Annotated in this window: 49 protein-coding genes (1 of these 49 running past the window's edge); 14 read left to right on the top strand and 35 right to left on the bottom strand. The window is 36.4% G+C overall.

Annotated features, from left to right (window positions below; all coding sequences use genetic code 11):
- A protein-coding gene (locus ABF682_RS02350) for a VTT domain-containing protein (RefSeq protein WP_415618895.1) crosses the window boundary here: on the top strand, nt 1-94 show its end. Its footprint begins 548 nt before the window's first position; the window shows 94 of its 642 coding nt (coding positions 549-642); its start codon lies beyond the left edge, outside the window; it ends in the stop codon at nt 92-94.
- Between the two features lie 287 nt (nt 95-381).
- Nucleotides 382-1,053, top strand: a complete 672-nt coding sequence (locus tag ABF682_RS02345) for a histidine phosphatase family protein (protein ID WP_415618894.1) — start codon at nt 382-384, stop codon at nt 1,051-1,053.
- A 200-nt stretch (nt 1,054-1,253) separates the two neighbouring features.
- On the opposite strand, the gene ABF682_RS02340 is transcribed toward ABF682_RS02345, so the two are convergent.
- The 5 genes from ABF682_RS02340 to ABF682_RS02320 all read right to left on the bottom strand — a co-directional run bounded on the left by ABF682_RS02340 (nt 1,254) and on the right by ABF682_RS02320 (nt 7,019).
- Entirely contained in the window at nt 1,254-2,207 is a 954-nt protein-coding gene (locus ABF682_RS02340; protein ID WP_289980747.1) for an ABC transporter ATP-binding protein, read from the bottom strand.
- Nucleotides 2,208-2,222: 15 nt separating this feature from the next.
- Nucleotides 2,223-3,272, bottom strand: coding sequence for an ABC transporter ATP-binding protein (locus tag ABF682_RS02335; RefSeq protein ID WP_289980746.1), 1,050 nt, complete (start codon nt 3,270-3,272; stop codon nt 2,223-2,225).
- Between the two features lie 8 nt (nt 3,273-3,280).
- A complete protein-coding gene (locus tag ABF682_RS02330) occupies nt 3,281-4,306 on the bottom strand; it encodes an ABC transporter permease (RefSeq protein WP_289980744.1) in 1,026 nt (341 codons plus the stop codon).
- 4 nt (nt 4,307-4,310) lie between these two features.
- Nucleotides 4,311-5,240 (bottom strand): oligopeptide ABC transporter permease, encoded by a 930-nt coding sequence (gene opp3b, locus ABF682_RS02325; RefSeq protein WP_289980742.1) that lies wholly within the window; start codon nt 5,238-5,240, stop codon nt 4,311-4,313.
- A 153-nt stretch (nt 5,241-5,393) separates the two neighbouring features.
- On the bottom strand, nt 5,394-7,019 hold the full coding sequence (locus ABF682_RS02320) for a peptide ABC transporter substrate-binding protein (RefSeq protein WP_289980740.1): 1,626 nt from the start codon (nt 7,017-7,019) through the stop codon (nt 5,394-5,396).
- A gap of 386 nt (nt 7,020-7,405) precedes the next feature.
- Here ABF682_RS02320 and hflX point away from each other — a divergent pair, with 386 nt between their 5' ends.
- The gene (hflX, locus tag ABF682_RS02315; protein WP_415618893.1) at nt 7,406-8,659 is read left to right on the top strand and encodes a GTPase HflX; all 1,254 of its coding nucleotides are present in this window, start codon (nt 7,406-7,408) and stop codon (nt 8,657-8,659) included.
- A gap of 340 nt (nt 8,660-8,999) precedes the next feature.
- On the opposite strand, the gene ABF682_RS02310 is transcribed toward hflX, so the two are convergent.
- The 8 genes from ABF682_RS02310 to ABF682_RS02275 all read right to left on the bottom strand — a co-directional run bounded on the left by ABF682_RS02310 (nt 9,000) and on the right by ABF682_RS02275 (nt 14,546).
- Nucleotides 9,000-9,653 carry an amino acid ABC transporter permease gene (locus ABF682_RS02310; protein WP_415618892.1) on the bottom strand — a complete coding sequence of 218 codons (654 nt, stop codon included), beginning with the start codon at nt 9,651-9,653 and terminating at the stop codon, nt 9,000-9,002.
- 14 nt (nt 9,654-9,667) lie between these two features.
- Complete coding sequence (locus ABF682_RS02305) at nt 9,668-10,306, bottom strand: amino acid ABC transporter permease (protein ID WP_289980903.1); 639 nt, start codon at nt 10,304-10,306, stop codon at nt 9,668-9,670.
- Nucleotides 10,303-11,130 carry a transporter substrate-binding domain-containing protein gene (locus tag ABF682_RS02300; protein ID WP_415618891.1) on the bottom strand — a complete coding sequence of 276 codons (828 nt, stop codon included), beginning with the start codon at nt 11,128-11,130 and terminating at the stop codon, nt 10,303-10,305. Before ABF682_RS02300 ends, ABF682_RS02305 begins: the two co-directional genes overlap by 4 nt.
- A gap of 13 nt (nt 11,131-11,143) precedes the next feature.
- Entirely contained in the window at nt 11,144-11,878 is a 735-nt protein-coding gene (locus tag ABF682_RS02295) for an amino acid ABC transporter ATP-binding protein (RefSeq protein ID WP_415618890.1), read from the bottom strand.
- Between the two features lie 252 nt (nt 11,879-12,130).
- A complete protein-coding gene (locus ABF682_RS02290; RefSeq protein WP_289980895.1) occupies nt 12,131-12,937 on the bottom strand; it encodes a DUF6681 family protein in 807 nt (268 codons plus the stop codon).
- A gap of 11 nt (nt 12,938-12,948) precedes the next feature.
- On the bottom strand, nt 12,949-13,395 hold the full coding sequence (locus tag ABF682_RS02285; RefSeq protein WP_415618889.1) for a hypothetical protein: 447 nt from the start codon (nt 13,393-13,395) through the stop codon (nt 12,949-12,951).
- 76 nt (nt 13,396-13,471) lie between these two features.
- Entirely contained in the window at nt 13,472-13,900 is a 429-nt protein-coding gene (locus tag ABF682_RS02280) for a Fur family transcriptional regulator (RefSeq protein ID WP_415618888.1), read from the bottom strand.
- A gap of 82 nt (nt 13,901-13,982) precedes the next feature.
- A complete protein-coding gene (locus ABF682_RS02275; RefSeq protein WP_289980890.1) occupies nt 13,983-14,546 on the bottom strand; it encodes a guanylate kinase in 564 nt (187 codons plus the stop codon).
- Between the two features lie 293 nt (nt 14,547-14,839).
- Between ABF682_RS02275 and ABF682_RS02270 the strand changes: the two genes are divergently transcribed.
- From ABF682_RS02270 to ABF682_RS02250, 5 genes are all read left to right on the top strand, one after another.
- Nucleotides 14,840-16,234, top strand: coding sequence for an amino acid permease (locus tag ABF682_RS02270; RefSeq protein WP_415618887.1), 1,395 nt, complete (start codon nt 14,840-14,842; stop codon nt 16,232-16,234).
- Nucleotides 16,235-16,380: 146 nt separating this feature from the next.
- On the top strand, nt 16,381-18,801 hold the full coding sequence (locus ABF682_RS02265) for a Xaa-Pro dipeptidyl-peptidase (RefSeq protein WP_415618886.1): 2,421 nt from the start codon (nt 16,381-16,383) through the stop codon (nt 18,799-18,801).
- 154 nt (nt 18,802-18,955) lie between these two features.
- The gene (locus ABF682_RS02260; protein ID WP_289980885.1) at nt 18,956-19,870 is read left to right on the top strand and encodes a proline iminopeptidase-family hydrolase; all 915 of its coding nucleotides are present in this window, start codon (nt 18,956-18,958) and stop codon (nt 19,868-19,870) included.
- A gap of 214 nt (nt 19,871-20,084) precedes the next feature.
- Nucleotides 20,085-21,401 carry an MATE family efflux transporter gene (locus ABF682_RS02255; protein ID WP_415618885.1) on the top strand — a complete coding sequence of 439 codons (1,317 nt, stop codon included), beginning with the start codon at nt 20,085-20,087 and terminating at the stop codon, nt 21,399-21,401.
- 116 nt (nt 21,402-21,517) lie between these two features.
- The gene (locus ABF682_RS02250; RefSeq protein WP_289980906.1) at nt 21,518-21,883 is read left to right on the top strand and encodes a VOC family protein; all 366 of its coding nucleotides are present in this window, start codon (nt 21,518-21,520) and stop codon (nt 21,881-21,883) included.
- Between the two features lie 169 nt (nt 21,884-22,052).
- Here the strand turns inward: ABF682_RS02250 and ABF682_RS02245 are convergent, their stop codons facing one another.
- The 5 genes from ABF682_RS02245 to ABF682_RS02225 all read right to left on the bottom strand — a co-directional run bounded on the left by ABF682_RS02245 (nt 22,053) and on the right by ABF682_RS02225 (nt 25,186).
- Nucleotides 22,053-22,544, bottom strand: a complete 492-nt coding sequence (locus ABF682_RS02245) for a QueT transporter family protein (protein ID WP_415618884.1) — start codon at nt 22,542-22,544, stop codon at nt 22,053-22,055.
- A gap of 197 nt (nt 22,545-22,741) precedes the next feature.
- Entirely contained in the window at nt 22,742-23,056 is a 315-nt protein-coding gene (locus tag ABF682_RS02240; protein WP_289980880.1) for a thioredoxin family protein, read from the bottom strand.
- An 18-nt stretch (nt 23,057-23,074) separates the two neighbouring features.
- Nucleotides 23,075-23,890 (bottom strand): Cof-type HAD-IIB family hydrolase, encoded by an 816-nt coding sequence (locus ABF682_RS02235; protein WP_289980879.1) that lies wholly within the window; start codon nt 23,888-23,890, stop codon nt 23,075-23,077.
- 42 nt (nt 23,891-23,932) lie between these two features.
- Nucleotides 23,933-24,655, bottom strand: coding sequence for a TerC family protein (locus ABF682_RS02230; protein WP_415618883.1), 723 nt, complete (start codon nt 24,653-24,655; stop codon nt 23,933-23,935).
- An 84-nt stretch (nt 24,656-24,739) separates the two neighbouring features.
- A complete protein-coding gene (locus ABF682_RS02225; RefSeq protein ID WP_289980875.1) occupies nt 24,740-25,186 on the bottom strand; it encodes a helix-turn-helix domain-containing protein in 447 nt (148 codons plus the stop codon).
- Nucleotides 25,187-25,293: 107 nt separating this feature from the next.
- Here ABF682_RS02225 and ABF682_RS02220 point away from each other — a divergent pair, with 107 nt between their 5' ends.
- Nucleotides 25,294-26,118 (top strand): alpha/beta hydrolase, encoded by an 825-nt coding sequence (locus ABF682_RS02220; RefSeq protein WP_415618882.1) that lies wholly within the window; start codon nt 25,294-25,296, stop codon nt 26,116-26,118.
- Here the strand turns inward: ABF682_RS02220 and addA are convergent.
- The 16 genes from addA to ABF682_RS02140 form a co-directional block, all read right to left on the bottom strand.
- Nucleotides 26,113-29,850, bottom strand: a complete 3,738-nt coding sequence (gene addA, locus ABF682_RS02215; protein WP_415618881.1) for a helicase-exonuclease AddAB subunit AddA — start codon at nt 29,848-29,850, stop codon at nt 26,113-26,115. The two genes, ABF682_RS02220 and addA, sit on opposite strands and share 6 nt — an antisense overlap.
- Nucleotides 29,837-33,403, bottom strand: a complete 3,567-nt coding sequence (locus ABF682_RS02210) for a PD-(D/E)XK nuclease family protein (protein ID WP_415618880.1) — start codon at nt 33,401-33,403, stop codon at nt 29,837-29,839. Before ABF682_RS02210 ends, addA begins: the two co-directional genes overlap by 14 nt.
- 283 nt (nt 33,404-33,686) lie before the next feature.
- A complete protein-coding gene (locus ABF682_RS02205) occupies nt 33,687-35,012 on the bottom strand; it encodes a C1 family peptidase (protein ID WP_415618879.1) in 1,326 nt (441 codons plus the stop codon).
- A 32-nt stretch (nt 35,013-35,044) separates the two neighbouring features.
- Nucleotides 35,045-35,698: a carbonic anhydrase family protein gene (locus tag ABF682_RS02200; RefSeq protein ID WP_415618878.1), complete on the bottom strand. Its 654-nt coding sequence runs from the start codon at nt 35,696-35,698 to the stop codon at nt 35,045-35,047.
- A 221-nt stretch (nt 35,699-35,919) separates the two neighbouring features.
- The gene (locus ABF682_RS02195) at nt 35,920-36,885 is read right to left on the bottom strand and encodes a ribose-phosphate diphosphokinase (protein ID WP_289980864.1); all 966 of its coding nucleotides are present in this window, start codon (nt 36,883-36,885) and stop codon (nt 35,920-35,922) included.
- Nucleotides 36,886-36,959: 74 nt separating this feature from the next.
- Nucleotides 36,960-38,207, bottom strand: a complete 1,248-nt coding sequence (locus ABF682_RS02190; RefSeq protein WP_415618877.1) for a glutamate-5-semialdehyde dehydrogenase — start codon at nt 38,205-38,207, stop codon at nt 36,960-36,962.
- Nucleotides 38,208-38,224: 17 nt separating this feature from the next.
- A complete protein-coding gene (gene proB, locus ABF682_RS02185; RefSeq protein ID WP_289980857.1) occupies nt 38,225-39,022 on the bottom strand; it encodes a glutamate 5-kinase in 798 nt (265 codons plus the stop codon).
- A gap of 39 nt (nt 39,023-39,061) precedes the next feature.
- A complete protein-coding gene (locus tag ABF682_RS02180) occupies nt 39,062-40,408 on the bottom strand; it encodes a hemolysin family protein (RefSeq protein WP_289980855.1) in 1,347 nt (448 codons plus the stop codon).
- A gap of 172 nt (nt 40,409-40,580) precedes the next feature.
- Nucleotides 40,581-41,423, bottom strand: coding sequence for a homoserine O-acetyltransferase/O-succinyltransferase family protein (locus ABF682_RS02175; RefSeq protein ID WP_415618876.1), 843 nt, complete (start codon nt 41,421-41,423; stop codon nt 40,581-40,583).
- Nucleotides 41,424-41,685: 262 nt separating this feature from the next.
- Nucleotides 41,686-42,165 carry a hypothetical protein gene (locus ABF682_RS02170; protein ID WP_415618875.1) on the bottom strand — a complete coding sequence of 160 codons (480 nt, stop codon included), beginning with the start codon at nt 42,163-42,165 and terminating at the stop codon, nt 41,686-41,688.
- Nucleotides 42,166-42,323: 158 nt separating this feature from the next.
- A complete protein-coding gene (locus ABF682_RS02165) occupies nt 42,324-42,959 on the bottom strand; it encodes an NAD-dependent epimerase/dehydratase family protein (protein WP_415618874.1) in 636 nt (211 codons plus the stop codon).
- Nucleotides 42,960-43,058: 99 nt separating this feature from the next.
- On the bottom strand, nt 43,059-44,795 hold the full coding sequence (locus ABF682_RS02160; protein ID WP_415618873.1) for a pyruvate oxidase: 1,737 nt from the start codon (nt 44,793-44,795) through the stop codon (nt 43,059-43,061).
- 396 nt (nt 44,796-45,191) lie between these two features.
- A complete protein-coding gene (locus tag ABF682_RS02155; RefSeq protein ID WP_415618872.1) occupies nt 45,192-45,830 on the bottom strand; it encodes a L,D-transpeptidase in 639 nt (212 codons plus the stop codon).
- A gap of 16 nt (nt 45,831-45,846) precedes the next feature.
- Nucleotides 45,847-47,394 carry an ABC-F family ATP-binding cassette domain-containing protein gene (locus ABF682_RS02150; RefSeq protein ID WP_289980844.1) on the bottom strand — a complete coding sequence of 516 codons (1,548 nt, stop codon included), beginning with the start codon at nt 47,392-47,394 and terminating at the stop codon, nt 45,847-45,849.
- Nucleotides 47,395-47,535: 141 nt separating this feature from the next.
- Nucleotides 47,536-47,676: a hypothetical protein gene (locus tag ABF682_RS02145; RefSeq protein WP_289980843.1), complete on the bottom strand. Its 141-nt coding sequence runs from the start codon at nt 47,674-47,676 to the stop codon at nt 47,536-47,538.
- 75 nt (nt 47,677-47,751) lie between these two features.
- The gene (locus tag ABF682_RS02140) at nt 47,752-48,654 is read right to left on the bottom strand and encodes a helix-turn-helix domain-containing protein (protein WP_289980841.1); all 903 of its coding nucleotides are present in this window, start codon (nt 48,652-48,654) and stop codon (nt 47,752-47,754) included.
- A gap of 577 nt (nt 48,655-49,231) precedes the next feature.
- Here ABF682_RS02140 and ABF682_RS02135 point away from each other — a divergent pair.
- Genes ABF682_RS02135 through ABF682_RS02120 form a run of 4 tightly spaced genes read left to right on the top strand, consistent with a single transcriptional unit; the run spans nt 49,232 to nt 53,925 of the window.
- Nucleotides 49,232-50,110 (top strand): ABC transporter ATP-binding protein, encoded by an 879-nt coding sequence (locus tag ABF682_RS02135; protein WP_415618871.1) that lies wholly within the window; start codon nt 49,232-49,234, stop codon nt 50,108-50,110.
- Nucleotides 50,107-50,976 (top strand): ABC transporter permease, encoded by an 870-nt coding sequence (locus tag ABF682_RS02130; RefSeq protein ID WP_289980837.1) that lies wholly within the window; start codon nt 50,107-50,109, stop codon nt 50,974-50,976. Before ABF682_RS02135 ends, ABF682_RS02130 begins: the two co-directional genes overlap by 4 nt.
- A gap of 40 nt (nt 50,977-51,016) precedes the next feature.
- Nucleotides 51,017-52,039, top strand: coding sequence for an ABC transporter substrate-binding protein (locus ABF682_RS02125; protein WP_415618870.1), 1,023 nt, complete (start codon nt 51,017-51,019; stop codon nt 52,037-52,039).
- A gap of 50 nt (nt 52,040-52,089) precedes the next feature.
- Entirely contained in the window at nt 52,090-53,925 is a 1,836-nt protein-coding gene (locus ABF682_RS02120) for an aryl-sulfate sulfotransferase (protein ID WP_289980832.1), read from the top strand.
- A 330-nt stretch (nt 53,926-54,255) separates the two neighbouring features.
- Here ABF682_RS02120 and mscL read toward each other — a convergent pair whose 3' ends face one another.
- Complete coding sequence (mscL, locus tag ABF682_RS02115) at nt 54,256-54,645, bottom strand: large-conductance mechanosensitive channel protein MscL (protein WP_415618957.1); 390 nt, start codon at nt 54,643-54,645, stop codon at nt 54,256-54,258.
- 169 nt (nt 54,646-54,814) lie between these two features.
- Between mscL and ABF682_RS02110 the strand changes: the two genes are divergently transcribed.
- Nucleotides 54,815-57,454, top strand: a complete 2,640-nt coding sequence (locus ABF682_RS02110; protein WP_415618869.1) for a cation-translocating P-type ATPase — start codon at nt 54,815-54,817, stop codon at nt 57,452-57,454.
- The last annotated feature ends 217 nt before the right edge of the window (nt 57,455-57,671 follow it).

The raw sequence follows: 57,671 nt of genomic DNA, 5'->3' as shown, positions 1-57,671 counted from the left end.
CTCTGTTATCTTAGTATCTTTCGGGCTGATATCAATCATACCAGGAGTCGCAATCTCACTTTATCGTTTCATCAGAAATAGGCGAGTTGTTTAAAGAAATCTTAAAATAAATTTGTTATAAAAAGAACTTGATTTCGGTTTAATTAATGCCGTAAACAAGTTCTTTTTGTTTACCTGCTTGCAGGAATTCTTCCAACCGCCTTTAAAATTTTGGTACTAATGATAGCTGAGATGCAGTATGTGTTCTCTACCATGAATAATTCAAAGCAAGTTTAGAAAATAATATAACAATCGTAAGAACTTTCATAGTCTCACAATTATCTGTATACTGTTAATATGTGCCAAACTAGTAAATTGGCTATAAATTTAGGAGGAGAAAAAATGGTTTTCACAATTTATTTTGTTCGCCATGGACAAACAATCTTCAATCATTATAATCGAATGCAAGGATGGTGTGATTCACCACTAACTGAAAAAGGAATATCTGATGCACATAAAGCTGGAAAAAGGCTTGCGGTAAAGCATTTCACTAATGTGTATCATAGTGATACTTCACGTGCCAAGAATACCTGCCATATCATTATGGGTGAGAATAACAATTCAAAATCAATCCCAGAACCAACAACGCTTCCACAATTCCGAGAACAAGGTTATGGATATTTTGAAGGCTGTGATTCAAATCAAGCATGGTTGATGGTTGGAGCAAGACATAACTGTCGCTCATTTCCAGAAATAATCTCAAAATACTCAATTGAGGATTCACGTGATTTCATGAAAGAAATTGACCCATTTCACGAAGCAGAAAACAATGATGAATTCTGGACACGCGTCAATTCTGGTTTTGACTATATTCGTAGTCAGCAAAAAGATGGGGATGAAGTATTGGTAGTCAGCCACGGTACAACTATCCGCAGCATTGTTCATCGCTTTGCACCTGACATTGACATCATCTCTCTCAGCCCACAAAATGGTTCTGTAACAAAAATGATTGTTGCAGATGACGCTATTTCAGTTGAATATTTTAATCATTATACCGATGAACAAGACTATTAATATTTTGCTATAAGTAATTCGAAACTAGACGGAGTATTTTGACTTATGAAACACGTTTGTCCGTAATAAAAATAGAGACCAAGCCAAAACTTAACTTTTGACCTTGTCTCTATTTTTCTGTTAATCATAAATTATCACAATAGTCGCGTCAGTATTTTTACCTTACCACCTATTGCTTTACTTCCATTTACACGTGTCTGCTATTCCTCGTAACTAGCAGCACGTTTTTTATATTTGGCAACTTCATCTTCTGAACAACGAACAAAGTGCCCTGGAGTAATTTCATGCATCTTACGCGGCTTATTTTCATCATCAATTTCTTGTGCTGAATCATAAACAATTTGCTTGCGGTTCCTTTCAAATTCTGGATCAGGAATTGGTACAGCTGAGATTAAGCTTGCTGTGTAGTCGTGCAATGGTTTTGTATAAACATCATCAGACGTTCCAACTTCCAAAAGCTTGCCATAATGCATAACTCCAATTCGATCAGAGATGTACTTGACCATTGAAAGGTCATGAGCAATAAAGAGATATGTTAAACCTTGTTTTTCCTGTAAATCCTTCAATAAATTAACAACCTGAGCTTGAATTGAAACATCTAAAGCAGAGATTGGCTCATCAGCAATAATGAACTTAGGCTGCACAGCTAAAGCACGTGCAATTCCAATTCGCTGACGTTGTCCACCTGAAAATTCATGCGGATAACGACTCGAATGATCCTTGTTTAATCCTACTATTTCTAGAAGATCCTCGACCATCTTGCTGCGTTCTGCATCATCCTTAGCCAAATGATGAATATCAATTCCCTCTGCGACAATATCCTTAATCTTCATTCTTGGATTCAATGAGGCATATGGATCTTGAAAAATCATCTGCATTTCTCTTCTGAATGCATGCTCTTCTTGTCGTGTTTTTAATTTATTAATGTCTTGTCCATCAAAAATAATCTCACCATCGGTTGGATCATATAAGTGAATAATACTTCTACCGGCCGTTGTTTTACCAGAACCAGATTCACCCACAAGTCCAAAAGTTTCTCCTTCATAGATATCGAAACTTACATCGTCGACAGCTTTGACCAAATCAGATTTCCCCACATTAAAATATTGTTTGAGGTGCTTAACTTCTAATAGCTTTTTCTTCTTCTCTGACATGGGTCTTCTTCCTTCCTAGGCCTTTACTGACTTATTGACACTCATCTCAGCAAATAGCTTCTGACGACGTATAATCTCGGTTGGTGGAGTTACTTTTGGAGCATCTGGATGTAACAACCAGGTAGCAGCGTAGTGTGTATCTGAAACCTTGAAGAAAGGTGGTTCTTGTTCAACATCAATCTTCATTGCATAAGTACTCCGCGCAGCAAAAGCATCACCCTTTGGCGGATCTAACAAGTCAGGTGGAGTACCCGGAATTGCCTCTAATAATGTACTTGAAAGAGTTGGCATTGAATTCAATAATCCCCATGTATACGGATGCTGTGGATTATAGAAAATTTCATCAACCGTGCCATATTCAACAATCTTGCCTGCATACATTACGGCAACTCTATTAGCCATCCCGGCAACTACACCCAAATCATGTGTGATAAAGATAATCGAAGTCTCGATTTTTGATTGAAGTTCCTTCATCAGGTCAAGAATTTGTGCTTGGATTGTCACATCAAGAGCAGTAGTTGGTTCATCAGCAATCAGTATCTCTGGATAGCAAACCAATGCAATCGCAATAACGATTCGTTGGCGCATACCACCTGAGAATTGATGCGGATATTCATTAATCCGCTTTTCAGGATCAACAATCCCCACAAGCTTTAAAATATCCAATGCCTGTGCCCAAGCTTTCTTCTTCTCCATTTTCTTGTGTTTCATTAGCGGTTCAGCAATCTGCTGTCCGATTTTCATTGTTGGATCTAATGAAGTCATTGGATCTTGGAAAATCATTGCGATATCCTTACCACGGATATTTTGCATCTCTTTTTCAGATTTCTTCAAAATATCCTGACCATGATACATAACTGAACCACCAACAACCTCTGCATTATTTGCAAGTAATCCCATTAGACTCTTTGTTGTAACTGACTTACCTGATCCTGATTCGCCAACTATTGCAAGCGTCTCACCCTTGTCTAGATGAAAGCTCACATCACGGATGGCTTTGACATCGCCAGCATAAGTGTGGAAATTGATTTCCAAGTTCTTCACATCTAAAATTCTCTCAGCCATTTTGCCACCTACCTTCTAGTCTTTGGATCAAATGCATCACGTAGACCATCACCTAATAAGTTAAAGGCAATCATCAATACACACAATACAATTGCTGGATACCACATCTGATATGGTAAGAATTGGAAGTTCTTCTGTCCATCATTAAGCAATACACCAAGTGAAGTCTCTGGCGCACTGATACCAATCCCAATGAAACTCAGGAAGGCTTCAAAGAAGATTGCCGTTGGGATAGTATACATTGTCTGAATAATAATAATACTTGAAAGGTTGGGTACCAAATGTTTCCAAGCTATCTTAGGTGCCGATTCTCCCAGTGACCGCGCAGCCAGCACATATTCTTGCGACTTAAGCTGCAGTGTTTCCGCACGAATCATTCTGGCCATTGTTGTCCAACTTGAAATCGCAATTGCAGCGATAATTGATGTCATCCCTGGTTTTAAAACCAATAACATCAAAACAACAATGACTAGACTTGGAACGGACGAGATGATTTCAATAATACGTTGCATTACATTATCAACTCGTCCCCCTTTCCAACCGGAAATAATCCCATATGCAACACCAATGGTTAAGTCAAAGAATGTGGCCACAAGTGCTACTATCAATGAAACTTTTGTACCATAGATAATTCTTTCAGCAAGTGAGCGTCCTAAGTAATCTGTTCCTAAAACAAAATATTTATCTGAAGAAATATTATTTTGCTTATACTCATCTACCCATTCACCCGCAACTTTTAACTTCCCATTAAAACCATTAATAGGAACACCAGGTATTTTTGCCGGTAAGTTGGCATAGTTTGGTGCTGACTTGACCAATGAGTCATGGTCAATAAAAAACGATGAACCAAAAGCCACAATCAGCATCAAAACAATAATCCATAATGAGATGAATGCACCTTTATTCATTTTCAAACGGCGCCAAGCATCCTGGACGAAGGTTAATGATGGAGCAGCAATTTTTTCGTTGTCTAACTCTTCGGCTTTTGGTAAAGCCTCAAAGCTGTCCGGATTTAATTTAATTTTTTCTTCCATCTGCTTAATCTCCATTTCCACTTAATCGAATCCTTGGGTCAATGATTCCATAAACAATATCTGTCAATAAGATCACAACAACCAGTCCAGCAGAGAACAACATCGTCACACCCATAATCGTTGGGTAATCATTTGTTGTAATCGACTTAACAAACTGTTCACCAATCCCAGGAATAGAAAAAATATTTTCAATAACCATTGAACCTGTCATAAGAGCAACCGTATATGGCCCGATTAATGTTACTAAGGGTATCAAACTATTCCTCAATGCATGGTGATAAACTATCCCAAATTTTGTTAGTCCTTTGGCTCTAGCAAGTTCAATATAATCCGAGTTCAAAACATCTACCATTCCAGTTCGGATAAAACGAGCCGTTTCTGCGAGTGGCCCGACTCCTAGAGCAATTGTCGGTAATACTGTGTAGCTGAAGCCACCCCAGTCAGCAATTGGAAACCAACCCAATTTAAGAGCAATATAAAACTGTAATAAAACAGCCAAAACAAAGTTGGGCACAGATTTACCAATGATAGAAAGAATTGTACATAAAGTATCAATCCAAGTATTTCTATTAATAGCCGCAAAGGAACCGATAATAATTCCTATCACAACTCCAAAAATCATTGCTTGAAGACCCAACTGAGCTGAAGCACCAATTCTACTTGAAATCAAATACGAAACTGGTTGATTGCTATATTGGAATGAAGTTCCTAAGTCTCCATGCAACATACCTCCGAGATAAATAAGGTATTGCAGCCATATTGGCTTATTCAATCCATACTGCTCATTCATAATTTGGATCTGTTGCGGTGTCATCTTTTCCTGATTAGAGTACGGTGTTCCTGGCATTAATTTCATTAGAAAGAAAGTAATGGTTGCTACCAAGAATAACGTCAATACCATGTAGAAGACACGTTTTAAAAGATATTTACGCATATTTTTTCCTCACATTCTAGTTCTTACTCTAAAGTTAGGGCAGATAATATCTATTTTACATTATAATCTAATTTTGTTCCATACACTAATCGGGGGATAACTATGTTCAGTTAATCCCCCAATTAGCTTTTAATATTATTTTAATTCAACTAATTATTTTGCAATATAAGTATCTTTAAAGTTGTAGTTAACCCCAGCAGCATTGTAAATAACACCCTTAACTTTTGATTTAACTAAAGTTGCTGTTGCTTGTTGATACAATGGGGAAATACCTTGATCGTTTAATAAGATCTTTTGAGCCTTAACTAAGTCATTCCAACGTTTTGTTGTATTAGCAGCATCAGTTGTCTTAGAAGCTTCAATCAACTTATCGTACTCAGTGTTTTTCCACTTACCATTGTTTTGTGAATTGTCCGATGTGAAGAGATCCAAGAAACTAATTGGGTCAGAGAAGTCAGCGCCCCAACCACTAATAACAATTCCAAAGTCTCCACTAACTGAACGTGCTAAACGTGTCTTGAATGGCACATTCGAGACAGAAACCTTGGCACCTGACAAGTTCTCTTCAATCTGACTTTGCACGAACGCTGTAGAATCTTTGGCCTTATCTGTATCATCACTAAGTAATTGAATATCCAATGATGTTACACCAAGTTCTTTCAAGCCTTTTGCCCATAACTTCTTAGCTTCCGCACGATTTGTTGCAACAGCACTCTTAACTGAAGCTGCATCAGCAAAATCTGTACCATTTAACTTAGCTAAGCCTGTTGATGCTAATCCCTTGGCTACTGTTGAACCATCGCCAAGAACCTTGTTTACAAATTGCTTGCGATCGATAACCAATGAAATAGCCTTACGGATATTAGCATTTTGGTATTCTTTCTTTGTTTGGTTATATTGCAGATAGAAAGTCGAAGCACCCTTACGAGTTACAAGTTGCTTTGAGTTAGATAACTGCTTAGCTTGTTCTGCACTCAGATTTGTTTCATCTAACTTACCAGATTGGTATAAGTTATATGAAGTTGTTGTACTCTTGTTAACCTTAAAGTTGATTGCTGAAAGTTTAACATTTTTCTTATCCCAGTAATCGCTATTTTTCTTCAATGTCCAGCTTAAGTTTGAACCAGTCCATTTTGTAAGCTCAAACGGTCCATTGTATACCATGTACTTAGAAGCTGTCCCATATTTGCTACCATATTCCTTAACTGCTTTTTCATTTTGTGGGAAGAATACAGGGAAGCCCATCAATAACTTGAAGTATGGAAGTTTCTTATCTAATGTTACAACCAACTTATAATTGCCTTCTGCCTTGATTCCTAAAGTAGAGACAGCCTTCTTGCCATTCATGATATCATCAGCATTTGCAATCCCACTAAATAAGTAAGCATATTGTGATGATGTCTTAGGATTAACAGTTCTTTGCCAGCTGTAAACGAAATCTTTGGCAGTAACCTTTTGTCCATTACTCCACTTAGAATTTTTACGCAATGTAAATGTATATTTCATGCCATCATTAGAAACTTGTGTCTTGGTAGCAATTCCTGGTTCGATTTTACTATCCTTACCTAAACGATATAAACCTTCGTTTGTATTGTTCAACGTATCAAAACTCACAACATCAGTTGCCGTTGATAAATCCATTGTAGGCAATTCTGCTGACTCGTTCCAATTAAGTACCTGTTTTGAAGCTGTAGAACTACTCTTAGAACCACAAGCCACTAAGAATACCGAAGACAAAGCTACAACTGTACCAAGCTTTGCGAATTTATTTATTTTCATCGCACTATTACCACCCTTGTATGTTTCTAAAAGAAACTATTTTTTAACAGTGATTAAATTTTATATGATAACTAAATTAAATACAAGTATAAATTCTTACTTTATTCATATTTTTCCCACATTTTACCATCGTTTATGCTCTTTTTTTGAATTTTATAAAAAAAAATCCGGGTTCTCTTTTTTTATTCAAAGAAAAAATGGCTTTTAGCTTTAGAAAGCAAACGATAAACTTACATAATTGAAAATTCTATGCATTTTCTAATGTTCGCTTTTAACTCACTTAAAAAACATTCAAAAATCATTCGCTATCTCCCCTGTATTTTTTACCTTCCGGCAGGCATTCGTGATAAATGTTATAATTATTACCATTAGAGGAGGTTTTTACAATGATTCCAGTTATTACTGCAGGTATCGAAGCACAGCAAGAAAATTTTGATTATTTAATGGATGAATTAACAGAATTAGTAAAAGCAAATAATATGACAGTTGTTGCCGATGTCCGCCAACGACTCCAAAAACCAGCAGGCGCAACCTATCTCGGAAAGGGAAAAGTTACAGAAATTGCAGAAATTGCTCAAGAAACTGGTGCACAATTTCTAGTTCTAAATGATGAGCTGTCCCCAACGCAAATTCGTAATCTTGAAAAGAGTATAGATATCGCTGTTTTAGATCGTACAGAACTTATTTTAGAAATCTTCTCAAATCGTGCCCGCTCAAAAGAAGCTCAGATTCAAGTTGAAATTGCCCGACTAAAATATAAAATGCCCCGGCTAAGAGTTGCACCAGATATTAAGTTAGATCAGCAAAGTGCAAGTGGTGCTTTAGCAAATCGTGGTGCTGGTGAAACAAAACTTGAATTAAACAAACGAACTCTTCAAGATAAAATTTCATTTCTGTCACGAGAATTAAAAGAAATTGACAAAGAATTCGAAATAAAAAGTAAGTCTAGGCGTAAATCAAATCTACCTAGCGTTGCACTTGTTGGCTATACGAATGCTGGTAAGTCAACTACAATGAATGGATTGCTCTCGTTATTCTCAGAAGAAGAGACCAAGCAAGTTTTTGAAAAAGATATGCTTTTTGCAACCCTAGATACTTCTGTAAGAAACTTGAGCTTCCCAGACAATAAGAAGTTTCTCCTAAGTGATACAGTTGGATTTGTAAGCAAACTACCTCATAATTTGGTTGAAGCGTTCAAGTCAACACTCGCTGAGGTTAGGGAAGCCGATTTGTTAATCCAAGTAATTGATATTTCCGACCCACATGCTAAAGAAATGATTGCCACAACAAATCAAACGCTCGAAGAATTAGGTGTCAGCAATAAAAAGATGATTTTTGCTTATAACAAAGCTGACAAGGCCGAATTAGATTATCCCACTATTGAAGGAATGAATCTTACTTATAGTGCCCGAGATGAAGCATCTTTGAAAGAACTTGCTGGTCTGATAAAAAAGCTTCTTTTTCCTGGCTATCAGAAAATGAGATTTTTAATACCTTTCACTTCAGGTAGCTATCTTGAACAGCTAAATTCACAGGCGAATGTGCTCAACACTGAATACACTGTTGATGGTAGCATCGTAACAGCCGAAGTTTCCCCCATTCAAGCACAATATTTCTCTAAATTTACTTATTCTGAATAAGGATACCATCTCAAAAAATTCTATCTGATAAAAAAGGGAGTTGTGATATAAGTCGAGAAAGTTTGAGTACTAACGTGGAATTGCGAACATAGTAAGAACTTTGTTATGAGTAATTCGAAGTTAGACGGAAAATTTTGACTTATGGATCACCGTTTATATGGAACAAACAAAGGGGTCTGGATCAAAAGTTTAATTTTTTTGACGCCCCCGTTGGGTATTTAAGCTAAAAATTATTTAAAAGAAACAAAAAAAGTCTTATTTATTAATTATTAATATTTTTTTACATTTTTTTCTATTGGAAGCCACCCTACTTTTAATCCCACCATTACCACACTAGCAGTTACCCAACTCTTTTTTCTAGTCTTGAAGCAACCAACGAGAGTGCATAACAAACAACAAAATACAAAACAGCTAATGCCACAAACATTGGAATCAAATATCTCGTGTTCTGCCCATAAATTATCTGTGCGCGATACATTAATTCTGGCAAAACAATGATTGTAGCCAAAGATGTATCCTTTATTAATGAGATAAATTGGCTTACTAAAGGTGGAATCATTTTCTTCAATGCCTGTGGTAAAATGATATAGCGCAGGCCTTCCCAATAAGTCAATCCATTTGCACGTGCACCTTCCATTTGCCCAGTATCGACAGCTTGAATCCCACTTCTTACAATTTCAGCAATCATCGCCGATTCGAAGACTGTCATCGCTGTAATTGCCGCAGTCAGCGGATCCATCCTAATTCCAATTTTTGGTAATCCAAAATATGTGAAAAAGATCAGCAACAACAAAGGTAGGTTTCTAATTAAATCAACGATAATTCCAACAACTCCCGAAACAATGGGGTAACGAATATATCTAACAATTCCTAGAAACAAACCAACTATTGAACTCAAAATTATTGAAATAACAGATACTTCAAGAGTGACCCATAACCCTTCTAGCAAGAAGCGAAAGTTTATCCAAGTGTATGCTTCAGCAAAACTATTCATCTATCCATCCCTCCTTAGGCCAATTTTTTCTCAAGATATCGCATATAATAACTCAACGGTAATGTAATTATTAAATATAGGATACCTACAGCAATGTAGGTATTAAAAGTATCAAAGGTTGCCGAAGCAATCATGTCTCCTTGATACATTAAATCAAAACCTGCTACAAAGGCTAGTACCGAAGAATTTTTCACTAAATTAATAAATTGATTCCCCAGTGGCGGAATTACATACTTAAATGCTTGTGGTAAAACAATATGCCACATTGCTTGCATGAAACTCAGTCCATTTGCACGTGCACCTTCCATTTGTCCACCATCAACCGCCTGAATTCCTGCTCGAACTGTCTCAGCAATAAATGATGAAGTGTAAAGAGTTAAGCCAATTGTTCCCGCAGTAAAACCATCCATTGGAAAAACATATTGCGGTACAACCACATAAAAGAACATACCAATTACGAGCAGTGGAATATTACGAAAAACTTCGATATAAATCTTGCCAATTATACGCAAAAACTTAGATGGTAAAACTTCAAAGATTGCAACTGTGGAACCGATTATCAGGCTAAAGAACAAGGCAATCACACTACATAGAATTGTATTTTCTAGACCTGTCAGCAACTCTTGCCCATGCTGTTGAAAAACACTAATCATTGTTGGCTCGCCTCCTTCAAGTTAAATCCAGCTACATTTCCAAACCATTTTTGTAATAGTTTCTGATATGTTCCATCTTTTCTCATTTCGCTCAAAGCTTTATTGATTTTATTTTTCAATTCCGTTTGTCCTTGATCCACTGCTATTCCATAAGGCTCATTAGTAAAGGTTCCACCCACAACATGATACCCTGGATTTTCTGAAGCAATTCCAAACAAAATCCCGTTATCAGTTGTAAGTGCCTGTCCTTGACCTGATTTCAAAGCAGTAAATGCCTGTGCATAATCTTCAAGCTCTAATATCTTAGCATTTGGTGCTGATTTCTTAATATTAACAGCAGATGTCGACCCTTTGACTGCTAATACCGTAGTTCCTGCTTTATTCAAATCTTTAACGTTCTTAATACTACTGCCCTTTTTTACTAACAATGATTGTCCCGCCGCAAAATATACTTTTGAGAAATCAACAATTTTTTCACGATCCGGTGTAATTGTCATCGTTGCAATGATTGCATTAATATTGCCATTTTTCAGTAATGGTATTCTTGTTTTGCTTGTAACCTGAACAAATTTTGCTTTGCCTTTTGTACCTAATATTTTCTTGGTAACTGCCTTAGCGACATCAATATCAAAACCCTTAATCTGACCAGTCCCAACATCCATCAGTCCAAAAAGTCGAGTATCAGCCTTAACGCCCCATGTAATGGTATTATTTGCTTTATCTTCATTCCATGTACTTTGTGTTTTTGAAGATGAGCAAGCACCAAGGAGTCCTCCAAGAATAAAAACACCTGCTACAAGGAGCATTTTTCTTAGTCTTTTCATCAACTTTCCTCCTCTAATGCTTGATGATCTTACTTAAAAATTGTTTTGCACGTTCTTCTTTAGGTGCTTCAAAAAACTCGTCTGCTTGAGTATTTTCTAAGATTTCACCATTGTCCATAAATACAACCCGGTCAGCAACTTCACGAGCAAAACCCATCTCATGCGTTACGACAACCATTGTCATTCCCTCTTTTGCAATTGCCTTCATCACATTCAATACATCATCAATCATTTCTGGATCAAGTGCAGATGTTGGTTCATCAAATAGTAATGCCTTAGGTTTCATAGCTAAACTTCTAGCAATTGCGACACGTTGCTTTTGTCCACCAGACAGTTGCTTGGGGTATGATGCGGTCTTATCTGAAACACCAACTGATTCTAATAGTTTCAATGCTGTTTCTTTATTCTCAGCTTCATTCCTTTTCAAAACAAGCTTTGGTGCCAGCATAATATTTTCAAGCACCGTCTTATTATCATATAAGTTAAAATGTTGAAAAACCATTCCAACATCCTTCCGAATTTGGTTTAAATCCGTCTTTTTATCAGCCAAGTCATATCCATTAACCAACAACTGGCCTTCCTCAATTTCTTCTAAGCCGTTAATTGTACGAATTAACGTACTCTTACCCGAACCTGATGGGCCAATCACAACAACGACTTCACCTTTTTCAACCTGTAAATTGATGTTTTTCAGCGCATGAAATTTCCCATAATATTTTTCAACTTTTTTAAATTCAATAACTGGCATATTTTGTTCCCCTCCATGTAAATTAACTTATGATAATAAATATTCTAATTAAGTTTTCCTTTTTATGCAAGAAATATCTTTCTGTTTTCTAATCAACTAATGCTAGCAGAGTATATTTCATAAGAGTATTCAATAAATTATTTATTTTTAATACTGAATGATATTTCAAAACAAAATAAAAAACGCATCAAAATATTCAACGATACGTTTCTCAACTATTATTCTGAAATTCTGCCTAATATTCAAAGTTTCTTATTTACTCTGATATGCTACCTGTACACCAAGACTAAAAGGTCGTTCCTCCGATACAAGAGAAGACCTACCTGCAAATTTATGCAGCCCCCCCTGAATTACGACTGCGGCAAGAAATATCTCATATTTATCACCGATATCGGCAATTGGTGTTAATCCAATTCGTACTATCTGGCCTAGTTCTTTCCTCTCCAATGGATTTACGCCACCAAGAATAACAAATCGATCTCCGCGTTTCTCTAATTCAAAGTATGGAAGTGCAACTGGTTCCAGCAATGCATCAATTCCGTTATTGTTTGTACGAGCCAGCTTGAGTTGCTGTTCTTCTGACAAGCCACCGAAATCTAGGTTGAGATATTCTTGTTGTTCCAATACCGCCACTATTTTTTTCAGGTTAATATGATTCTCTTGACTCATATCAAGTGAAGCTGGCAGCATTTTTTCATTATTGAATATTCCATTAGTCTGCACATATCCTGCTCTGGATACTTTGCCCGTTTTCCCTATTTCTTCTTCCTTTGGCTTCAGATGCAATTTTTTCTCGATCCAAGGGGAGAAATCAATCCGCGATTTCTTTTTCGTAAAATAATGAATAACATTTAGATATGAAAAATAAAGCAATGCAATGAAAGCCAGAATAAAAAGCGCTCCTCTTGCCATATATCCATTCTTAAAAAATTGATCTGCCACATATAATAGATAAAAGTTCCCTACAGTTCCTAGAATGGTATAAACTCTATTTTTTAGCTTTACATTTATATTGATATATCCTAGATAACTATTGATAATCCCAATTATACTAAACAAAGAAGCACCTCCTATTCTGTCTTAGTTGTTTGAGCACTTGAACTTGCACTATCAGTCTGATTATCCTGCGTTGAACTACTTGTTGCTGTTGTAGCAGAGCTTTGACTTGTACTGCTGCTTCCATCTTGCGTTTGATTATCAGTTGCTGATGAACTGCTGTTTGAATGGGTACTACTACTTGATGTTGAATTTTCTTCTGAACTGCTATCTTTTTCTGAAGAAGACAAGGATTCTGAACTGCTTGAAGAAGGATTACTTGAAGAAGATTCACTAGATGAAACTGAATTTTCTGAACTTGTCTCCTTGCTCTCACTTGAACTGACTGAGGACGTCTGTGTCACAGTTCGTCCTTCATTTGTATTTGTCACAGTATTTACCGCAACATTCGTAGCTCCAAGTGCTAAAACTACTGACATTACCGCGAACGGCGTAATGAACGGTGGCGTTCGATATGCCATTTTAATCGCTCCATTTCTAAATAATATTTATATCTCTATTTTAAAATATTCACAAGACGTATAGTAGTTGCTGAGCCTAGTCTTTGCCTAATCTTATACAATCAGCACAAATTCCGTACAGTTCAAAATGATGGTCCTCAATTTCACACCCGGGAAGTTGTTCTTCAAAAAAGTCTAGTGGACACATCTGCACCTCTTGAACTTTTCCACATTTTTTACAGATAAAATGATGATGGTGCTGATGTACAAAATCGCACTGATACTTGACGCATGCGATTCCATCACGTGTCCGCTGCTCAATTATCCTAATTTCTTGAAATTCTTTGATGTTGCGGTAGATAGTATTGTGACTCATTCCTGGATAAATTTCATGCATATACTTATCAACGACTGCAACACTAACATATTGTTCTTGGAAATGGCTAAGATACTCTAACATACTTATTCTTTGCTTCGTGATCTTATAATTATTCTTCTGTAATATTTTCACTGCGATGTCAATCATTTTTTTCGCCTCCATACAAATGATAGTAATTGAGAGCATCTTTTGCAGTTGCTGGTTACTCATTAAACACACATGATGCCTTTTATCGCTTGCTTGCTGCTTCTTTTAGTACCTTATCCACAATGTTTTTTGTCTTTTGCCACATTCCATTTTCAATTATTTCACAAAAGGATACCAGTTTCGCGGGGATGTTCATATCTCGCTGAGCTTCAAAACTCGCTAAGCGTCTCACAACTTCTTGTTCAGATTCTCCGCGCCTTAAAATACGTGTTGCGAGTTGTTTGACATCGGGAACCTTAATATACCAAAACAATATTTGAATATCTTTTATTGTCTTTTTATAACTGAGAACTCCTTCAGTGTCCAATACTATGGTTACTGTCTTCGACTTCTGAAAAGCCAACTCTAATCCCTCATAAGAAGACCCATACATGTGACCTGCATATTCGACAAACTCAATAAAGTGATTTTTAAAAAAACTCTTTTTTGATTCAAAATAATAATCAACTTTATCTTTTTCCCCTATTCTGCGCGGCCTTGTAGTATGCGTAATTACTCGTGGAAATTCATACTTTTCGAGCAAATAATTCTGAATAGTTGTCTTACCTGAACCTGGTGCCCCACATATCACTATCAATCGTTTCATCTTTTCATCCATTCCAAGCTGATTAATTTTTCTAAGTTGACTTTTTGCATAATACCTTCCTGCATAGTAACCATTACATATAGCAATTATAATAACTCTAGTCTCTTATTACTATGAAAAAGCCAATAAAAAACTGATATTTCAAGATTTTTTCATACATTTCACAAATAACACTCTTGTAACAAGCATTTCCCGTTTATTTTATTTTCCCCGACATGAATTGACAGAACGCTTCAAATATGTTTATCATCTAAGTCATAATAATTAAATAAAGAAAAAGTGAGGTATTTCTTTTGAATCTAAAGGAACGCGTTTTACGCAAAGAAAGTCTATCCCGTTATATCACCAAAGACAATCGTTTTGTGAAAACCTTGGGTGCCGGTGATCTTATTGCACTTGGTGTTGGAGCTGTTATTGGTGCAGGAATCTTCATACTTCCGGGAACTGTAGCTGCTATGCATACTGGTCCAAGTATCGTATTATCATTTATTTTAGCAGCGATTGTTTGTTCTACAGCTGCATTATGCTATGCTGAATTTTCTGCAGCATTGCCGATTGCTGGCAGTGCCTATTCATTTGGAACAGTTGTTTTTGGTGAGATTGTCGGGTGGTTCCTCGGTTGGGCATTAATACTTGAATACATGCTCGCCGTTGCTGCCGTATCAACAGGATGGTCAGCTTATTTTAGGTCATTTCTATTGGGCTTTGGTATTCAGATACCTAAGGCACTTAGCGGCAACTTCGATCCAGCAAATGGAACATATATTAATCTCGCTGCAGTCTTAATTATTCTCTTAATTTCCTTCATGCTTTCCAAAGGTGTCAAATCTTCAATTAGAATTAACAACATCATTGTACTGGTAAAAATAGCTATTATTGTAATTTTTCTAATTGTTGGTGCATTCTATATTAAGCCCGCTAATTGGCAGCCATTTATGCCCTTTGGGGTTAATGGAATATTTGTGGGTGCCTCTTCTGTTTTCTTTGCCTATCTTGGATTTGATGTAGTTTCGGCTTCAGCCGCTGAAGTTAAGAACCCACGGAAGAATATGCCTTTAGGTATTCTTGGCACCCTTGTAATTTGTACTATTCTTTATATCTTAGTCTCTATTGTTTTGACTGGTATGATTTCTTATACCAAGCTGAATGTAGCAGATCCAGTTGCTTTTGCACTTCAGGCGGTTAATCAAAACTGGGTAGCCGGTATTATTTCTATAGGTGCTCTGGCTGGAATGTTCACGATGATGGTCACTATGATTTATAGTAGTTCCCGCTTAATCTACTCGATTGGGCGCGATGGGCTTTTACCTGATTTTCTCGGAAGAATCAATTCTAAGAGTCACACTCCAAACAACAGTATGCTCGTTGTCACAATAATCATTGCTACTCTGGGTGGATTAGTCTCACTCAATCAGCTTGCTAATCTGGTAAATATCGGAACCTTGATTGCATTTACCTTCGTTTCTTTCGGAATACTTCCGCTGCGCAAACGAACAGATATCTCTCATGACGGCTTTAAAGTTCCATTTTATCCTATTTTACCAATTATTTCTGGAGTTTTGTGCATCATCATGATGACACGCCTATCTGCGGAAACATGGGTTGCATCAATCCTCTGGTTTATTATCGGGATGGTTCTTTATTTCACATATGGCATAAAACATAGCAAATTGGAAAGTGAAAAATAAGCTAATAAATTTGTAAATTAATAAAATTGGAACAAACTAAAATTGGAACGAGGTCAAAATTATTTTTTGATCCGATCCTTTTTTTATTTTGCTCAATTATATTGTATAATCAAGCAATCAAGGAATTAAATCCAGGAGGTACGATCTTGAAAAACAATCAATTTGCTCATATTGCTACTCCAGATTCACAAAAAATTGCTGAGCTTGAAGGTATTGGTTACTTGACACCGGAAATGCTTGCAAGCAAGAATCTTGCAGAAGTATGGCGTGAGTTAATTATCCGAGCATTTCCACAAGCGCTGACAGCTAGCTCACAATCTGAGAAACTAGCTGCACTCTTAGCGGATAAAAATACTAACTTGCTCACATATACTGATCAAGGAAAATTTTCTGTAACTGCATTTTACAATGTTGCTTTACAATTATTAGAGTTTCTCCCAACTATTGACTTTGATTTTTCAAATCCACTAGATGCAATGAAAAAAATCAATCTTCCATATATTGACAATATTTCTACCACCACCGCATTATTTTCGGCATGGTATGAACTATTGTGTACCCACACAAAAAATGGTCAGTTATTGCTTGATAATTTGGCTACGCAGGGATTCTTCGTAAATTTTTACGGGAAAATTTCTCAACCACTTTTCTTCAACGGTAAGGCCCAACCAGTATTTGACACGGATAGACTAATCCGCGAAGTCGTCTACGTTGAATCCTCATTAGATACCGATAAAGATGGCAAACTCGATTTGCTGAAAGTAGAAGTAATCAGACCAGTTGAAACCAACATTGGTCTAAGAGTCCCAGCATTATATACTGCCAGTCCCTACAATCAAGGCACCAACGATGAAGACGGGGACAAGCTCATGCATTCAATGAATGTGCCTTTGATTCACAAAGTTCCAAACAACACAACCTATGACAATATTGCCTACCATTCTCCTCAGTTATCATTGCCTGATCCAAGAGTGACAGCCGGTACTACAACTGAAGCCTCCGAAACATTTAGCAGAGAATTCTCATACACTCTTAACGATTATTTTCTTGCCCGCGGTTTTGCCGCCGTTTATGCTGCGGGAATTGGTACCATGGAATCGGATGGTGTTCGGACATGCGGTTCAGAGGACGAAACAACTTCTACTGTTGCTATTATTGAATGGCTAAATAATCAGCGCCGAGCTTTTACGAATAAAACAGATAATGTTCAAATTACGGCTTGGTGGTGCAACAATGCCATCGCAATGACTGGTAGATCATATTTAGGAACACTTGCGACTGCTGCCGCAACAACAGGAGTTGCCGGGCTTAAAACCATTATCTCTGAAGCTGCAATTTCCAACTGGTATGATTATTATCGTGATGGTGGTTTAGTCGTGGCTCCCGGCGGATTTCCTGGAGAAGATGCCGATGTACTAGCACTAGAATGCTTTAGCCGAAAAAAACAGGCTGGTGATTATCTGACAGTTAAAAATTTATTTGACCAGCATTTACAACAGATTACTGAAGATCAAGATCGAACAACGGGAAATTATAATTCATTTTGGGATGCTCGCAATTACTTGAAAAACATTAAAAATATTAAAGCTGACATTGTAATGGTTCATGGATTAAACGATTGGAACGTCAAGCCCCGCAATGTTTATCAATTATGGAACTCACTGAAAGAACTGCCAGTCACACGAAAGCTCATCTTGCATCAGGGACAACATATTTATATCAATAACTTCCGTTCACTTGACTTCACTGATATGATGAATCTCTGGCTGTCATATAAATTATATAACGTGCCTAACAAGGCAGCTGAAGTTCTGCCTGATATACTTGTACAGGACAATTTGCAGGCTGAAACATGGCATAACTATCAGGATTGGGACTCAAACGAGCCTATACAAAATCTATTACTGCAACAACATGAGCTTGTTCCTGAAAATAGCGAATTGCAAGATGGTGCAGCTCACTTTCAAGATTATTTGAATGAAGAAGCCTTTTCCCTATACTCTTCAAATCATTCACTCTGGAAAGAGCATCTCTTACAAGTGGAGAATTCACCATTGAAAAACAACCGGCTAATCTTTAAATCAGCAATTTTTGATGAGGAGCTGCTTTTGCGGGGGACTCCCGAAGTTACTGTGAAAGTTTCTACAAATAAAGACCATGGATTGCTCAGCTTCATGCTTGTTGATTATGGAAGTAAAAAGAGACTCAAGCCAATCCCCACTACACTTGCGAGAAAATCACTTGGTTTAGGATACCATTGGCGCGAAGACGACTTGACAGAATTCACAATGGATAAAGAAACACCTTGGAAGATGATTTCTGTTGGTCACATCAATCTTCAAAATCGTACTTCATTATGGAAAAATGATGAATTGCTTCCAAATACCTTTTATCCAGTCTCATTGAAGTTGCAGCCAACATTCTATAAGATTCCAAAAAATCATCAATTGGGATTGGTAATTTATGCTACAGATATGCGAATGACAGTCCGTGGGAATGAAGAGCAGTCATATTCGATCCAATTAGCGGAAAGCAAATTGGCTTTGCATCTTTCTAAAAAAAGCTGAACCAGACGTTAAATTTTAATTTGTTTGCTTTATTTATGCAAGGACCGTTATGTTCGCAATTTCAAGTTAGTATCCAAATTTTACCAATCTATGCCACACTCTCTGCTCATGGTGGTATGATTAAATTATTGATAAAGAAATCGGGTGTATATTAATGAAACAAGGAACTACTATTCTTACATTAGATAATGGTTATCATCTTTGGACCCATACAGAAGGTAAAGGAAAAATCAAATTACTTTGCCTTCATGGCGGCCCTGGTGGTAACCACGAGTATTACGAAAATTTCGCTAGTAAATTAGCAAAGCTTGGTGTTCAGGTAACCATGTATGATCAATTAGGCTCTTGGTACTCAGATCAACCAGACTTTAGTATTCAGGAAAACATCGATAAATTTCTAAATATGGACTACTTTATAGATGAAGTAGAAGAAGTCAGAATAAAGCTTGGCTTAGAAGACTTTTATCTGATTGGCCAATCATGGGGAGGAATCTTAACACAAGAATATGCTCTTAAGTACCCTGAACATCTAAAGGGAATCATCATTTCTAGTATGACCGATAATATCGAAGAGTATGTAACTAATGTTAATAAGATTCGCGAAAAAGAATTTTCAGATGTCGATCTTGCTTTCATGAAAAAGTGTGAATCTGAAAACAACTATGCTAACGAGCGTTATCAATCTCTAATTGATAAATTAAACCAGGGATACGTTGACCGTAAGCAGCCACCAGCAATCTCACATTTAACAGATACAATGGCTACACCTGTCTACAATTATTTCCAAGGTGACAATGAATTTGTTGTCACAGGTAAAATGAAGGGCTGGGATCGTAGAAACGACATTCATAAACTACAGATGCCCACACTAATCACTTATGGTGAACATGAAACGATGCCGCTTGAAACAGCTAAGCGAATGGCTGCAACTATTCCAAATGCTAGACTGGAAACAACTCCCAATGGTGGGCATCATCACATGATTGATAATGCTCCTGTCTATTTTAAACATTTGGAACAATTTCTTGTTGATGTTGAAAGCCATCATTTTCCGGAATCGAAAAAATAGAGCAGGTGTGCGTTCCATTACAGATAGTGACCCCCTCAAGTTGGACAAAAATCTAACTTAGGAGGTCCTTTTATGATTATAATATGACTTTGCTTTGAACCTTCTTGCAGACAAAGATTATCTTCACAGCAGAGGAAGCTTCAAAAACACAACCTTATCATTTAACCCCTGGATTTACTGAATTTGAAATAATCATTGTTAGGAGATTTGTCCATTGGGATCAAAAACGACAATTATTCAAGAATTTGCAAATTATACGCTTAAAAATATTTTTGCATCTCTAGGGCTTTCACTATATGTGATTGTTGATACTTTATTTATTGCGCTCGCTGCTGGTGCAATTGGACTAGCTTCTTTAAACATTGTTCTCCCCATCTTTAATCTTTTTAGTTCTGTTGGTTTGCTGCTTGGAATTGGCGGCGCAACGATTTACTCTATGAACAAAGAAAGACACTTGAATAATACTATTTCGTTGTACGGTCAATTGCTCATTCTAGGAATTTTGGTTGGAATTTTTTTTGTAATTATTGCAAATCTATTCACCAATCAGCTTTTATATTTGATGGGAGCAAATTCACAGACAATTGCTGTGGCTGCACCCTATCTCAGAATCATTTCTCTTTCAGCCCCGCTCTTCATTGCAAACTATATTTCAGTTAATTTTATTAGAAATGATGGTAATCCCAAGTTAACAATGATTGCTACCTTATCTGAAACTGGTGTAGTGGTAATTGCCGATTACCTTTTAGTCTTTACATTTGGATTGGGGATGAATGGTGCTGCATTTGCAACACTCATCGCCCCCTTGACAAGTCTTGCAATTCTCACAAATCATCGCTTTTTTCCTGCAAGAAACCTTAGATTAAAATTGAGAATGCCAAATTTTGTTCTAATAAAATCTGTCATCAGGCTTGGATTTCCCTCCTTACTAACAGAACTAAGTACAGGCATTAGTATCTTCGTTTTTAACATCGTTCTACTAAGATTGGGCGGTAATTATGAAATTGCAGCTTATGGAGTAATTGCTAATATTGGTATCATTGTTCTGGCTTTCTTCAACGGTGTCTCATTCGGAATGCAGCCGCTCGTTGCTCGTGAGTATGGCAAAAACAACTGGGAACATGTACACAAGATACTCTATGCTAGTCTGATCACCTGCTCTGTAATTGCTTTAGTTGGTTATTTATTTTTAATTATTTTTAAATATCCTGTCATTAATATTTTTAATAACGAACATAACAACTTATTGGTAACATATGCTAGTTATGGTATTCCTCTTTATTTTCTAAGTCTCTTTTTTTCAGGAATCAATATAAATATCATGCTTTTTTCTGTTTCTATCAATCAACCGCGCCTATCATTTTTCATATCGCTGCTTCGCGGTTATCTGATTTTACTACCCACTATTATCATCTTTGGTTACCTATTTGGCATAACAGGGGTTTGGCTAAGTGTTCCTTTTACCGAACTGATTGTTGCCCTTTTTGGTACTCTTTTTCTGCGAAACATCCTTACGCAGAATTTTGCATGATATAATCTATCTGTGAGGAATGCTATTTAATAACATAGAAAGGAAGTGAAGTTGCTCAAGACGTCGATTCATCTAGCAATGCATTAGGTACTAGGTTCCTTCGTTTAGCAACTCGTATGAATATCAAAAGAATTGATTATCTTGTTTTGAACGTTTCCAATATCTCACGTGCCGTACGCTTCTATCACGAGGTTTTTGACATGCCTATCATCTCTGAGAATGCTGAAAAAGCAGTTATGCATTGTGGCCACCAGCTACTAGAATTACAGTTAGTGCCTTCTGCAACCAGCAGCAGCCAACGTGTTAGTTTCTGTATCGTAGCAAGCACACCTATGGAAGACGTATTGAATCACTTGGCCAGCTACTATGTTCCTGTCCTCAATGAACCAAGCGAGAAGGTTGGAGCTTCTGGAAAAATGACTGCTATTAGAATCAAAGACTATGATGATAATATTATTGAAATTGCCGTCTATCAACACTAACTAGAATTTTAACTTATGAAACACGTTTATTAAGAAATAACTAGCGAGGCTTGGCTAAAATATAACTTTTGGCCAAGCCTCGCTAGTTATTCAAATATAAGCAAAAATCTTTTGTCATGTTCTACTATCTCAGCGTTTTAAATTCGCTTAATACTTCAAACACTATCGTTTATTTCTTAAAGTCTACTCTTGAACTAACTAACTTAATAATAACAGCACCTAAAACAGATACAGCTAACTCTCCAGCCGCAACCGTCAAATATGTTTCCCAAAAGGGGATATGGCTAATCAAATATAGTTCCAGTGCGACACTCCACATTGAAACCGTACATACAACTACGCTGACGGCTAACTTTCCTGTTGTCGTCTTCGCATATTTACTAAGCCAATAACTGATTGACGTCATCATAAGTGAGCCTAGTGATCCAAAAATAACATCTGTAATCCCAAGATTAGACCATAAATTGGCGATTACACAACCAATTGTGATTGCCCAGATATAGCGTTTATTAAAAATAGCAAGATTATTTAGGGTCTCTGAAAGTCTGAACTGAATAGGCCCATATGCCAATCCCGAAGCTGTCAAAGTCAAAACAACATACATTGCAGCAACTAGCCCAGCCTTAATAATTCCCACTGTCTTTTCGTGTGAACTTTGCATCTATGATACCTCTTTCTAGTTTTTTATTCCGGTGGGATTTTCGCGAACCACCGTTATGATACTTGTAATTATAACAAAAGTCAGTATGGACACAAAAAAGAAAATTTGCAAATTAAACTAAAGATAAGTAGAAATCAGTATAAAGTTTAGCTTTTAATCCAATCCGCTATCGATTGCGGATAAACATACTTCACAAGTTAAAATTCTCCGCCTAACTTCTTTTTAAGATACTTTTCGAACTGTCCATAGGGCTTGTAACCCTTAATTTTTTCTTTTGGAACACCATTCTCAAATAAGAGTGTACAAGGAATACTCAGCACATCAAACTGCTGTGCAATTTTTTGATTTTCTTGAACATCTACTCTCCCAAAGAAAAGCTTGTTACCAAAACTTTTCTCCAATTCTTCAAAAACGGGTGTAAACATCTGACATGGTCCACACCAATCTGCATGAAAAGCAATAAGTGCTAAGCCCTTAGGAATATCCGACTTACTTACTATTTCCGTCACCATATTACACTCCCTCAGTTGTCATAGAATGAATTTCTCAATGACTTCTGCAACTGCACTGTTGTTATTATCATTAGAAGTAATAAAATTAGCATTTTCCTTTATCAATTCATGTGCATTTGCAACAGCAACCCCCAGACCCGCGGTTTTTATCATGGCTAAGTCATTGCCACTATCTCCAATTGCAATGATTTCGTCTTCCTCAATATTTAACATCTTACCCAGTTTAATAAGTCCTTGACCCTTATCAGCTTTTGCAGAATTAAATTCAATATAGCGATCTGATGAAAAAGTAATATTCAATGAATCATCAATGTTCCTTAGAACCTCCCCTTCTATTTTCTCACGCTCTGCTTTGGTTGGTACATTAAAGATTATCTTTACCAATTCGGTTCCTGCCAATGCATCAATGTTGTCTTCTTTCAGTTCCTCCCAATGAGCAACTCTTCCAGAAATATAATTAATTTCTTTGGAATTGATATTCCAAATATAAAGTTTATCCAGTGAGTACACATGAATACAGTAATTATTTTTCACACCTAACTCAAAAAGTTGTCTTATGACTTTAAATGACAAAAGATTGGTTGTTAAAATTTGATTTCCTTGATTCTCAACAATTGCTCCACCATTAAACGAAATCACATAAGAATTTTCTTGTTGATACAGTCCTAGCTCACGTAAATTATCTTGGACTGTCAAAAAATTACGTCCAGTATTGGGGACAAAAAAAGCTCCCTGCGCAACCGCTTTCTTAATTGCTCGAACATTTTCTGGCGAGATTTTTTTCTGATCGTTCAAAAGTGTTTCATCTAAATCACATGCAATTAACTTATACATTTTTTAATCACCAATCCTTTGAATTTTAAAATCCGCTTTTACTTATCTTCTCACACGATTTATAATAAGTGTGATAAAAATTGCTAACAAAACAACCCCTGCAAATAATGGGGCTGGAATTTCAATGTCTATCATGGGAATCGAAACAAACAGCTTTACTGCAATTAATCCGATTAAGGCATACGCCATTACCTCAAGTTCAGGTATGATTTCCATAAGTTTGATAATTATTTCGGCAATTCCACGCATACACAAAATACCAATCATCCCACCTAGCAATATAATTACTGGGTTTGAAGAAATTGCTAGTGATGCTAATACAGAATCAATTGAAAATACAATATCCATCAATTCAATGGAGATTACAACGGACCAGAATAATGGTAATAGCCGCTTGCCTTTTGCCCTTTTCCTCTTGGTAATAGGATGGTACATGTGATAAAAATGTGCTAGTGCTAGATAAAGCAAATACCCCGCACCGACTACCTTGATTTCCCAAAAATTTATCAGGTATGTCCCTATCCCAATAATCAGAAAACGGAACACATATGCACCCCAAAGACCATAAAACAGGGATTTCTCTTGTTCTTTTTTTGTAGGCAAGACCTTCGTCTGCGCAGCAAGCACGATTGCGTTATCTACCGAAAGCAGACACTCAATCAAAGCAAGCGATAGAATCACAAGCCAGTCACTTCCAGATTCAATTACCAATTTCCAATTCTCAATATTAAAAAATGGACCATATAATTTAGAAATAATATCCAACAAAGAGCCCTCCTGCAGCTGATTTTATTAATTTAACTTCATTTTAACATATTATAATTTATAATTAAACTGCCATTCAAGGCACTAATCGGTCGATTTTCTATCACTAAAACTAAGTGTAATCTCCTTGTAACTCTTGCTCTCTTTATTATCGGAACCATGCAGAGTTGTTAAACTCTTACCGATAAAATATGCTTTTAAAATGCTATAGCTTTCGGCACGATCTCTACCTGATAATTGCTTTCCATCAAAGACTAAATCATTATTTAAAGTAAACATCTTTTCAATATCAATTTGCTGATTGACTCTCCCCACTATGAAGTCTAGTGATACTCCAAAAAAAATCGCCAATTTCATAACTTCAGAATAGGAAGGTGTATTAATACCGCGTTCCCAGCTCCCAATCTGCGGTCCAGAATTGGGATGTGTCTTTAATTCATCATCTATATTCATTTCATTTAACTGTCTTGCCAATTGTGAAAGCGTTAACCCGCTTCCCCTGCGTAACGCTTTTAATTGTTCTGGAAACATATAATTTTCCCTCCTAATATTTATAAATTCAACTGTTATACTTAAAAGAATTGCTATGCTAAAATAAATGAGAAATTCTTATTCTCCATGAAAGTCAGGTGTTCGCAATGTCAATCACTGAACTTACAATTCCTTTGCCTAATGAAAATTTTGTAACTGCAACTGCATACGTTTTACCCATAACGACTCCAAAAAAGACGATGTTTCCCGGAATTATAATTTGTGCGGGGGGCAGTTTCAAGCACCTTTCACAAAGGGAGAATACTCTAGCGGCACTTGCCTTTCATGCTCATGGTTTCAACGTCTATTCATTGAATTATTCTTTACTTTCCACTGACACTGAACCACTTTACCCGATTCCTTTATATGAACTCGCCTCAACTATTGCCTTTATCAGAACTAATGCAAAGAAGTTCAATCAAAATCCTGATGCGCTTACTACATTGGGCTTTTCCGCCGGAGGACATATTGTTTCTGCATTGTCCGGAACGTGGGCAACGGTTAAATTAACAAGTGAATTAAATTTAACAAGTGAAAGCATCAGACCCAATGCTCAAATTCTAGCATATCCCTTAACTGATTTAACGACTTTCTTTACAAATAAATCAACCAAAATTAATCACATCACCGCAATCCCTGAATTGATAAATACACAAAAATTAGTTAATGCAAAAACGCCGCCAACATTTATCTGGCATTCTTATACAGATACTGCTGTACCTCTTAGTAACACGTTGGGTTATATTACCCAACTAGCTAAAAATAAAGTTCCCTTTGAATCACATATCTTTTCATCGGGTATTCATGGAACTGTACTGGCTAACACCCTGACCGCACGTCCAGAAAAAGGGGGTTCGGATATTAACTCTCGTGTCGCAACCTGGGTTGATCTTGCAATTAGTTGGATGTCATCCCAATTCGAGAATTCATAGAACCTCGACTAACTCATTTATGCTTAGTAAATAAAGATATTTGTGAGTTACCTTTTGCCCTAATTCATTTTCTAAAGCAACCGCATACAGATTCAACTGCCCCTTATAACGACTAATCAGCTCTTTCTTTTTTTGTATAGCTCCTGGTCCAATATAATCTGTTTTATAATCCAGTAAAATAACTTCTTTATCAGTTTTGATATACGCATCAATAATACCGTGAATAAGTATATCAGCGGCAATCCTTGTCTTAACATCTGGAAACAGTTCATTAACCGGCATTAACATTGAAAACGGAACTTCTCGTTTTACCAATTGCGGCTCTTTCAGTAAAAGTTTTCCCATGTTGCTTGTAAAGAAATTACCAATTGACTGTATTTCAATTCTTTCTGCAATGTCGCTTTCCAACAAGCCGCTTTCCAACAAGTTAGCAATCGTTTGCTCAATTGCTTGTGTTGTAACTGGTTTTTCCAATTCTATCTTTTGTAGCACTAAATGGGTTGCTGTCCCTATCTGGGCAGCTGAAACCTTGTTTTCATTATTAAAAAAAGTGGGTAGTTTAAATTCTTTATTTACTATTCGATTAGCTTTCCTCTTAAAAGTGTTTGCTCCCCACTCTTTTAAAAATGGTAATTCTGTTTCTGCGGGATCAGCAAACACACGCTTTACCTCTGAAACTGCCTGATAAGCAGTTGTCATTGTCAAGTCCACATCTGGATATTCAAAATTCAACAGTTTACTAATCTCAGCTTTGTTAGAATTCGTCGAGCCTTTATTTTCTTTCACTAAGAGGTTGACTGGATCATCCTGCTGATCACTTTCCAACTGAAGTTTAGAACTATTATAGAATTCCACTGCAAAATTTGCAGTAGATTCTTGGATTTCCTTTGGTGCAGTACTCGAAACTGCAAATGTCTCTCCACAGTATTTTGTTCTTATCAGACACATCCCTATCCAATCCATAAAGTTCTTACCTTGTTGTCTAATAGTTGGACTGAGTACCAGCTGATGATCTTGTACCGCTTGCTTCCAAATTGAAACTGCTGTTTTCTTATTCGAATATGTTCCAACAATGTATAGTAATTGTTCCGCACGTGTCAGTGCAACATACAGCAATCTCATCTGTTCAGCCGCAAGCTTTTTCTTTGCGAGATCTTTGATTACCATCTTCGGCAACGTATCTTTCTTCACTCGTTCATCATCAAGATATGTTATTCCAATCCCATCATGAACATCTAATACGTAATCTTCTCGTAGATTTTGTTCATTGAACTGATGATTTGCATCCATTAAGAAAACGACCGGGAATTCTAGGCCCTTACTGCCATGAATCGTCATGACTTGGATTGCATCGTCAGTCTTTTTTGCAGTGGCTTCAGCCAAATCATGATTTTGTTTCTGCATCCTATCAATAAACCTGACAAATTGAAAAAGTCCTTTAAAACTTGTCTTCTCGTATGCACTTGCTCGCTCATACAACGCATGCAAGTTGGCTTGCCTTTGCATCCCACCAGGCATTCCACCGACATAATCCAAGAAACCAGTCTCTTCGTAAATCTGCCAGATCAGTGCTGCTAGTTCATTCTTTCGTGCAGTATTTCTTAACTCATTCAAAAGATTCATGAACCTATCAATTTTGACATAGATTTCTCTGCCAAAAGTACTTTCTGCAGTATCATTGAAATTTTCACAGAAATTTTGCAGCGCCTGGTAATAATCACCAGTTCGTTGATTAATCCTTAGATAGGCTAAAGCATTTTCTTTCAAGCCGACAATTGGCGATCTAAGAACACTGACTAGTGGAATATCTTGCAATGGATTATCTATTATTTTCAAAAAGGACAGCATTATCTGTATCTCAGTTGTCTGAAAGTAGTTCTGTGCATCATTTAGAAAAACAGGTATTTCAGCCTTTTGAAACTCATCCATAATTAATAGATTATTATTCCGTGTTGGAACTAACAAAACAATATCTCCATAGGCTACTTCGCGAATCTCACCTTTCGTACGGTCATAAATTGTTTTCTTTTGTGCAACTAATTCTTTAATCTTGTCGATTGCTGCCAAAATTTGGCCCTGCGCTGCACTATCAGGAATGAAATCATTCGCTACATCTTCATCAGCTAAACTATTGGTACTATCTTTGCTCTTTTCTGACTCATAGATTAAAACCTCGGTGGTTGGTGACAAATCAGGATAATATGCTGCTCCAAATTTTAATTGTGCATCTTCATCATAATCTAACTCACCAACACGATTATCCATTAGTTGTTTAAAGATTAAGTTTATAAAAGATGTGACATTCTTAACAGAGCGAAAATTTTCTGCCAGAATCACTCTCTTACCACTACTATCATTATGCTCTTTACTTTGCGAATATCGTTGATATTTCTCTAAAAACATTGTTGGGTCGGCCAGTCTAAAGCCATAAATTGACTGCTTGACATCCCCAACCATAAACATATTTCCCGGGGAATTCTTAGCTAAGTATCCTATTAGTGTTTCTTGTAATTGATTTGTATCTTGGTACTCATCAATCATGATTTCACTGAACTTCTCTTGTAACTTCTTACGAACTTTTCTTTTGTCTCCAGTATTTCCTGATAATATTGCGAGTGCAAAATGTTCAAGATCGCTAAAATCTAATACATGCCGCTGTCGCTTAGCTTGCGCAAACTTGAGTGCAAAATTTTGGACAACTTCTATTAATTTCAAAACTAACTGTTCGCTAGCTTTCATCAATTCAAATTGTTGCTGTTCATTGAATAAGAAGTAATCTTCAGCTAGTTTGGCTACTCTTTTTTTCACATCTATCCGTAACCCAAGAATCTCATCTTTGGCCTCTTTTTGAATATCATCTAACTTCGTCATCCGTGGAGCTGTTCCTAAGGTAAAATTCATTACTCTTGCTTGGATTTCATTCCACCTATCTACTTCAACACTGGATTTAAGTTCAGAAATAGTTTCCAGCTCTTTTTTAAGACGATCTTCCCATTTTACAAAGCCTTGATTTTCTGCTATTTCTAGAGCCCGAGTCAGATTACGCTCAGCTTGAGCCAAATTTTCTAATATTATCGGTTTAAGCTGTCTCGTAAAGATTCGGCTCGCTACCAAGTTATCCGCATCAACTGCATAGCTCTGCCCCATCATACCGAGCCATTCATCAAAGTTTGAGTTGGCATTAGCAAAATCAAAAACCTTAAAAACTAGACTTGCCAATCCATCATCACTACGATCATCAGAAAAGTTTTGTGTCAATTTCTCAAAAAGTTCGTCAGAATGCAGATAGTATTCTTCACGTAAATCATTCCAAACATCATCACGCAACAGTGTTCTTTCTGTTTCATCTGTCAGCATTCTAAAAACAGGATCTAGATCAATCAAATAATAATACTTTTCTATTAATCGCAAGCAAAATGCATGCAGGGTGCTGATATTGGCAATATTCAAACGGTTTAATTGTTGGATATACCATTGTTGCTCACTGCCTTTGGCACTATTTATCTCAAGCTGGAGTGCTTTTTGAATTCGTTCCTTCATCTCTTTTGCAGCAGCCTCTGTAAAGGTTACTATCAGCATTGTGTCAATCCCAACTTTTTGCTTTAAATGTGAAATAACACGTTCCACCAATACACGTGTCTTACCAGAACCTGCTGAAGCTGCAACTAAGATGTTCTGTCCGCTACTCTCAATTGCCTCTTTTTGAGAACGAGTAAATTCAAATTTTGCCATTAATTTCACCTGCACTTTCCGTCAACATTTTGATTATTTCTTCTGGAGTTATCTTCGGCAGTTTCCGATAATTATTTTCTGGCAGCATTGCGTCAAATTGAAAGATTGACTTATATGGTGAAAATTGCAATGCCGTGCGCTTATCAGGCCATTGAACAGGATTCAACGATAATTCACCACTCAAAATTTTGTTTGCTGCTTCCTTAATCAAATCCTCATTATGCCGTAATAACAGCTCTAATTCTGCTAATGTTACTAGTTGATGCCGCCCGCTAGCTTTAAAACTACCATCCTTGTTCTTTCTAAAAGGATAAACATTTGAATAACCATTGCTCTCCTCAGCTAGTTTCTCATCCATTGCTTGTAGCAAATTCTCATCTGAAATAATTAAGCCATCATATTTATTAGCTTTAAGCCACACCTTTTCCTTAGATTGTTTCAAAACATCCTTTGCTTTTAACTTTGGATTATACAGGTGCATATATAGCGCCCCTGCTGGTTTGGTTTGTTCATTATTTGTAATTTTACCAAAATTAAGCATCAATGCATCTAAATACGTCAGCATTTGCAATGCCAATCCATAATAGGCATCTCGAAAATCAAAAATATGCGAACTTGACTTGTAATCTACAATTCCAACATAGTTCGTATTATCTGCGAGAATCTGATCTAATCGATCAATCTTTCCACGTACATTAACCTTGCGTTCATTTTCCAACTTAAATTCCAATGGAGCAAGACCATTTTCAGTCCCCACATGACCAAACAACACTTCTGTCTGAATAATCTGTGTGTTACTTCTTTCTTGTTGTTTCTGCATTGCCCTTGCTACTTGCAGCACCGTTGCATCCAATTGTCTTGCTAGATACTGCATTCTTTGTGTACTATTCAAAATTTGGAATTGAGGTAACTGGCGGATTTGCTCCGTGATAATCCTAATTTTCTTCATAAGCTGTTCCACAGTTATCTCCGGTAAACGAATATTCTCTGCTTTCAACATCTTTACCAATGAATCCATTGCTAAATGAAAGAATTCTCCTGTATTGGCTGCAGATAATTCAAAAATACTTCTTTCTTGTAATTTCAATCCATACTTCAAGAAATAAGCATATTCATTTGCATAAAACTCTTCTAACTTAGATATTGAAGTGTTTATTGTTTTTCCATATAACAAATCAACAAGCTCAGGTTTTAATTTTTCAGGAATATTCTGATAACTCAAGCTCGCCAAAATTTGATTCATAAATTCCCGTTCTTGACCATCCTCGTTCAAGAAACTATAGATTTCAATCCAAATATCAGGGACTTGCTGTTCCTGCATTTTCGATTGCCTAAGGACCATCAATAATTTCTTAATTGTTGTTTTCTTTGTTCCCACATAATGTTTTAAAACATATTTGTTTGAATCAGTTATTTGTGGTTCATGTGTTTTTAAATCTAATTTGATTCCATAATGATTAGCAATTTGTGTCACATAAGGAGACACTCTCAGACTTTCTTTGGCATCGTCAGCCAGTGGATAAGACAAGTATAATTTATCTGAAGAACTCATAAATGCTAGATAACTTAGAAATGGTTCAGCAGCCAATTGATTTAGTGTATCATCATTCAGGTACTGTTCTTCAGTTAAAGCCGGGCTTAAGTATGTTCGATCCTCATCAGAAATAATGTTACTATTACTAATTCTGTCTGGCATCACTGCATCTGTAGCACCGATTAAAAAAGTAATCTTCCGGTCGTTCATCTGTACCATCCCGCTCTCAGAAACAATAATTTGATCTAAAGTAGAAGGTACCTGGCTATATTCAGCACCTTCGAAGCCTGTTTGTAGTATCTCAACAAATTGGTCCTCATCAAATTTATGTTCTCCCAATAATTCAACATATTCATCCAATAGCCCACAAAAGGTATTCCACGTTTCTTCAGGTTTAGCTGCTTCTGCAATATTTCCTTGTTCAATTGCTTTATCGCGCCAGTTCAATAATTCATTAGAGATGCCTGTTTCAGTTAAAAACTGACAGAGAGCTTGTGCAGCTTCGCGTCCGTTTTTTACCTTTTTCATTTTTTCAAAAAAGGGAGGAAGTGTTGTTTTTATTAAATTACGAATAATATTTACTTTTCGAGAGATTTCAACTTCTTTATCTGTCTGAGTTCCTGTATCTCCTTCAAAAAAGCGATAGTAAATCCAATCATCTTCGCGCAGCCAACTTTTTCCGTCAAAACCAAATTTTAAGACTAAGTTTTCCGTCAAATCAAGATATTCTCGATACTTCTTACTTGTTAGGCTTTTCCCGTCTACTTTCGGTAACAATAGTTCTGTTTTTAATAGTCTCATCACATCATCATAGCGATAATAATGCTTTTTCACTGCAAATAATGCAGCTATAAATTCAACAAAAGGATGATCCGTCATCTTTTTTTGGAGATCAATAAAAAACGGAAGATGGTATTGTGCAAAAACCGGAGCAATTATATTGCGGTATAAGTCTAAATGACGGGTCAATATTATAAAATCACTATATCGATATCCCTCATTTATTACACTATGCCTGATTCGAGTCGCAACTTCTTCAATCTCAAGGTAACGATTGTTAGCAGAAAAAATGTCCAGCCCTTCTTGAGCCGCTGCCGTCTTCAATTCAGTGTGTTGTCCCTCTACCTTTGTCCAATATCTTTCCAAATCTAAGAGAATTGGTGTTTTAACACGTTCATCAGCAATCACAATATTATTGCTGATTATCTGATTCTGCGCAGCATACGCAATAAGGCTTACATATAATTTGTTAGAGCGGTAATAAATAGATTCCTTTCTCGGACTAGCATATTTCTGCCGCTCGTCTAGTACCAAATCGATATATACTTCCTTAGCTTTTTCCATCATTGCCTCAACTAATTTGTTCTCACTAGCTGTGAATTGAGAAAAACCAGTTACTATAAAGCAACTATCTTCTAAATTAGTTTCAGCTATTTTTTCCGTTAATGCCTGTAATAGCTGGCTATTATCTAAATACTTTCCAATTAATTTTTTTTCATACTCTTGATAGATTATTTGTAAATCTTTTAATTTAGCATATAAGTCACTTTGATTATTAGTTTGTTCAGCCAAAAAAGCCAAGTCTTGACTATTAATCCGTCCTTTACTAAATTCATCAAGTTGTGCAACAACTTCACTTACAAAACCTGATTGTGCTTGTTCACCTTTAAAAATAGTTAATTTATTCTTTTGCTCCTCTAAAATATTTAAAACTAACATGTTTAATCCTGCGTTAGAAAGCCTTGGCTTCTGATAAATCGCGCTATCTTTCAAAAAAAACCATGCTAATCTTGAAAATGAGAGAATTTGAACTGAACTTTGGGCAAAGACCTCCCCTTTTCGTCCAAAAGCCACGCGTAATTTCTGCAAAATTGCAATCTCCGAGGCAAACTTAATATGATTGGGAACTAAAATATAGATGTTCTTAACTCTTTTTTCTTTTTTTAATCTAACAATTTGTTCAACTAACTCACTTTGATGATTTTTTGCTGCACTTCCTAAGATAAAGCTCAAGCCCATGCGTTTTATCCCCCTTTAATTAAGTCACAGTCATTTTATCACAAAAGAAGAAGAGTGTTGAAAGTCGGGAAGCTTCGAGCACTAACAATCAATTACAAATATGCTTGCTTTTTAGCTATTAGTAATTGGAGTTAGGCGCAGCAGCTTGGCTTTCATAAGCTCGTTAAGAAGAAGAGTGTTGAAAGCTGAAAAGCTTCGAGCACTAATAATCAATTACAAATATTGTGGAAACAAAAAAGAACCGCCACAAAAAATTAATTTTGTTCGGTTCCAAAATTGTTTTTTATGCTAGCGAGTCCCATGGATCCATCTTAATAGCCTGCTTACTCAAAATTTTGCCGTCGTTCTCATTTAAGTATTGTTTCTTTACGATTACCTCATACACATGCTGCTCAAACCAATCATCGCTCATTATGAAATAACCCTTTTCGCCATACTTATCTCCCCAACTATTCTCAACTTTCCATTTGATAGGAGTTCCCTCAACAATATCAACCCCAACAATTGCCATCGCATGCGAAACAGTTCCATCACCTGTCCGCAATCTATCAGACTTACTAAGATTCAAATCGATATCAAAAAGCTCACTTTTCTTATATAGTTTAGCCGACAAAACGCCCAGCTTACGATTACTATCCTTACCAACATCACTACCAAACCACACAGCTTCACCATCTTTTAGCTGGGCAATTGTTGCCGTTTTTAAAGAATCAATCATTGTGTTAGCAAAAGTAACTTGAAGCCCCATATGAATATAACCTTGACTCGGCAACTCATATAATTCATTTAATTTATGATCTGGTGCATTTGAAAGGCAAACATAATCTGCAAAATCCCACTCAAAGTACTTCTCAAAAAATTCTTTTGGCGTTATATTTCGATCATTAAAATATTGTTTATCATCATTTCGGTATTCAAAATCAAAGTTTACTGGTGGTTCGCCAAAGGCATAAACCAGTATTCGATAAATTTCTGCCAAAAAACCTTTTTTTGTAGTCTCAAGTATCTTATCAGTCTTACCTTCAGCAATTAGTTTCCTTAAAGAAACCCCATCTTTTCTAAGTTTTCGTGCTAGTACTTCCGAAACCTCACTAGTTTTCTCACTATTAAATGTTTCCGGCATGGCAGCTTTTGGAACCACCCCATATTTTTCAACTAAAGCTGCTGCATTGGCCCACTGACCGCCATCATCATCCGGAAAGTCAAATAAATTCTTAACGGTCCTATTAGAAAAAGGCAATGAAGCAGTTGTAATCACACTCTCATAGAAATGATTTGCTTTCTCTAAACGATCATAAAAAGAATTATAATTTTCTGATAATTCAAAATCCTTAACTTTATATTTAACTGCATACTGCTGTCTCATTGTATTAAGAGTCGCAAACAGCCAGCATCTGCCGCTATTTTTCTGATTGGAAGCCTTCCCAGTCTCCAGCTCTAAAGAAAAAACACGGACTAAATTTTTTTGTGCTTCATAGTCTTCACTTGTTGCTGCTATCCCATTCTTCTGTACTGCTCGTGCAACAACCCGCTCGATTTTTGACTTACCATATTCTTTTTGAAATTCTTCTAAATCACTTTCTGATATATCTCGATTCGTCGCATGCATGACATTATCCTCACTTTCAAAAACCCAATAATCTATACTAACACGTAATGAATCACACTACGTTCATTAGTTGGTTGTATCTCTCGTGCATTTCCATGGTTAAATCGCTGTTTTAATTTGTCCAATTGTTGGGCACTTACAGTAATTGGCTTCTCAATTACCCACCACTCGACGTTTTTAACCAAAGGTGGTGTGGTTAGCGAACCTAGATAGTGGTATACACCGGATTTAAGGCTTGAAATCAAGCTGTCCAAACCCAAGGTTGCAGAAAAGGGTTCTTTTTCACTTTCGATTGCAGGAAAATCTTGAAAAAAACTATTGAGTTCTTCACTGAATTCCCCTAGTTCAACGAAAAGAGCTACTACTGCAATTTGACCGATTATATTTTGGTGTACAAAATGTAACTCCATTGGATGTGATTTTTCATCAATTGTATGTTCCGCAGGAAAATGAAAATGAAGCTGCTTAAAGTCAAAAGTTCTTCCTTCAATAATTGCCTTCCCCTTACCATCATATTGTAGATTATTCCCTTTGTTCACAATATTAATAAATTGGTATTTATTGTCAAACGTTAATATCTTTTCTTTCGCACTAATCTCAATCGTGTGTACCGTCTCAATATTTATTGGTGATTGCCAATTTGGAACAATTTTGGACCACTTTTCTTGCTGTTCGTAATTTAACATGTCGACCGCTCCTTCTCTCGGATATATGTATGTATACGAAAGTAATCTTAACTGTTTTACAGCTGAATTCAATTTATATGCTTAGAAATTAAATTCGTTTAAAACTTTTCATTTAGATAACAATCTTTGTTGCCCCCTCAAAGACACAAAAAAAGCCGCATCAAAAGTTACCTTTTGACCCAACTCATATCATTTTTACCCTGAGATTACTGATAAAATTACTAGACAGTGTGCTTTTTGTTAAATAACGCGTCAACAGATCGGTTGTTAAAAATCAAATCAATTGCTTTGGCAAAAGTTTTGGAAACTGACAAGACTTTGAGTTTATCAAATTGTTTCTCTGCAGGTACATCGATTGTATCCGTTACGACTATTTCCTTGTAATAAGAATTCTTTAACTCTTCAACCGCTAAACCGGATAAAATCGGATGAGTGGCACATGCATACACTTCAGTCGCCCCCGCATTCTTAAGCGCAACTGCAGCATCTGAGAGCTTGCCTCCAGTATCAATTAAATCATCAAAAACGATACAACGACGCTCATTTACATCACCAATTACAGTCATATTTGAGGCCCGCGTCTCATCACGTTTATCAACAATTGCGATTGGTGCCTTTAACAAAGTTGCCAAGTTACGGGCTGCTTTCACTCCATTATGATCAGGAGCCACGATGACAACGTCATTTGTAATTCCCTTACTTCTAAAATATTCCGCCTGCACAAAAATCGCAAGCAGATGGTCAACCGGGATATTGAAGAATCCCTGTAATTGTCCTGCATGCAAATCCATTGTAATTACGCGATCAGCCCCCGCCAATTGAATAAAGTTGGCAATTAACTTTGCAGTAATTGGTTCTCTTGGACGTGCCTTCCGGTCTGAACGAGCATATCCATAATATGGCAAAACAACATTAATTGTCCCAGCACTAGAGCGACGAAGTGCGTCCACCATAATCATCAATTCCATAAAATTCTCGTTAACCGGCTCCGAAATCGACTGAATAACAAAAACGTCATCACCACGAACGCTTTCATTGATATTTATCTGAATCTCACCATCACTAAAGTGTTTCACGGATGCTCCACATAATTGAATCTTTAGTTCAGCCGCGATCTTCTCTGCCAGCTTCTGATTAGAATTTAATGCAAATAATTTTAAAGTGGCTTTTTCTTTTTTTTCGCCCATGATTGCCTCCAATTTACTCTTTTGACTTATTATAATAAAAATTACCTAATATTACTATATTTTTATTATAATATTTATTCTCTGATTTGACCGTTACCTCTAACAACATACTTAGTTGTCGTTAAGGCTTCAAGGCCCATCGGACCACGAGCATGTAATTTTTGCGTTGAAATCCCAATTTCTGCTCCAAAACCAAATTCAAAACCATCCGTGAAACGCGTTGATGCATTTACATATACGGCGGCTGCATCAATTTGCTCCAGAAATTGTTGACTTTTTTTATAATCATTTGTCACAATTGTCTCAGAATGTTTCGTACCATGCTGATTAATATGCTTAATTGCTTCATCAACGGACGAAACAACCTTTACTCCCAGAATATAATCATTATATTCTGTGTCCCAATCTTCCGCTGTTGCACGAATTGCTGCGCCTTGCAGAATATCCAATGCCGCCTCGTCAGCTCTAATTTCAACATTATATTTCTTCAACTCAGCAACAATTTTTGGTAGATATCTATTAGCGATAGCTTCATGAATTAGCAATTTTTCAGCAGCATTACAGACTGCTGGTCTTTGACATTTAGCATTAACTATAATTTTTTCTGCCATTTCAAGGTCAGCTGTCTGGTCGACATAAATATGACAATTTCCAACACCAGTTTCAATAACCGGAACTTTAGCATTTTCCATCACTGTCTGTATCAACTTAGCTCCTCCACGGGGAATTAAGACATCCAGATAATCTGTCAGTTGCATAAATTCATTAGCAACTTCATGTGATGTGTCGGTCAATATTTGGATAGCATTTTCGCTATACCCATTTTCTTTCAACGTCATTTGTAATATTTCAACAAGTTTGAGGTTAGTATTGAAAGCTTCCTTGCCCCCTCTTAAAATAACAGCATTACCAGACTTAAAACAGAGTGCAGCTGCGTCAACAGTTACATTTGGTCGTGCCTCATAAATAATTCCAACAACCCCAAGTGGAACCCTTTTTTGTGTAATCTGCAAACCAGCATGATTAATCCAACCATTAGTAACATTACCTAATGGATCCTGCAACGTTGCAACTTGTTCTAGGCCTTGTGCGATTTTCTCTATCCGACTTTCATCCAATGTAAGTCGATCAACGAAGCTTTTAACTAATCCTGTTGCTGCTGACAAATCACGTTGATTTGCAGCAAGAACTTCGCTGGTACTTGTCCTCAGTGCGGCTGCCATAGCAAGCAAAATTTTATTTTTATTTGTAGCCGAAACAAGACCCAATTCATAGGACGCAGCTTTGGCTTGACTTCCAATCTTTTCTAAATTAATTCCCATAAGTGGAACCTCCGTTCTTAATCTTTGTTGATAAATAACGTTCCCAACTGTTCGCCATTCAATATTTTGAAAATCACGGAAGGATTCTCTCCATTAGCAAGAATCATTGCTTTATTTGCATCAAGCATTCTTTTCGCAGCTTTCAGCTTTGTAGTCATGCCGCCTGTTCCAAATTTAGACCCACGTCCCCCAGCTTTTTCAAAGGTTTTGTCGTTAATCTCATTAATTGTTTGCAGTAACTGTGCATCATCAAATTTTCTTGGGTTCTTATCATAAAATCCGTCAATGTCAGACAGCATGATCAGTAAGTCCGCATCAATCGAAGTTGCAACAACGGCTGACAATTGATCATTATCTCCAAACTTAGTATGATGATCCAATTCATCAACGGCAACCGTATCATTTTCATTAACAATGGGAATAATTTTTAGCCTTAGCAGATTTTCAAATGTATTCAATACATTTTGCCTGCTAGTCGGATAATCCATCACATCATGCGTTAACAATATTTGCCCGATTTTTTGTCCATAGACCGAAAAACGCTGCTGATAAACCGTCATTAACTGTGTTTGCCCAATTGCAGCAAGTGCTTGTTGCTCTGGAATTGCGGTAGGACGTTCATTCATCCCTAATTGACCAAGTCCAACTCCAATTGCACCAGAAGAAACTAGGACAACTTCTTTATTCTCATTCACCAAGCCGCTTAAGCTATAACAGAGTTGGTCAATTGCTTGCAAATTCAATTTTCCATTTGGATGTGTCAAAGTACTTGTCCCTACCTTAACAACAATTCTTTGAGCTTCAATATGGCGCATTACAATTCCACTGCTTTCTTAATAATTTCAACCATTCTATTACTCTTCATTTTGCTTTTCACTTTTATTCTCAACATGATGTCTGACCTCTAACCAGTCAATATAATTTCGATTAAACTCAGTTACTTTCAAGTCGAGCTGATCAATTGTTATAATATCATTTCTTTTTACTTTGTAATTTTCAAGTAAGTAACCTGCTATAGTGACACTCTCTGATGCATCAAAGTTCTTATTTTTAATCTTGAAAAAGCGTTCAAAATCATAAAGCGTAGTTTTACCAGAAATCTTGAACCCGCCGTCTTCATTCTTAACAATATACTCACTGGATACATTATCAATCTCATCTTTGACAACACCAAAAAGTTCTTCATAAATATCTTTATCTGTGACAATTCCACTAGTCCCGCCATATTCATCCAAAACTACTACAATTGGTGTTTGTTTTTGAATCATCTGCTGTAAGAGCCCCTGAATTGGCGTTACTTCTGGAACAGTAATAATCGTACGCAGTAGTTTGCTGACCAAAATACCGTCATCAACTTGTGCTTGTCTGATTAAATCATATATATATACATATCCCAAAATGCGATCTTTATCATTATTAGCAACAACTGGAAAGCGACTAAACCCCTCACGCAGGTAGTTATTCACAACCGTCTTGACCGAATCCGTGATATCAACAACATCAAGGCTCGTCCGATCCACCATGATATCCTTGGCAATCTTGTCATTAAAGTCAAAAGCTCGCTGCATATACATCAAATCATTTTTGTCTAATTTACCACCAGTTACGGCATTACGCGACACCCGTAATATCTCTGCCTGTGTTAACACATCGTTACTCTCTGTAGCTGGAGTCAGACCGAACAAACGAATGATGCCCGCCGCAGAAATATTCAGCAATTGAACAAAAGGATAAAAGAGAATATGGAAATAATGCAGTGGTGTAACTACAAGCATCATCATTCTCATTGGCATTTCAATACTCAAATTTTTAGGGACAATCTCTGTGATAACAACCTCAAGATAGGTCAACAAGAGCACACCCAGAATGGCTCCGACAGCATGCATCGCCGTCGTTCCAAGTGGAGTAATCTGTAATACATCAACAATCGCTGTCTCAATTGTGGCCTCACCAACCCAACCTAAAATAATCCCTGCTAACGTCACACCTACTTGTGTTGTCGAAAGGTACTCATTTAGATTCTGAACCATTTTTAGAGCAGTTGTTAATTTGCGTTTGTTTCCTTCTCCTTCTTCGAGTGCGCCTTCAAGTGCACTTTTTCTAGTCTGTACAAGTGCAAATTCTGCTGCAACAAAAAAAGCCGCAAAATAAAAAACTATCACTATAATCAATACATTGGAAGCCAGCTGACCGCCTGTCAAAATCCATTCCCCATTTCATTCTTTGTTCTATTGCATATCATATCATTTTTTTGTCATTTAATGATGTTTATCATCTTATTTCTTTAATTCTTCGTAAAAATGGAAAAGGTATGACAATAATGTACTCGTCACACCCACTTTTATATTTTAAAAATCCAGAATTATTATTATTTTATAACATTCCACTATTTTTTCTTAGTTTACTATCACGTTCTTTTTTCACTTGCAGTATCCAATTCTTAAAAAATAATGTCTGCGTATCTGCCCATGAAAAAATAGGATTTTTCATCTGTGCAAAATCTTCATAATAATTTTGCGGTTTTGCCAATATCGCTGCCTGATCCGGATACGCCTTCAATTCTCTTTGATATTCTTTTGCGAGAGCATCGCTACCATATTCAAGATGGGCAAATAAGAAAACTTGTGGTTCGCTTTTAGCCTCAACTAAGAATAGATGATTTGTTTCTGAAAGTGCCTTAATCTCCAAATTTTTATTTTCGCTAATCTGCTTATGATTCAATTCTGCATAACGTGCATGCGGAGCTGTGAAACCTCTAGGCAATCCTTCCAACAGTTTCGACTCTGTAAACAGTTTTTGCTTGTAAATACCAAATAACTTATGCGCTAACATCTGTTTCTCAATCCCATAAAAGAAATTTGCAGCTGCCATTGCTCCCCAGCAAATATATAATTGTGGAATATCTAGTTTTTGTAAAAGTTGAAATAGTTGCTGCATTTCATTCCAATAAGTAACATCCAGAAAGTCAACTTTTTCAAGTGGTGCCCCCGTGACAATAAAAGCATCCATCTTCTTCACTTTAAGAAAATCTAGCGGCTCAGATATATGCGCAATTTCTTCTGGCACCATACGTCCTTGATAATGCATTGTTGGATAAAAATAAGTCACTTTAACAGGGGTACTTTGTTGTTTCAATACAAAAGCAAAACGTTTTTGAGTATCAGACTTGTCATGCATTACATTTAAAATTCCGATATTTAAAGTTTCAGCTTCCAATGTTTCGCTCCTAACTAAAATAATCTATCGATTTTTTATTTTACCGCTCCAGACAAGAAACTTCTAGTATAATTTTAAAGAAATTCTGATAATAGAATTAACTAAGATAACAACTGTAATTAAAAAATAAAAGACTTGACTAGATGCAAGAAAGGAGTGTGGTATAGGTTGGTAATGCTCAAAATTACAAGCATCATGCGCATTTGGCTATAAATAATTTGAAATCATCCGGAGAATTTTGACTCAGCTTCGGACCTATTCTCTAAGATTCTTGAGACTTACCGTCCTCATTTTCCTCTAAATTTACTTGAATCTGCTTCATACTCAAAAGAGTGTCAGCAACTAGCTTTGCGGTATCGCTTTTTAAATCACTTGTATTCGAGTAAGATCTAATAAACAAATCTGAAGCATTCAAGTTAGACGATATAATAACAAGATTCGTCACTAGTGGAACTGTATTTTCTACATCAAAGAAATTATCAACACGATTAATATTTGTAAAGGGCAAGTTAATAACACCCGTCTCTAATACCACTTCAACAGGTTCATTATTCATTGCAATTGGTTGCACAGCCCGCACAATCTTTTCTCTTGAAATGGCGCTCTCAAACTTAGCAAGCAAGTTCTCCATAAAATTAGTTTTTAACTCGCTAACCTCTTTGACTTCTATTTTATTCAGCACTATTTTAGTAAATTCATCTGTTTCAACTTGGTTAATAAAATCCTTAACTTTAATTTCCATTACTATTTCACTTCCAAACTCATTAAATGATTATTCTGCCGAAGATTCTAATCTATATTAAAAGCAAGTTTGGATAATGTCAAATTACACCCAGCATCCCTAACCACAGTATCAATCCTTTTTACTTAGTAAGAATGTCCATTTTTGGCATATATTCACTATTCTTTAACCCTATGAATTAAATAACTATCCTGTCCCAACAAAAGTTTTCTGATTTCCACCGCAAATCTTGCGCGAGCAACTGGACGCAAGGATTCCACTAATTTTTTTAATGGTTTTATCTTTGCTAAACTATTCAATACCGTTGCAACAGCATAGACAGTTGGACGTTCCTTATGATAGATTAATCCCGGATAAACGAATACTGCCCTTGTTCCTAATCGTTTGCTTAGTTCATCTTCAAGTACAAGTTTGGCTTTCATATAAGCACCCATCCCCAATGGTGCAGAATTTGCAGAAACGAACAGAAACTTGGTATTCTCAGTCTTTTTTTCAATGAACTTAATTACGTTCATCACTGGTTTTATTGTTTTTTTATAATATTCATTGTAGTTTTTTGCCAACAGTACTCCAATCAAGTCAATAACCCAGTCTGCTGTTGCCACTTCCTTTTGCCACGTTTCTGGTTTATCTAAGTCAATCCTGTTCCATGACACTTTTGGCCACTTTTCTTTATCTTCATTTGTTCCGCCATGTCGTGACATACTAACTAACTCAATTTCTTCGTACAAACTCAATTCTTGAATAATGCCCTTACCTACATAGCCCGATCCACCAAGCAATACAACCTTCACGCAGATCATCTCCTAATAAAAAAATATGACACAAATTCATCTATGCCATATTTCCTAAATATATTTTTTATAATTCTTTCTGCTGTCTAGTTTACTATTCTAGAAGAATTGACGCAAGATATCTTTCAATGGTGGTAATTCTGGAATCTTCCAATAATTTTCGAGGTATTCTTGACCAAACTTCATATATCCTTTCGCCTCATCCATGACAATCTTGCCCGGAAGTGGAGCGTTATCCTTGACATAGGCATTAATTAAAATAGGTTTATCTGTAATAGTATATGCCTTATCCAAAGCCGCCTTGAATTCGTCATTAGATTTAACCGTAATACCCACACCACCACATGCTTCAGCAAATTTAGCATAATCTATATCAGCCAAGTCAATCTGGTAATTCAATTGTCCAGCTTGCTGTTGCTCATACTCAATAAATGCAAGTTTTTGATTATTAACAACTACACAAATAACAGGCAGCTTATACTTTACAGCCGTAACAAAATCCTGCATGACCATCGCAAAAGCCCCATCGCCTTGCAATGCAACGACTCTCTTATCTGGATAGGCAACTTGTGCTGCGATTGCTCCAGGCAAAGCACACCCCATCGTTCCAAGCCATGCTGAAATTGCAAATTTCTGCTGATCCTTGACATGCAAATAACGTGCACTCCACGATGTAGATGTACCAACATCAATAGAGTAAATCAAATCCGCTGGTGCTGTCTCATCAATATAGGCTGTCATACTTTCTGGTGAAACTGGGCTCGTATTCAGCTTACGCTTGGCAACCATCCATTTGTTCCAATTACTCATACTCTTTTGACATGCAGCCAAGAACTTGCCGTCGGTTCTAACTACACCTAAAGCATTGAGCGCCTCAACAAACTTCTTAACATCCCCTTGCACAGCAACATCAACACTATAACGTTTACCTAAATTTTCAGCTTTCAAATCAACCTGAATACTTTTAGCTTGTCCCTTCTCAGGCAAGTAAGGCCGATATGGATAATTTGTCCCCAACATTATCAGCAAATCAGCATTTTTCATTGCCTCGTATGCTGCCTTGGTACCCAATTTACCTATATTCCCCAATGAATTGGGATGGTTATCCGCTATCGTGCCTTTAGCAGGCAATGTTTCCATAAATGGAATTTTATTTGCTTCAACAAACTGCTTGATATCATCTCCAGCATATTTGGCACCTACTCCCAGTAATACGACTGGCTTGCTTGCATTCTTTATCAACGAAGCTGCTTCATCAAGCTGTGTTTTGTTAACCTCTGGTGTACTCAGCGTAAATGCACGTGCAGAAGAATTGTATTCTCCCTTCAATATTTGATTAGGAATATCGTCAGGAATGGTCAATACTGCAACACCCTTGTTCTCATAAGCACTCCTAATAGCTTGGTCAATGACTTCTGGCAGATTGTCCACTGCTGAGATTGTTCTATTAAAAACCGCTACATCATCGAATAGCTTCGCAGTGTTTACTTCCTGGAAATATCCTTCGTTTAATGAAGTCGATGTAACCTGACCTAACAGAGCCAGTACTGGTACATGATCCATTTTTGCATCGTACAGTCCATTCAGAAGATGGATTGCACCAGGCCCGCCAATTGATAAGCATACACCAATCTGATCCGTATATTTTGCTTCTGCTGCTGCTGATAAAGCAGCAACTTCCTCATGACGGACTTGAATAAACTTTATCTTGTCTTGTTGGCGACGCAAAGCATCGATTGTAGTATCGATTGAATCACCAGGCAACCCATAAACATTTTGGATGCCCCAATCTACTAAGACATTAACTAACAAATCTGCTCCCTTTGTACTTGCCATAAAAAAACACTCCCTACATAAGAATAGCTCATAGATGCGGGCTCATCTCTATTCTACTGCAAAAAGCATTTTGCACAATACTTTTTGCTCACCAAAATTTTCAGCCTATCTTTTGACTCCCCACAGCCTTACTAATTTTAGATATAAAAACAGGAAGGAAGTTGTGGCATAAGTCAGGAAAATATGAGTACTAACGCGAAACTACTAAGATAGCAGGTCCTTTGCTATGAGCAATTCGAAGTTAGACGAAGAATTTTGACTTATGGAACACGTTTATCCGAAATAAAACAGGAGGATTGAGTCAAAATTTAACTTTTGACCCACCCCCCATTATTGTCTCTGTCTAAACAACATATCCAATAAATTAGCTGCATTTTATCGCATTCCTACTTTTGATTATTCAATTACTAACTTGGTTCCGCCATTAATGTTTTTATAAAACCACTTTGCATCTTTAACAGATAGCCAGATACTATTATTTGTATCTACCTGACTTCCCAAGCTGCGTGCTTCTGAAACAATATGCTTTCCATGCTCATTAGTGGGAACACTCTGTATCAAATATTTGCCATTACCCTTCCAAGAAACCCAATATCTACCTCCATTGCCGGTAACTTGATTAAAGTAAAATTCACCACGTTTATTACTAACATTAAATGTTCCTGTTGGAAATTCTTTTTTGCTTTCATTCGAATAGCCTGCAGAATGTGTCCCTAGAGATACATACATTTCATAGACCTTTTTCTTCCCTGACATCACGTAAAGACGTTGCTTTTTTTGTGAAACTTTGATCCATAAGCTCTTATCGCCAAACACATCGGGATATTTTTTTATTTCTGAAGACTTACGCCACTTTATTGGGTGCCTCATATTCGCATCCTGATCTTCTTTTTTCTGTTGTTGCTGCTTTTTTTCATTTTTTGCAATCTTTACACTATTTATTTTTTCCGCATGTTTAACATATACTACACTCCAGCCTGCAAGAAAAACAAGCAAGATTGCAACAATCCAAGAAACCAATTTGCGTTTATTCATTCACTTGTATACTCCCCTAATTTTTATTAAGCCGAATGCTCTCAACATCAAAGATCTTATCAATCCAGCCATCATAAAAAGACTTTTCATGAGATACTAACAAGACATTGCCAGCAAAAGACACAAGAGCCTTTTTCAAAGCATTCTTTGTCTCATCGTCTAAATGATTCGTAGGCTCGTCCATAATTAAGAAATTGCTTGGCTTTAACTCTAGGATACATAACTTAACCTTCGTTTGTTCGCCACCACTCAATAATTCCATCGGTTTCATAGCATTAGCTGGACTTAATCCGGCTCGTGCAAGTCTTTGCCTGATTGTCTTTGGTTCTAATTTTGGATAAACATCCTGGACTATCCGCAGCGGTGTTTGTGTCGGATTGTCCCAGTCCAAATCTTGCGTAAAATAATTTACCTTGGCTGCTTCAACAAAGTTAGCACTTCCACCAAAGTTCGGAATTATACCTAAAATTGATTTAATAAGTGTTGACTTACCAACTCCATTAAAGCCCTTCAATACAACTTTTTCTCCATGACTCATTGAAAAAGTAACTGGTGCAAGCAAAGGGCTTTCATATCCAACTGAAAGATCTTCAACAACTAATGTAGCAGATGACATCAGTTCTTCATAAGGAAAACCAAAACTAGATTGCAGTGCATCACTCGGCGGATCAACTTTTTCCATCTTATCAAGTCGCTTCTGCCTCGACTTCGCCATTGTAGACCTAGTTCCTGCCTTGTTTCTTCTGATGTAAGCTTCGTCCTTTTCAATTTGGCGTCGTTGCTTCTCATAAGCTTTAAGCTGAACTTCTTTTTTTACTTCCTTTTGCTTGATTGCTGAACTGAAGCTTCCTGTATATTTTGTAATTTTTCCAAAGGCAACGTCAATAATTGTGTTTGTAACTCTTTCCAAGAAATCAAAATCATGTGAAATTACCATAAAACAGCCAGCAAAAGCATTTAAATAATTTATCAACCATTCGATATGCTCAACATCAAGGTAGTTAGTTGGTTCATCCAGTAATAATACATCTGGATTCTCAAGTAATAGCTTAGCCAGGATAATCTTCGATCTTTGCCCCCCGCTGCACTGATCCACATGTCTGTCTTTTCCAATTGCATCTATCCCAAGACCAGACATCACCTGTTCAATCTTAGTCTCTATCTCATAAAATTCACCGGCTTCAAGCTGTTCCTGATAGCTGCCTGCTTTATCCAGTAAAGCTTCATCCATTGTAGTGGCATAATCCTCATAACACTTGGCTTGTAACTTACTAATATTATATAAGTCTGCAAATGCAGATTTTAAAAAGGAAAAGACTGTCAAATCATGCGCTGTTTGTGCGTATTGATCAAGATATCCAATCTTTATATTATTCTGCCATACAATTTTACCTTCATCCGGAAGTTCTTGTCCTGTAATAATTTTGATTAAAGTACTTTTACCCGCTCCATTTTGTCCGATAATTCCCATATGATCTTCTTTATTTAATCTAAAGCTAGCATCTTGATATAAATCCTTATCAGCAAAAGCGTGTGAAAGACCGTCTATTTCTAAAATACTCATTTATTTTCATCCATCCTCTTATTGGGTGATTATATCATATTCATACATCAATTAATTATTATTTTTATCAAAAAAAACCACCATAAAACGTCATTGACGCCCCATGCTGGCAAATAAATATAAGTTTCTAGAAAAATCAACTTATTTATCGGCTTTTTCTAGCTCCTCGCGACTCTTCAAAAATGATAATACAGTTTGATGTTGTGCGCGACGCTTTTTAATATTCTTTTGGTTAACAGGGCGACGATCGTTAGCTACCCCAACATGAGTATTCTGTGACATTGGTTCTCCTCCCTTCACTCTACACGTATTTTCCTATTTTATACTGTTTTTAATTTTTTTTCAAGCGAGCAGAAATTAAGCTTTTCGTCTTTTGCTGGACTTAGCTTTTTGCAGTTGGATGCTTAACAATTCCTGAAGGACTGCGACATGTTCTTTATATAAGTCGTCTAGTCCTAATTTCTGATATAACGAGAAAATTTCAGAAATAACTTTCAGCCCTTGTTCATAATCTCCGTCATTAATTATCTTTAACCCTTCAAAAAATTTCTTGTTACTTACCGCATATACATTATCTGAACCAATTTTTATTTTATTAAGCAACGTATAATAATAATTCACATTATTTGTCTTGTTAGCCTTCATAAATACTAAGATTGACTGACATAAGGCTCGTACTTTCAAATTATCAAGTTTCATATTTCTACCCCCAGAGCCATTGCTCCAATCATGGCCTTGGAATATTTTTTCAATCGATAAGCTATCAAACATAAAAATCGCATCAACATAAAGCCCGTATTCGTAGTGTCCCCATTTTGTACTCCGTATTAGATAATGGGCAATTTCTTTTCGTTCATTCAAAAAACTTTCTGTAGTTCTGCTGAGCTTCTTACGCATCACAGTGGCAATTAACATTAAGTTATAGAAACGAATCAATCCGTTTTCTTGATATTCTTTGGTAATTTTTTTCTCCAATGCTTTAATTTCAGTCAGATTTCTGAGCTGATAGGCATTTTTTAAATTATCACGATAATCGCAATACTCACTATTACTTTTATCCAGTACACTAAACACCCTTGAGAATTCAGCAGCTTCAATATTTAAACGATTCAATATGTATAAGAAAGTGTCTGCTGTCGTTTCAACTAAGCCACTCTCATATTTATAATACATTGACCTTGACAGTAACCCATCGTACACAGACTTAGCTTTTATCCCTTTTTCAGTTCTGATTTGCTTAACAAGTTCCCCTGTTTTCATTTTTTGCCTCTTTTCACAATTATCATATATGTGCTCATTAAATAGGCACCCCGCCCTACAAAATATCGCGTATATCAAAGACATCTTTTACGCGCATAACAAAATTATAGCTCCCCCTAAATAAAATTATTTTTTACTTATGTAAACCCATTACTAACTTTTAGTACCGTGTACGCACACAATCATAACAGAAAATTTCATGAAAGTAACCATTCTAATTTTAAATTTATTTTCATCCATCTAAGTCAAATTGTTATTAATCTAAAAAATATACTAATTATCTATTTTGGCCTATTTTATGTCCACTATTTAATTACGTCTATATCAAACCATTATCCATTATTCAAACAAATTCATTTGTACATTTAATAACTAAATTTGCTAATTTTCTCAACATTATCTATCATTTTTTTTATTCAAAAAAATTGTAAATAATAACTGTATCTACCTAAAGTTCAGCAAGTACTTATTTTCTAGTATCACCATAGAATACCAATATTTATATCAAAATAACTTCACTGGTAATTCATAAATTTAGCCTATTATCAAAGTCATTCAATCATGAAACTTTTTTCACATGGCTTCTAAGCTAACTGAATTAAGCAGAAAAAGCCTGCTTAATATGAGCAGTGCTGAAATTCAAATTAATGAGGTAACTAGTATGATGGAACTTAGTATTGAACTTAAACACGTTTTTAAGCAGTATCCCCCAAGCGCTTCATTCTTCTCACATATAAGAAGCTCTCCGCTTGTATTACAAGATATTAATTTAAAAATTGCCGCTGGTGAATTCCATATTTTCTTAGGTCGCAGTGGTTGTGGTAAATCAACATTACTCAATATTATTGCTGGCTTTCTTCCCCAAACAAGTGGCCAGGTCTTAGTTAACGGCCATGAAGTTACTGCTCCTGGACATGATCGTGGAGTGGTATTCCAAAATGCCGATGCTGCGATTTTCCCATGGTTAACTGTCTATGAAAATGTTGCTTACGGTCTAAAAATGCAGCACTTCCCAGAAAAAGAACGAACTCCTATCATTGATCAAAGCTTAAAATTAGTTGGGCTTGACCAACACACTGATAAGTACCCCTACGAATTATCTGGTGGGATGAAACAACGTGTCCAGATTGCGAGAAGTATTGCTAATAATCCAGACATATTAATTTTGGATGAACCTTTTGGTGCTTTGGACGCCCAGACTAGAGCAATTATGCAAGACGAGCTTATTAGAATTTGGCAAAAAACTAAGAAAACTATTTTATTTGTAACACATGATATTCAAGAAGCTGCTTATCTAGGCCAAAAAATCAGTATCTTTTCTCCAGCTCCTGCTGCAAATATCTGCAAAACAGTCACTGTTGATTACCCTTATCCTAGAAATATTTTTTCTAAAGATAATGAGCAATTGGTCACAAAACTAAATAATTATTTCCCGATTAGGGGGTCGTTAGCATGAAAGAAATGTCGAGTAAAGATACCGCTAAAACCCAAGCATTGAATGGACTAGAAGCTTCTAAAAACACCGATAATTATACAAAAAATGAATGGCTTAAGACTGGACTATTATTTTTAACTAAACATGGATTGTTTGCTTGGCTCTTGTTACTAGTGATTTGGATAATTGCCTCTAAAATTAGTGATTCCAGCTTCCTACCTAGTCCATGGAAAACATTAACTAGTGCTAAGGAATTAATAAAAACTGGAACACTTCAAAGTGACTTACTAATTAGTTTGCTCCGAATATTAGCTGGTTGGTTGGCTGGGACTATTATTGCAGTCCCTTTAGGATTATTCATTGGACAATTTAAAATTATTCGTTATTTATTCGAGCCATTGATTAATTTTTTCCGCTTTGTACCAGCCATAGGATTTTTGACACTATTTCTACTATGGTTTGGTGTTGGTGAAGTATCTAAAATTGCATTAATCATTTATGCAACAATGTTCCCAATCATCATCAATACTATTACTGGGGTTATTGCAATTGATCCATTAAAGATTGAATCCGCTCAATCACAAGGAGCATCAAAATTTCAAGTTTTCTACAGCGTTGTCATTCCTTCAGCTGTACCAAATATCTTTACTGGTGTCCGCCTTGGATTAGGCGGAGCAATTATAGCGATTGTAGCAGCAGAAATGCTAGCGGCTCAAAACGGAATTGGCTATCTGATTTATACTTCTAGACTCTATTATCGTACCGATTGGATTTTTGTTGGGATTTTTGTTCTTGGTTTTATTGGTTATCTTTCAGATACACTGCTTCGTTTATTCGGTAAAGTTGTGCTCAAAAAATATGGTGTATTTGAAAAAAAAGCAACGTAATGATGGAATGCAACAAAAAGTTAGAAAGGTGTTTTTGTAAGTGAATAAAAAAATAATCATGCTATTTGGAAGCCTAGCAGTTATTATCGCTATTATATTTGCTGCCGTTTATGGCTTAAAGACTGTTGACAGTAGCTCAAAAAAGAGCAGCACTAGTTCAACAACAATCCGCTTAGGATTAATGACAAATTCCGGTGGCCAATACTTAGCAGCTATTGCGAAAAAGGAGGGGTATTTCAGTAAGTATAACCTGAAAGTAAACACTACGACTTTTTCCTCTGGAATTGAAACAGTTAATGCAATTACAACAAAACAGTTAGATATTGGTTACGTAGCTGATTTTGCAGCCTTAAACCGTTTTGGAAGTTCAAATAAAAGCAATCTCAAAATCTTTGCAAAGTTATCCAGTTCTGGAGGCAGTGGGGTTAAATTATACACCGCTAAAACCATTAACTCATTAGCTGATCTCAAAGGCAAAAATATTTTAACTAGTAAAGGAACTGTTACGGAATATTGGGTTGCTAAAACATTGAAAAAAGCTGGCTTAAAAGAAAGCCAAGTTAATCTATTATCCGTTGAAACCGGACAAGAAGGATTGGCTTTGATGAAATCAGGAAAAGCCTCTGCTGTATGGGCATCCGGTCAAGATGCAGAAAAGCTGAAAAAAACTGGGAAGTTCAAAGTATTAACTACCCAAGGAAAAATCACATCACCGACTTTAGCCTTTGCTATTTCCAATAAAAAATTTCTAAAGGAACATCCAAAAGCAGCAATTGCCTATCTGAAAGCCATTAATGACAGTATTAAATTGGTTCAATCTCATCCACAAAAAGCTGCTAAAATTGTCGCTTCCGCATTAAATGTTCCTAAAAAAACTGTTTTAGCAACTTTCAAGAGTACTAATTTCAAAGTCAGCTTCGACCAGAGCACATATAACGACTTAAAGAGTATTTACAAGTATCTAGCTAACAATGGAAGCTTAAAACATACTTATGACATTGATGATTACATTGATACTACGACACTGAAAAAAGCCATCTCAGGTTCTGTTTCATATAAATAATACTGAAGTTTAATTTATTACGATATTAAAAAAGTTAAGGAGTGAATCATATGGGACAACCATCTATATATCCAACTGGAACAATTTGCTATAATCCTGATAAAGCTTGGAATGGCTATACCTTAGTACCAACAATTAACGATGGAATATTATTATTTGATATGAATGGTAATGAGGTAAGACGCTGGATTTTTCGCGGAATGCCCCCTAAAATGCTCCCCAATGGGCATATTATTGGAAATTCTGGCAACCGGCACCCAGTTCATGGGATGCAAGATGGAATTAATCTTGTTCAAGTTGATTACGATGGCAATATTGAATGGCAATTCGATCATTTTGAAAAGATTGACGACCCAGGATACGATCATCGCTGGATGGCACGACAGCATCACGATTTTCAGCGTGAAGGCCAGGCTGTCTATTATTCACCATTAGAACAACCAAAGGTAGACTCAGGGAAAACTTTAATATTAGCCCATCAAACAATTCATAATTCAGTAATCTCTGACAAAAAATTGTTGGATGATATTGTTTACGAAGTTGATTGGCAAGGTAACTTATTATGGAGCTGGAGCGTAGCAGAACACTTTGCTGAATTTGATTTTGATGAAGCTGCCAAAAATATTTTGACAAGAAATCCAAATATGCGTCAATCTGATGGTGGTGTTGGTGATTTCATGCATACTAATTGTGCCAGCTATCTGGGAGAAAATAAATGGTTTGATCGAGGAGACCAGCGATTTAAGCCAGATAATATTATCATGGACAGCAGAGAAGCAAATATTTTATTCATCGTTGATCATGATACCGGCAAAATTGTCTGGAAGTTAGGTCCTGATTATATACATGATCCTAAAGCACAAGCAATTGGTCAAATCATTGGGCAGCACGCTTTACACATGATTCCCCGTGGATTACCTGGAGCTGGAAACCTACTATTGTTTGACAATGGTGGCTGGGCTGGCTACGGTACTCCTAATCCTGGTAGCTTAGATGGTTCAAAAAATGCACTCCGAGACTATAGCCGAATTCTCGAAATCGATCCTGTTGCAATGAAAATTGTGTGGTCGGTTACCCCTGCTGATTTTGGTTATCAAATGCCAACTGACAGTAGCAAATTCTATAGTCCTTATGTTTCAAATGTCCAACGATTACCAAATGGTAATACTCTGATTAACGAGGGATCTGACGGCAGAATTATTGAACTCACTAATGACTATGAAATTGTCTGGGAATGGATTTCACCTTATTTTTCACATAATAATGATGGTAAACTAAAGAACAATATGATTTACCGCGCTTATCGTTACCCATATGATTATGTGCCACAAGAACCAAAGCCGCACGAAATATCAATTCAACCACCTGACATTTCTACTTTTAGATTGCCAAATGCCGGAAAAAAAGGTGCAAAAAAGATTGTTGCTGTTGCTGGTACCTTACCTTACTATAAAGACGTTGCCTTGTGTGTCGCAACAATTGATGAATCCAATCAAGTAACCGCTAAAAAGAAAAACCAACAATTATTTACAATTGACCGCAACATTTTCCCTGAAATTACCCAGGAAGAATTTACAAATCAAATCTTAAACAACAAAAATACCGATAAAGTTAAAATCATAATGTTCGGAGCGGAGCGTTGTTCTCACTGTCGCATAGTCCATCCGTTACTGAAAAAAGCAGTCTCTGAAAAGTTCAACAATCAATTTGAAACATATTATCTTGATGTTGATAAAAATCAAGAGATTACAACCAGACTTCATATCTTGGGAACCCCAGTAGTTTCGGCTTATAGAAGCGGTAAAGAACTTAATCAATTTCGCGGAGAATTAGGTTTCAATGGCATCTGTGAATTTTTAAATACCTTTCTTACTGCAGAAATCTAATGATACTAATTTATGTGACATTTAATTTTGAGCTTTGTTTTAAAACAAATCATCCTTACCTAATCCATAATTATCACTTGCACAACCCAAAGAGAGTATGCCATAAATCGGGAAAATTTGAGTACTAACTCAAAATTACGAACATAGCAGGTACTTTGCTATGAGTAATTCGAAGTTAGACGGAGAATTTTGACTTATGAAACACGTTTATACGGAATAAATAGAGGAACTGAATCAAAATTTAACTTTTGACCCAGCTCCAATTATTTGCATATAAACGTATCTCATAATTCAAAATTATTGCCATATCTCTCTTACTTTTAATTTATATTATTTTTCCTGTGTTTTTAATAGATCACGAATTTCTTCCAAGAGTTTAACTTCAGGAGCAGCAACAGGTACAACTTCCTCCTTCTTACGAATCAAAAATTTATTAACAAACTTAACCAATAAGAACACCACAAAGGCAATAATCAAGAAATTAATAATTGCGTTAATAAAACTACCTATTTTGAACGTTGCTCCGTTAATCTTGAACACTAATTCTGAAAAATCAATTCCTCCAATAAACAAGCCAATAAAAGGATTAATTAAGTAATCAACCAATGACTTAACAATTGACGTAAAAGCACCACCAATAATAACACCGACAGCTAAGTCAATCACATTTCCTCGTGAAATAAACTCTTTAAACTCTTTAAACTCTTTAAACTCTTTAATCAATTCTAAACACCCCTAATATGAAATTACTTTAAATGTACCAATATGCATATATTTTTTCAACTATTTAAACTTCTCTCTTATCACATTTTATAATCGTTATTTCTTTCTTAACACCGTGAAGCATGATACATTTAAACTATAAAATATGAAGGGATTGTCATGCTTAATGAACCAAAAATATCACCAGCTTTCTGTTGAAAAGGCATTAAATTTATTAGATACAAACACTACAGGTCTTTCCTTGGATGAGACAAACAAGAGATTGGGTCAATACGGGCAAAACACGCTCACTGAACAAAAAAAGAGTTCCTTGTTTCAAAAATTCATAGCTCAATTTAAAGATCTAATGATTATCATATTAATGGTTGCTGCTCTTATCGCTGCTTTTGCCGGTGATATTTCAGATGCCTTAATTATTTTCTTGGTAATTGTTTTAAATGCTGCATTTGGTGTATTTCAAGAAGCAAAGGCGGAGAATGCAATTGATGCATTAAAAGAAATGACAACCCCCTCTTCAAAGGTACGACGAAATAATCAAATCACAACTATTAAGAGTGTAAATTTAGTACCTGGCGATATTATTTTATTAGAAGCAGGTGATATCATCCCTGCCGATGTTAGATTCATCAGCACTTCTTCTCTGCAAGTCGAAGAAGCCGCATTGACTGGTGAATCTGTACCTGTAAATAAAAACATAACTAGTATCCCTGAGGCTGAAATTCCACTAGGTGATCGAAAGAATCTTGGCTATATGAACACCAACGTTACCTATGGGACGGCAGAAGCGGTAGTTATTGCAACCGGCATGAACACAGAAGTTGGCCACATTGCAACAATGCTCAACAATGTTGATCAGACAACCACTCCACTTCAAAAAAGCATTGTACATCTGAGCAAGATTCTAAGTGTTTTAGTTTTGGCGATTGCACTGCTGGTTTTTATTATCGGAATATTAGCTGATCGTGCTTCAATCTTAGAAATGTTGTTAACATCAATTTCGCTTGCAGTTGCAGCAATTCCTGAAGGGCTGCCAGCAATTGTAACAATTACGCTTGCACTTGGGACACAAACCATGGCTAAACGTAATGCATTGATTAGAAAACTGCCGGCCGTTGAAACGCTTGGAACTACAGAGATCATTGCATCAGACAAAACTGGTACTTTGACTCAGAACAAAATGACAGTCGAAAAAATATATCAAAACAACACCTTGACTGATGCCAATAGTGCACAAATCGATCTGAACAACTTAATGAAAGCCATGATTTTAGCCAATGATAGCCAAAAAAGCGACACTGGATTAATCGGTGATCCCACTGAAACGGCTTTGATTCAATACAATCTTGATAAATCAAATCATGTCTCGCAAATTGAAAAAGACTTCCCACGAGTTGCAGCAATTCCCTTTGATTCTGAGCGAAAACTGATGTCTGTTGTAATAAAACAGGCAGATAAACCTGTGTTGTTCATAAAAGGTGCTGTTGATGAATTATTGCAGCGAACAACACGTATTGAAAAAAACGGAGAAATAACTGTTTTAACTGAAAACGACCGCAAAAGAATACTCGCTGCAAACCATGATCTAGCGCATAAAGCTTTACGTGTTTTAAGTTTTGCATATCGACCACTAGATAGTGTTCCAAATGAGCCTTCCTCACAACTACTCGAACAAGATTTAATTTTTGTTGGGATGGTGGGAATGATTGATCCTGAACGTCCAGAGGTTAAAGAAGCTGTTGCACAAGCTCGTTCAGCAGGAATCAGACCATTAATGATAACTGGCGACCATAAGGATACTGCTACGGCGATTGCAGTTCGCTTAGGGATAATTACGGCTTCTCAAACTGATGCTGTCATTACTGGTAATGATCTAGATGCACTATCAACTGACGAGCTGAATTCTGCAGTTGATAAGTATTCAGTTTATGCTAGAGTTGCACCTGAACATAAGGTTAGAATTGTTAAGGCATGGCAGAAGAGAGGAAAAATTGTAGCGATGACAGGAGATGGCGTCAACGATGCTCCTGCTTTGAAAACAGCTGATATTGGGGTCGGGATGGGTATAACCGGTACTGAAGTTTCTAAAAATGCTAGTGATATTGTTCTAGCTGATGATAATTTTGCAACCATTATTGTTGCTGTCAAAGAAGGACGCAAGGTTTTCGCAAACATTCAAAAGGCCATTCAGTACCTTCTTTCTGCTAATTTAGGTGAAGTTCTAACTCTCTTCTTTATGACGATGCTCGGCTGGGATATCTTTGCCCCAGCACAAATTCTTTGGATCAATCTCGTAACAGACACTTTTCCTGCCATTGCACTTGGAATCGAAAAGGCTGAAACTACGATTATGCAAAGAAAGCCTAGGGGCGCTAAGTCGAGTTTCTTTGGCGATGGAGTTCTCTCTAGTATTACCTACCAAGGATTACTGGAGGGAATATTAACTCTTGGCGTGTACTGGATAGCCATCAAGTATCCTTTCCATAACTCATATGATTTGATACATGCTGATGCTTTGACCATGGCTTTTGCAACTTTAGGATTAATTCAACTGTTTCATGCTTTTAATTCTAAATCAATTCATGGTTCTATTTTCAACAAAAATTTATTTTCAAATAAAATGTTTAATTGGTCGATTGTTATCTCAGGCATACTTTTGTTTGCAACGATTTTCATTCCGGCATTCAACGACGTCTTCAAAGTTACCCCACTCGCCCTAGAACAATGGTTAATAGTATTAAGTGGTGGTGTGTTAATGATCGTAATTGTTGAAATCGTAAAACTATTTCAGCGTAAACTCCATAGATAACTCATCTGTACCGTAAAGAGGAAATATTAGCTCGAAATTACTCATAGCGAGTACTTTGCTATGAGTAATTCGAAGTTAGATGGAGAATTTTGACTTATGAAATATGTTTATACGAAACAAATAGAGGCTAGATCAAAATTTAACTTTTGACCTAACCTCTATTCCTACGTTTAGTCAAGCCTCTAATTTCTTATTTTTTTAATCTTTGAACTAGTGA

It is taken from the genome of Liquorilactobacillus sp., assembly GCF_047719775.1.
Taxonomy (GTDB): Bacteria; Bacillota; Bacilli; order Lactobacillales; family Lactobacillaceae; genus Liquorilactobacillus.
The sequence above is the reverse complement of the archived record's forward strand: the minus strand, read 5'-3'. Positions and strand labels throughout refer to the sequence as shown.

Excerpts from the sequence above, each read along its gene's own strand:
- ABF682_RS02345 (WP_415618894.1), top strand. The coding sequence starts at position 382 with ATGGTTTTCACAATTTATTTTGTTCGCCATGGACAAACAATCTTCAAT.
- ABF682_RS02340 (WP_289980747.1), bottom strand. The coding sequence starts at position 2,207 with ATGTCAGAGAAGAAGAAAAAGCTATTAGAAGTTAAGCACCTCAAACAA.
- ABF682_RS02335 (WP_289980746.1), bottom strand. The coding sequence starts at position 3,272 with ATGGCTGAGAGAATTTTAGATGTGAAGAACTTGGAAATCAATTTCCAC.
- ABF682_RS02330 (WP_289980744.1), bottom strand. The coding sequence starts at position 4,306 with ATGGAAGAAAAAATTAAATTAAATCCGGACAGCTTTGAGGCTTTACCA.
- opp3b (WP_289980742.1), bottom strand. The coding sequence starts at position 5,240 with ATGCGTAAATATCTTTTAAAACGTGTCTTCTACATGGTATTGACGTTA.
- ABF682_RS02320 (WP_289980740.1), bottom strand. The coding sequence starts at position 7,019 with ATGAAAATAAATAAATTCGCAAAGCTTGGTACAGTTGTAGCTTTGTCT.
- hflX (WP_415618893.1), top strand. The coding sequence starts at position 7,406 with ATGATTCCAGTTATTACTGCAGGTATCGAAGCACAGCAAGAAAATTTT.
- ABF682_RS02310 (WP_415618892.1), bottom strand. The coding sequence starts at position 9,653 with ATGAATAGTTTTGCTGAAGCATACACTTGGATAAACTTTCGCTTCTTG.
- ABF682_RS02305 (WP_289980903.1), bottom strand. The coding sequence starts at position 10,306 with ATGATTAGTGTTTTTCAACAGCATGGGCAAGAGTTGCTGACAGGTCTA.
- ABF682_RS02300 (WP_415618891.1), bottom strand. The coding sequence starts at position 11,130 with ATGAAAAGACTAAGAAAAATGCTCCTTGTAGCAGGTGTTTTTATTCTT.
- ABF682_RS02295 (WP_415618890.1), bottom strand. The coding sequence starts at position 11,878 with ATGCCAGTTATTGAATTTAAAAAAGTTGAAAAATATTATGGGAAATTT.
- ABF682_RS02285 (WP_415618889.1), bottom strand. The coding sequence starts at position 13,395 with ATGGCATATCGAACGCCACCGTTCATTACGCCGTTCGCGGTAATGTCA.
- ABF682_RS02280 (WP_415618888.1), bottom strand. The coding sequence starts at position 13,900 with ATGATTGACATCGCAGTGAAAATATTACAGAAGAATAATTATAAGATC.
- ABF682_RS02275 (WP_289980890.1), bottom strand. The coding sequence starts at position 14,546 with ATGAAACGATTGATAGTGATATGTGGGGCACCAGGTTCAGGTAAGACA.
- ABF682_RS02260 (WP_289980885.1), top strand. The coding sequence starts at position 18,956 with ATGAAACAAGGAACTACTATTCTTACATTAGATAATGGTTATCATCTT.
- ABF682_RS02250 (WP_289980906.1), top strand. The coding sequence starts at position 21,518 with ATGAATATCAAAAGAATTGATTATCTTGTTTTGAACGTTTCCAATATC.
- ABF682_RS02245 (WP_415618884.1), bottom strand. The coding sequence starts at position 22,544 with ATGCAAAGTTCACACGAAAAGACAGTGGGAATTATTAAGGCTGGGCTA.
- ABF682_RS02240 (WP_289980880.1), bottom strand. The coding sequence starts at position 23,056 with ATGGTGACGGAAATAGTAAGTAAGTCGGATATTCCTAAGGGCTTAGCA.
- ABF682_RS02235 (WP_289980879.1), bottom strand. The coding sequence starts at position 23,890 with ATGTATAAGTTAATTGCATGTGATTTAGATGAAACACTTTTGAACGAT.
- ABF682_RS02225 (WP_289980875.1), bottom strand. The coding sequence starts at position 25,186 with ATGTTTCCAGAACAATTAAAAGCGTTACGCAGGGGAAGCGGGTTAACG.
- ABF682_RS02220 (WP_415618882.1), top strand. The coding sequence starts at position 25,294 with ATGTCAATCACTGAACTTACAATTCCTTTGCCTAATGAAAATTTTGTA.
- addA (WP_415618881.1), bottom strand. The coding sequence starts at position 29,850 with ATGGCAAAATTTGAATTTACTCGTTCTCAAAAAGAGGCAATTGAGAGT.
- ABF682_RS02210 (WP_415618880.1), bottom strand. The coding sequence starts at position 33,403 with ATGGGCTTGAGCTTTATCTTAGGAAGTGCAGCAAAAAATCATCAAAGT.
- ABF682_RS02205 (WP_415618879.1), bottom strand. The coding sequence starts at position 35,012 with ATGCATGCGACGAATCGAGATATATCAGAAAGTGATTTAGAAGAATTT.
- ABF682_RS02200 (WP_415618878.1), bottom strand. The coding sequence starts at position 35,698 with ATGTTAAATTACGAACAGCAAGAAAAGTGGTCCAAAATTGTTCCAAAT.
- ABF682_RS02195 (WP_289980864.1), bottom strand. The coding sequence starts at position 36,885 with ATGGGCGAAAAAAAAGAAAAAGCCACTTTAAAATTATTTGCATTAAAT.
- ABF682_RS02190 (WP_415618877.1), bottom strand. The coding sequence starts at position 38,207 with ATGGGAATTAATTTAGAAAAGATTGGAAGTCAAGCCAAAGCTGCGTCC.
- proB (WP_289980857.1), bottom strand. The coding sequence starts at position 39,022 with ATGCGCCATATTGAAGCTCAAAGAATTGTTGTTAAGGTAGGGACAAGT.
- ABF682_RS02170 (WP_415618875.1), bottom strand. The coding sequence starts at position 42,165 with ATGGAAATTAAAGTTAAGGATTTTATTAACCAAGTTGAAACAGATGAA.
- ABF682_RS02160 (WP_415618873.1), bottom strand. The coding sequence starts at position 44,795 with ATGGCAAGTACAAAGGGAGCAGATTTGTTAGTTAATGTCTTAGTAGAT.
- ABF682_RS02155 (WP_415618872.1), bottom strand. The coding sequence starts at position 45,830 with ATGAATAAACGCAAATTGGTTTCTTGGATTGTTGCAATCTTGCTTGTT.
- ABF682_RS02150 (WP_289980844.1), bottom strand. The coding sequence starts at position 47,394 with ATGAGTATTTTAGAAATAGACGGTCTTTCACACGCTTTTGCTGATAAG.
- ABF682_RS02145 (WP_289980843.1), bottom strand. The coding sequence starts at position 47,676 with ATGTCACAGAATACTCATGTTGGGGTAGCTAACGATCGTCGCCCTGTT.
- ABF682_RS02140 (WP_289980841.1), bottom strand. The coding sequence starts at position 48,654 with ATGAAAACAGGGGAACTTGTTAAGCAAATCAGAACTGAAAAAGGGATA.
- ABF682_RS02135 (WP_415618871.1), top strand. The coding sequence starts at position 49,232 with ATGGCTTCTAAGCTAACTGAATTAAGCAGAAAAAGCCTGCTTAATATG.
- ABF682_RS02130 (WP_289980837.1), top strand. The coding sequence starts at position 50,107 with ATGAAAGAAATGTCGAGTAAAGATACCGCTAAAACCCAAGCATTGAAT.
- ABF682_RS02120 (WP_289980832.1), top strand. The coding sequence starts at position 52,090 with ATGGGACAACCATCTATATATCCAACTGGAACAATTTGCTATAATCCT.
- ABF682_RS02110 (WP_415618869.1), top strand. The coding sequence starts at position 54,815 with ATGAACCAAAAATATCACCAGCTTTCTGTTGAAAAGGCATTAAATTTA.